This window comes from Kineococcus xinjiangensis, from assembly GCF_002934625.1.
Classification (GTDB): Bacteria; Actinomycetota; Actinomycetes; order Actinomycetales; family Kineococcaceae; genus Kineococcus_A; species Kineococcus_A xinjiangensis.
In genome coordinates, this window is the sequence record NZ_PTJD01000009.1 from 1 (window position 1) to 57,671 (window position 57,671).

48 protein-coding genes and 1 pseudogene (1 of these 49 running past the window's edge) are annotated in these 57,671 nt (G+C 74.3%); 20 read left to right on the forward strand and 29 right to left on the reverse strand.

The genetic code is table 11. The annotated features are described in order from the left end of the window. Positions 1-370: 370 nt before the first annotated feature. The 8 genes from CLV92_RS12935 to CLV92_RS12970 all read right to left on the reverse strand — a co-directional run bounded on the left by CLV92_RS12935 (position 371) and on the right by CLV92_RS12970 (position 6,493). A complete protein-coding gene (locus CLV92_RS12935; RefSeq protein WP_104433258.1) occupies positions 371-1,318 on the reverse strand; it encodes a hypothetical protein in 948 nt (315 codons plus the stop codon). Continuing rightward, positions 1,318-2,559 carry an RNase A-like domain-containing protein gene (locus CLV92_RS12940; RefSeq protein WP_104433259.1) on the reverse strand — a complete coding sequence of 414 codons (1,242 nt, stop codon included), beginning with the start codon at positions 2,557-2,559 and terminating at the stop codon, positions 1,318-1,320. Before CLV92_RS12940 ends, CLV92_RS12935 begins: the two co-directional genes overlap by 1 nt. Further along, positions 2,556-2,864, reverse strand: a complete 309-nt coding sequence (locus CLV92_RS12945) for a WXG100 family type VII secretion target (RefSeq protein WP_104433260.1) — start codon at positions 2,862-2,864, stop codon at positions 2,556-2,558. The genes CLV92_RS12940 and CLV92_RS12945 overlap by 4 nt, the downstream gene beginning before the upstream one ends. A 51-nt stretch (positions 2,865-2,915) precedes the next feature. Then, positions 2,916-3,341 carry a PDDEXK family nuclease gene (locus CLV92_RS12950; RefSeq protein WP_104433261.1) on the reverse strand — a complete coding sequence of 142 codons (426 nt, stop codon included), beginning with the start codon at positions 3,339-3,341 and terminating at the stop codon, positions 2,916-2,918. 139 nt (positions 3,342-3,480) lie between these two features. Beyond that, positions 3,481-3,777, reverse strand: a complete 297-nt coding sequence (locus CLV92_RS12955) for a hypothetical protein (protein WP_146099520.1) — start codon at positions 3,775-3,777, stop codon at positions 3,481-3,483. Positions 3,778-3,821: 44 nt separating this feature from the next. Next, positions 3,822-4,265: a PKD domain-containing protein gene (locus CLV92_RS12960; protein WP_158257234.1), complete on the reverse strand. Its 444-nt coding sequence runs from the start codon at positions 4,263-4,265 to the stop codon at positions 3,822-3,824. A gap of 446 nt (positions 4,266-4,711) precedes the next feature. Further along, positions 4,712-5,359: a DUF6318 family protein gene (locus tag CLV92_RS12965; protein WP_146099521.1), complete on the reverse strand. Its 648-nt coding sequence runs from the start codon at positions 5,357-5,359 to the stop codon at positions 4,712-4,714. A 57-nt stretch (positions 5,360-5,416) separates the two neighbouring features. After that, complete coding sequence (locus tag CLV92_RS12970) at positions 5,417-6,493, reverse strand: hypothetical protein (RefSeq protein ID WP_104433265.1); 1,077 nt, start codon at positions 6,491-6,493, stop codon at positions 5,417-5,419. A 147-nt stretch (positions 6,494-6,640) separates the two neighbouring features. Here CLV92_RS12970 and CLV92_RS12975 point away from each other — a divergent pair, with 147 nt between their 5' ends. After that, the gene (locus CLV92_RS12975; protein WP_104433266.1) at positions 6,641-9,715 is read left to right on the forward strand and encodes a DEAD/DEAH box helicase; all 3,075 of its coding nucleotides are present in this window, start codon (positions 6,641-6,643) and stop codon (positions 9,713-9,715) included. Beyond that, positions 9,708-10,484 carry a hypothetical protein gene (locus CLV92_RS21000; protein ID WP_146099522.1) on the forward strand — a complete coding sequence of 259 codons (777 nt, stop codon included), beginning with the start codon at positions 9,708-9,710 and terminating at the stop codon, positions 10,482-10,484. Before CLV92_RS12975 ends, CLV92_RS21000 begins: the two co-directional genes overlap by 8 nt. Before the next feature lie 66 nt (positions 10,485-10,550). Here the strand turns inward: CLV92_RS21000 and CLV92_RS12985 are convergent, their stop codons facing one another. From CLV92_RS12985 to CLV92_RS13005, 5 genes are all read right to left on the reverse strand, one after another. Further along, positions 10,551-10,946: a hypothetical protein gene (locus CLV92_RS12985; protein WP_104433267.1), complete on the reverse strand. Its 396-nt coding sequence runs from the start codon at positions 10,944-10,946 to the stop codon at positions 10,551-10,553. Beyond that, entirely contained in the window at positions 10,943-12,892 is a 1,950-nt protein-coding gene (locus CLV92_RS12990) for a glycosyltransferase (RefSeq protein WP_211291107.1), read from the reverse strand. Before CLV92_RS12990 ends, CLV92_RS12985 begins: the two co-directional genes overlap by 4 nt. A gap of 79 nt (positions 12,893-12,971) precedes the next feature. Beyond that, a complete protein-coding gene (locus tag CLV92_RS12995) occupies positions 12,972-14,561 on the reverse strand; it encodes an alkaline phosphatase D family protein (protein WP_104433268.1) in 1,590 nt (529 codons plus the stop codon). Between the two features lie 124 nt (positions 14,562-14,685). After that, complete coding sequence (locus tag CLV92_RS13000) at positions 14,686-15,438, reverse strand: HpcH/HpaI aldolase family protein (RefSeq protein ID WP_158257235.1); 753 nt, start codon at positions 15,436-15,438, stop codon at positions 14,686-14,688. A 99-nt stretch (positions 15,439-15,537) separates the two neighbouring features. Next, the gene (locus CLV92_RS13005) at positions 15,538-16,122 is read right to left on the reverse strand and encodes a hypothetical protein (protein WP_146099523.1); all 585 of its coding nucleotides are present in this window, start codon (positions 16,120-16,122) and stop codon (positions 15,538-15,540) included. Between the two features lie 72 nt (positions 16,123-16,194). Here CLV92_RS13005 and CLV92_RS13010 point away from each other — a divergent pair, with 72 nt between their 5' ends. Then, the gene (locus CLV92_RS13010) at positions 16,195-19,395 is read left to right on the forward strand and encodes a DEAD/DEAH box helicase (RefSeq protein WP_146099524.1); all 3,201 of its coding nucleotides are present in this window, start codon (positions 16,195-16,197) and stop codon (positions 19,393-19,395) included. 15 nt (positions 19,396-19,410) lie between these two features. Here the strand turns inward: CLV92_RS13010 and CLV92_RS22900 are convergent, their stop codons facing one another. The 5 genes from CLV92_RS22900 to CLV92_RS13030 form a co-directional block, all read right to left on the reverse strand. Beyond that, positions 19,411-19,533, reverse strand: a complete 123-nt coding sequence (locus CLV92_RS22900) for a hypothetical protein (protein WP_281256933.1) — start codon at positions 19,531-19,533, stop codon at positions 19,411-19,413. A gap of 113 nt (positions 19,534-19,646) precedes the next feature. Continuing rightward, positions 19,647-19,925, reverse strand: coding sequence for a hypothetical protein (locus CLV92_RS13015; protein ID WP_104433272.1), 279 nt, complete (start codon positions 19,923-19,925; stop codon positions 19,647-19,649). Positions 19,926-19,961: 36 nt separating this feature from the next. Continuing rightward, a complete protein-coding gene (locus tag CLV92_RS13020; protein WP_158257236.1) occupies positions 19,962-20,552 on the reverse strand; it encodes a nucleotidyltransferase family protein in 591 nt (196 codons plus the stop codon). A 103-nt stretch (positions 20,553-20,655) separates the two neighbouring features. Beyond that, positions 20,656-25,113: an AAA domain-containing protein gene (locus CLV92_RS22905; protein ID WP_104433274.1), complete on the reverse strand. Its 4,458-nt coding sequence runs from the start codon at positions 25,111-25,113 to the stop codon at positions 20,656-20,658. A gap of 82 nt (positions 25,114-25,195) precedes the next feature. After that, complete coding sequence (locus CLV92_RS13030; protein ID WP_104433275.1) at positions 25,196-26,470, reverse strand: Fic family protein; 1,275 nt, start codon at positions 26,468-26,470, stop codon at positions 25,196-25,198. Between the two features lie 187 nt (positions 26,471-26,657). Between CLV92_RS13030 and CLV92_RS13035 the strand changes: the two genes are divergently transcribed. Next, positions 26,658-28,556: an ABC transporter ATP-binding protein gene (locus CLV92_RS13035; RefSeq protein WP_104433276.1), complete on the forward strand. Its 1,899-nt coding sequence runs from the start codon at positions 26,658-26,660 to the stop codon at positions 28,554-28,556. Next, a complete protein-coding gene (locus tag CLV92_RS13040) occupies positions 28,553-30,331 on the forward strand; it encodes an ABC transporter ATP-binding protein (protein ID WP_104433277.1) in 1,779 nt (592 codons plus the stop codon). Before CLV92_RS13035 ends, CLV92_RS13040 begins: the two co-directional genes overlap by 4 nt. Before the next feature lie 111 nt (positions 30,332-30,442). Here CLV92_RS13040 and CLV92_RS21470 read toward each other — a convergent pair whose 3' ends face one another. Beyond that, on the reverse strand, positions 30,443-30,583 hold the full coding sequence (locus CLV92_RS21470) for a hypothetical protein (RefSeq protein ID WP_158257237.1): 141 nt from the start codon (positions 30,581-30,583) through the stop codon (positions 30,443-30,445). Positions 30,584-30,656: 73 nt separating this feature from the next. Here CLV92_RS21470 and CLV92_RS22430 point away from each other — a divergent pair, with 73 nt between their 5' ends. Further along, entirely contained in the window at positions 30,657-30,998 is a 342-nt protein-coding gene (locus tag CLV92_RS22430) for a hypothetical protein (protein WP_245886783.1), read from the forward strand. A 217-nt stretch (positions 30,999-31,215) separates the two neighbouring features. Here CLV92_RS22430 and CLV92_RS23230 read toward each other — a convergent pair. Both CLV92_RS23230 and CLV92_RS13060 read right to left on the reverse strand, forming a co-directional pair. Then, positions 31,216-31,572, reverse strand: a pseudogene (locus tag CLV92_RS23230) (nucleotidyltransferase domain-containing protein); the annotation flags it as partial. Between the two features lie 76 nt (positions 31,573-31,648). Beyond that, positions 31,649-32,680, reverse strand: coding sequence for a glycosyl hydrolase 53 family protein (locus CLV92_RS13060; RefSeq protein WP_104433281.1), 1,032 nt, complete (start codon positions 32,678-32,680; stop codon positions 31,649-31,651). A gap of 142 nt (positions 32,681-32,822) precedes the next feature. Between CLV92_RS13060 and CLV92_RS13065 the strand changes: the two genes are divergently transcribed. Then, positions 32,823-34,208 carry an ADP-ribosylglycohydrolase family protein gene (locus tag CLV92_RS13065; protein ID WP_104433282.1) on the forward strand — a complete coding sequence of 462 codons (1,386 nt, stop codon included), beginning with the start codon at positions 32,823-32,825 and terminating at the stop codon, positions 34,206-34,208. A gap of 30 nt (positions 34,209-34,238) precedes the next feature. On the opposite strand, the gene CLV92_RS13070 is transcribed toward CLV92_RS13065, so the two are convergent. Next, entirely contained in the window at positions 34,239-34,421 is a 183-nt protein-coding gene (locus tag CLV92_RS13070) for a hypothetical protein (RefSeq protein WP_104433283.1), read from the reverse strand. Between the two features lie 246 nt (positions 34,422-34,667). Continuing rightward, positions 34,668-36,071, reverse strand: a complete 1,404-nt coding sequence (locus tag CLV92_RS13075) for a nicotinate-nucleotide adenylyltransferase (protein ID WP_104433538.1) — start codon at positions 36,069-36,071, stop codon at positions 34,668-34,670. Positions 36,072-36,196: 125 nt separating this feature from the next. Here CLV92_RS13075 and CLV92_RS13080 point away from each other — a divergent pair, with 125 nt between their 5' ends. After that, entirely contained in the window at positions 36,197-37,417 is a 1,221-nt protein-coding gene (locus CLV92_RS13080) for an NAD(P)/FAD-dependent oxidoreductase (RefSeq protein WP_104433284.1), read from the forward strand. Positions 37,418-37,464: 47 nt separating this feature from the next. Here the strand turns inward: CLV92_RS13080 and CLV92_RS13085 are convergent, their stop codons facing one another. Continuing rightward, on the reverse strand, positions 37,465-37,896 hold the full coding sequence (locus tag CLV92_RS13085) for a pyridoxamine 5'-phosphate oxidase family protein (protein WP_104433285.1): 432 nt from the start codon (positions 37,894-37,896) through the stop codon (positions 37,465-37,467). Between the two features lie 386 nt (positions 37,897-38,282). Between CLV92_RS13085 and CLV92_RS13090 the strand changes: the two genes are divergently transcribed. Then, a complete protein-coding gene (locus CLV92_RS13090) occupies positions 38,283-38,975 on the forward strand; it encodes a thymidine kinase (RefSeq protein WP_104433286.1) in 693 nt (230 codons plus the stop codon). A 29-nt stretch (positions 38,976-39,004) separates the two neighbouring features. Beyond that, the gene (locus CLV92_RS13095; protein ID WP_104433287.1) at positions 39,005-39,607 is read left to right on the forward strand and encodes a flavin reductase family protein; all 603 of its coding nucleotides are present in this window, start codon (positions 39,005-39,007) and stop codon (positions 39,605-39,607) included. A 10-nt stretch (positions 39,608-39,617) separates the two neighbouring features. On the opposite strand, the gene CLV92_RS13100 is transcribed toward CLV92_RS13095, so the two are convergent. Beyond that, on the reverse strand, positions 39,618-40,433 hold the full coding sequence (locus tag CLV92_RS13100) for a GPP34 family phosphoprotein (protein WP_158257238.1): 816 nt from the start codon (positions 40,431-40,433) through the stop codon (positions 39,618-39,620). A gap of 80 nt (positions 40,434-40,513) precedes the next feature. On the opposite strand from CLV92_RS13100, the gene CLV92_RS13105 reads away from it, so the two are divergent. The 3 genes from CLV92_RS13105 to CLV92_RS13115 are packed head-to-tail and all read left to right on the forward strand — an operon-like array spanning position 40,514 to position 44,238. Further along, on the forward strand, positions 40,514-41,101 hold the full coding sequence (locus CLV92_RS13105; protein ID WP_104433289.1) for a DUF1802 family protein: 588 nt from the start codon (positions 40,514-40,516) through the stop codon (positions 41,099-41,101). Positions 41,102-41,143: 42 nt separating this feature from the next. Next, complete coding sequence (locus tag CLV92_RS13110; protein ID WP_104433290.1) at positions 41,144-43,864, forward strand: MGH1-like glycoside hydrolase domain-containing protein; 2,721 nt, start codon at positions 41,144-41,146, stop codon at positions 43,862-43,864. 38 nt (positions 43,865-43,902) lie between these two features. Continuing rightward, complete coding sequence (locus CLV92_RS13115; RefSeq protein WP_104433291.1) at positions 43,903-44,238, forward strand: bifunctional 3-phenylpropionate/cinnamic acid dioxygenase ferredoxin subunit; 336 nt, start codon at positions 43,903-43,905, stop codon at positions 44,236-44,238. Positions 44,239-44,301: 63 nt separating this feature from the next. On the opposite strand, the gene CLV92_RS13120 is transcribed toward CLV92_RS13115, so the two are convergent. Next, positions 44,302-45,282: a 3'-5' exonuclease family protein gene (locus CLV92_RS13120; RefSeq protein ID WP_104433292.1), complete on the reverse strand. Its 981-nt coding sequence runs from the start codon at positions 45,280-45,282 to the stop codon at positions 44,302-44,304. Positions 45,283-45,546: 264 nt separating this feature from the next. On the opposite strand from CLV92_RS13120, the gene CLV92_RS13125 reads away from it, so the two are divergent. Beyond that, positions 45,547-46,116 (forward strand): hypothetical protein, encoded by a 570-nt coding sequence (locus tag CLV92_RS13125; protein ID WP_104433293.1) that lies wholly within the window; start codon positions 45,547-45,549, stop codon positions 46,114-46,116. Between the two features lie 44 nt (positions 46,117-46,160). Here the strand turns inward: CLV92_RS13125 and CLV92_RS13130 are convergent, their stop codons facing one another. Beyond that, positions 46,161-48,473, reverse strand: a complete 2,313-nt coding sequence (locus CLV92_RS13130) for a putative bifunctional diguanylate cyclase/phosphodiesterase (RefSeq protein WP_104433294.1) — start codon at positions 48,471-48,473, stop codon at positions 46,161-46,163. Positions 48,474-48,875: 402 nt separating this feature from the next. On the opposite strand from CLV92_RS13130, the gene CLV92_RS13135 reads away from it, so the two are divergent. From CLV92_RS13135 to CLV92_RS13145, 3 genes are all read left to right on the forward strand, one after another. Then, positions 48,876-49,157 carry a hypothetical protein gene (locus tag CLV92_RS13135; protein ID WP_104433295.1) on the forward strand — a complete coding sequence of 94 codons (282 nt, stop codon included), beginning with the start codon at positions 48,876-48,878 and terminating at the stop codon, positions 49,155-49,157. Between the two features lie 126 nt (positions 49,158-49,283). Beyond that, positions 49,284-51,860, forward strand: coding sequence for a putative bifunctional diguanylate cyclase/phosphodiesterase (locus tag CLV92_RS13140; RefSeq protein WP_104433296.1), 2,577 nt, complete (start codon positions 49,284-49,286; stop codon positions 51,858-51,860). Positions 51,861-52,044: 184 nt separating this feature from the next. After that, positions 52,045-52,296, forward strand: a complete 252-nt coding sequence (locus tag CLV92_RS13145; protein WP_104433297.1) for a hypothetical protein — start codon at positions 52,045-52,047, stop codon at positions 52,294-52,296. Between the two features lie 82 nt (positions 52,297-52,378). On the opposite strand, the gene CLV92_RS13150 is transcribed toward CLV92_RS13145, so the two are convergent. Beyond that, entirely contained in the window at positions 52,379-54,421 is a 2,043-nt protein-coding gene (locus tag CLV92_RS13150; protein WP_104433298.1) for a M13 family metallopeptidase, read from the reverse strand. A gap of 126 nt (positions 54,422-54,547) precedes the next feature. On the opposite strand from CLV92_RS13150, the gene CLV92_RS13155 reads away from it, so the two are divergent. Together CLV92_RS13155 and CLV92_RS13160 are read left to right on the forward strand one after the other, a co-directional pair. Next, positions 54,548-55,393 (forward strand): aldo/keto reductase, encoded by an 846-nt coding sequence (locus CLV92_RS13155; protein ID WP_104433299.1) that lies wholly within the window; start codon positions 54,548-54,550, stop codon positions 55,391-55,393. Between the two features lie 122 nt (positions 55,394-55,515). After that, complete coding sequence (locus CLV92_RS13160; RefSeq protein WP_104433301.1) at positions 55,516-56,094, forward strand: TerD family protein; 579 nt, start codon at positions 55,516-55,518, stop codon at positions 56,092-56,094. 390 nt (positions 56,095-56,484) lie between these two features. On the opposite strand, the gene CLV92_RS13165 is transcribed toward CLV92_RS13160, so the two are convergent. Further along, on the reverse strand, positions 56,485-57,120 hold the full coding sequence (locus CLV92_RS13165; RefSeq protein WP_104433541.1) for a DUF2867 domain-containing protein: 636 nt from the start codon (positions 57,118-57,120) through the stop codon (positions 56,485-56,487). Positions 57,121-57,374: 254 nt separating this feature from the next. Here CLV92_RS13165 and CLV92_RS13170 point away from each other — a divergent pair, with 254 nt between their 5' ends. Then, a protein-coding gene (locus tag CLV92_RS13170) for a hypothetical protein (RefSeq protein WP_104433303.1) crosses the window boundary here: on the forward strand, positions 57,375-57,671 show its 5' end (the start). Its footprint extends 363 nt past the window's final position; the window shows 297 of its 660 coding nt (coding positions 1-297); it begins with the start codon at positions 57,375-57,377; its stop codon lies off the right edge, out of view.

A 57,671-nucleotide genomic window follows, 5' to 3' on the forward strand; every position in this document is an offset into this window, starting at 1 on the left:
ACGACGAAGGGGCAACCTTCACATCATAACCAACTCAACCAGCAGATGACAACCATCAACTTCCCGGCCTCACCCGCCCGCCTCACCGGCTGACGAAGAGAACACTACCAGGATCCTGGCGTGCTCCCGACCACCCGGCCTGAGCCCGATGGCGCCTCATGCAGCTGTCCGGCCGTGAGGCCGTGACCGATGTTCCCCGTGTCCGGGGCGATCCGTCACAGCGGCTGCAACGGGAACTCCGCGACGGTTGTTCCCGGCCGGCAGACCGCGTTCAGCGCGACGTGTAGTCCATCGGCGCGGCGACGCCCGACTTGAGTGGTGCGGCCGACCGATGTGCGAGAGGCCCTGTGGATGCCGGCGGGGCGGCTGGTCACTGCCAGTCGAAGGTGTCCATGCGCCACCGGATGCGCTCCACCCACTGACGCACGTGCGGGGGCTCCACGTAACAGCCGAGGCTGATGAGCGCGGTCTGGAACGAGCCGTCGGGGAGCTGGAGGAGCTCGTCGAGCTGCGCACGCACCAGGGAGAGGAAGGCCTGCGACTCGTCCATCAGCAGGGCCCGCTGCACTCCCCAGGGGTACTGCCAGCGTGCGCCGTCCCGGCCGAAGTAGCCGCCGAAGACCTGCTCCAGCTGCGGCCAGCGGGTCCGATGGGTCTCGGCTCCCTCCGGCTCCTCCGGGGCGACGGGGTAGGCGGCCAGGGCGTGCAGGTCCGGGTTGCCCCAGGCGTCGGTCCGCTTCAGCACGACCACCCCGCGGGAGGTGGGGATGCGGCGGATGACCTCCTCCCCCCGCGCGTCGTGCTCGAGGGCGTCGCCGATGCGCCATCCGACGTCGCCGGTGAGGTGCAGGCGCAGCCCCGAGTCGGGACGCTCCAGCCATCGCGCGACCTTCTCCTCATGGCGCTCCATCAGCTCCTGGATGAGCAGCTTCTCGGCGGTCTCGTCGTGGAACTCGCCTGAGCGCTTGAGATGCGGGTAGAACGTCTGGGAGTTGCGGGGCAGCATTGTCCGAGGGTTGGAGATCGCTTCCTCGAGCCGCGACTCGGCCCACTCCACCCACCGCCGGTGCGAGAGCCCCTCCGGCGACTCCACCCACTGCAGGCCGAGCCGCAGGCAGAAGGCTGCGTGCTCCTCCTCGGACTGCGCGTTCCTCTTCACCTCGTGCCACTGCTCCAGGCAGGCGGGCAGGTCCTGCACCGCCGCCAGACCGCACTCGAAGGCCTCCCGAGGGTCGAGGATGTCCTCGTCGCAGTACGGGTAGCCCATGAATCCGATGAGGTCCCTCAGCAGAGGGTGCTTGAATCCGCTGCTCGACATCAGGTGGCTCCTTGCAGGTAGGCGGTGTGGATGGTCCAGACGCCGTCGACGCGGCGCAGGCGGATCAGGGCGGAGGTCGCGGGTGTCTCCGCGAAGCCGTCTCGCGTGCGGGTCATCACGACGCCGGCTGCAGGAGGTACGGGACCGGAGACCTCGATGTTCGTCTGCCCCGCGCCGATCTGCCGGCGGATGTGGTCCTCGCTGTCCCGGAGGATGCGGGTCATGTGGTGCTCGGCGGTGCGCACGTCGACCCACCGAGAGGCCACCGGCGGGGCAGGCAGCTTGCGCGTGCCGTCCGGCATGAGCGTGCCGAGCACCAGGCGGTCCCGCAGGTAGGCGTCGTCGACGTGGACGTGGCGACTCAGCGCGTGCGCGCCGCCCAGCCCCTCGTGTCGATCGAGGTCGACTCCCGCCAGCATCTCCTCGAGGGACTGCGGACGGTGCGGGAGGCGCCGCGGCGGAGCCGGGACGGCCTTGGCGACCCCGCGGGCGGCGACGACCGCCGCCAGCGCCCCGATGCCCTCGCCGGTGCGCCCCGCGCGGAAGTCCTCGACGCGGAGCGCCTCGGCGGCGGCCCGGCGGGGGTTGCGCACGTCCTCCGCGTAGGCACCGGGAACGCCTCGCACGGTGCGCCACCAGCCGGCGGGATCGTGCACCCAGCCGAAGGCGAGCACGCCGATCGCGGCGGCGGGCTGGACGACGCCCTCCGTGAGGAAGGTGCCCGCCCCGCCGGTGAGGTGCTCCCCCCAGGACCTCGGCCGCCCGGCGACGTCGTGGACGAGGGCGTCGAGGCGCCTCGCCAGCTCGCGGGAGGCCTCGTCGTGCTCCTTGACCAGGAGCCGCCGCGCGCGCAGGAGGCGGTCGACCTCCGCCGCGTCGACGGCGTAGGTGGCCAGGGCCTCGGCGCGCTGCATGCGGCGCTCTGCCTCCTCAGCGCCACGCACGAGGAGGCGCATCCGCGCCTTCCGGTCCACCAGCTGCCTGGCGTGGTCCTGGAGCAGCTCGGCGCCGGCGCGGGCGGTGTGGGTGAGGAGGTCGAGGTGCCCGTTGATCCGCGCGGCGGCCTCCGTGGCATTGGCCAGGGCCGCGCCCCGCCAGCGAGGCATCGAGGTCCGCGCCGCGGCCGACGACGCCGCCACGAGGTTCGCGGTCACGGCCGTGCCGGTGAGCACCCCCGCCGCCGACCCCGCCGCCGACGCATCCAGGTGGTCCAGCTCGCCGAGCACCTGGGTCGGACTCATCCGGCGCTCCTGGGAGCACCGGGGTCGTACGTCCCGCCGACGGCGAGCTCGGTCAGGTCGTACCCGTCAGCGGAGGCGCGGACCCTGCCGGCGAACTGCGTGAGCTCGGCGCCACCGGTCGTCGCCGCCCACGCGAGGGTCCTGAAGAAGCGCTCAGCGGCGTCCGCCGCGCCCCCGTAGCACCAGCCGCGCACCGCGGCGGCCTCGCCGGAGAGCGCCCCGGCGAGCGCGGCCGTCCGCTCGGCCGCATCGTCGTAGACGCGCGCCGCGGCCTGCAGCTCCGGGGTGTCGACCGCCATCTCCATGACGCCGAGCGAAGCCGCCGCGAGGCTCCGCGCCGTCGCTGTCCACAGGGATCACATCGTCCGGCGACCGTCCACAGGACGCCTGCGCCTCGATGACGTGACCGTGAGGAGCCGCTGCGTCGCGACGATGCGGTCCACGGCCGTCCGCGGGTCCTCGTGCTCCCACACGCGCAGGGGGAACCAGCCGGCAGCTCGCAGACGGGCATCGGTGTCGCGGTCACGTGCGACGACGCTCGCCAGCTTGACCCGCCACCACGCCGCGTTCGCCTTCGGGTGGTGCAGGTGGAGCGGGCAGGAGTGCCAGAAGCAGCCGTCGACGAAGACGGCCACGCGCGCGCCGCGCAGCAGCAGGTCAGCCCGGCGCCGGCGGTCGGTGCCGGGTGGGCTCACGTCGACGAGGAAGCGACGGCCACGCCGGTGGAGCTCCCGTCGCACCGCGAGCTCCGGCGCCGTGTCCCGGCGGCGGGTGCGGCGCATGACGCGCGCGGCAGCCGGCGAGGAGGCGGGAGGAGCGGGGCCGGGATCGACAGCGGGTGGCACCAGCCGTGCCTAGCGACCGCCACCGACAGCACGCGGAGGCGCCGGGACCGACGGCGCCAGGAGAAGGGGCCGGGGGTCAGTCCCCCAGCGGGAGGGTGAGCTGCTCAGCGCGGAGACCGGGACGACCCGGCAGGCGGGCGGCGGCTCGCGCACGGGCCCCGACCGAGCGGACGCAGCGCTTGCAGCGGCGCGAGACCGCATCGCCGACGGACCAGAACGCCGGCTTCCACGTCGGCCCCTCGAGGCACCCGCACAGCATCACCAGCCCCTGGTAGCCGGCGGACGGCGCACCGTCCCGCGGCAGGTGCAGGGTTCCCCGCTCCGGGCCCTTCGCGTCGTAGCGCCGCTGCCCACCGCGCACACGACTGGCCACCGGCGCACGGTAGCGCCGCGACGATCACCTCGCGCCGGGAAGCCTCAGGGAGCGACCAGCACGTTGGTCGCCGCGAGGGCCGTCAGGTCCACCGGGGAGCTCTCCACCGCCACCGTCCCCTGGATGTCCAGCCACTCGCCACCGGCCACCGAGTACTCGCCCGCGTAGGTGGTGCTCAGGGAGACGGCGTAGGTGCCGGGCCGGGCGTAGGTGTGGGTCGTGCGCATCCGCGGGTAGGGCGCCCCGGGATCACGGGTGGGTCCGAGCGACGCTCCGTCCCCGAAGTCCCACGTGTAGGAGACGGGCGTCGCGCGGATGCGGACGGGGAAGCCCAGGACGGTCGCGGAGACCGTCAACGGCTCGGCGCGCGCGTACACGTTCACCGGCACGTTGATGCCCACCCGGCCGCTGCCCGGCTGGACCGCCGGCAGACCGCCCGACAGCGGCAGCCTGCGCAGGTCCGAGGCGGTGACGACCGGCAGGAGCACCGGCGGCTCGCCCGGTGCCGGGGGCGCACCGCCGCGGCATCGGGTCGCGCCCGGCACCCACTGCCGTTCCGGGCTCGCAGCCGCGTCCCCGGTGTATGTGGTGCCCATCCACTGCCCCGGTGGGCAGCCGCGGGACGCGCCGGTGCACCCGACGCCCGAGATGCGGCCCATGGCGTCGGGCTGGTTGCCCGGGCAGGCGCCGACGGTGACCTGGACGGTGCGGGGAGGCTCGGGGGTGGGGCGTGTGGGTGCAAGGCGGGTGGGGGATGAGCCCTTGGGCTGGCCCTTACCTACTGGCTTGCACGAGCGCTCGCCACCGACGGTGAAGTGTCGATCGCCGTTCTGACCCGAGTGCTCGTACCTGCAGTCAGCCGCCGCCGCTATGGGCGAGATCAGAACGCTGAGGCTGAACACCGCGACCACATTTGTCGCCAGAAGCCACGGCTTCACTCGGCAGGCCCGAACCAATGCACCTTCCACTGGCCCTCAACCCACATGAGGTAAAGGCGGGTGTGGTGCTTCTCCACCGCCTCGACTTCCTCAAGCAACTCCCCACTGCTATCGCGAAGTCGCCATGCTGGCCAGCCATATGTGAGATCTAGATCAGCGGTTCCAGCCTCGGCGTCATAGGAGTGGAGAGTGGCCTCGCGGAACAACAACCGCAGCCCGTCGGAAACTTCTCCTCGGGCTGCGTCCTCATCCTCGTCACCGGCCTCATCGAGGCAGTGGGTGCAGTTCTCCAACGAGACGGAGCGCAGGAGGCTCGAGTCATTCGCCAGCGACGCGTGCTCCAGGACCCGGACGAAGTAGGACGCGAAGGCGAGCGCTCCCTCGGGGGTGCGCTCGCCCTCGTCGCGGTAGAACTCCGGCAGCGGGACCGCCGGGGCCGGAGCGGCAGCAGGCGGCGCCTCCGGGACGGCCGGTGCCGCGTCGACCGCGGGGTCCACCGGCACCTCAGGGCTCGCCGGGGCACCGGGCGCGGCGCTCGGCGGTGGCGCGACGGGCGCGGGCGCCGCCCCGGCCGCGGAGCAGGCCGCGCACGCCACGGCGAGGAGCGCCGCTGCGGCGGCACGGGTCAGCGGGAGACGGCGCACCCGGGAACGCTAGGCCGCGGCGCCGCCGTGCCGCGGACGCCTGTGGACAACTCCGCGTCAGTGGTCGTGGTCGCAGCCCTCGTGGTCGTGGTCGGAGTCGTCCCCCATGAGGGCGACCACGACGTTGGCCAGCGCCGGCCACAGGCCCCGCGGCGGCACGTATCCGCCGTCGACCACCAGCACGCCCGCCGCCGTCAGCCGGTCCAGCAGCGAGGTGACCGTGGGGAGGACCGCTCCGGGGTCGGTGCCGTCCTCGGCCTCGCCCTCGGGAAGCAGGTCCGCGAGCGCACCCGGTTCCACGGGGTCCCCGACCATGCCGCTGGTGACGACGGCCACGAGCAGCGCCGGCACCGCGTCCGAGGCGTCCTCCTCGTCGACGGCGGGCAACTGCTCCAGCACCCACACCGTCAGGGCGTCGCGCCGCAGCTCGCGGACCTCTTCGGGGGTCCCCGCGCGCCAGGTCCGTGCCGCCGGGCCGGGGCGGACGCCGTCGTCGTCGACCTCGACCAGGTCCAGCTCCCGCATGACGTCGAGGACGTCGGAGGGGGCGGCGGTGGGCTCGTCGAGCAGGGCGGAGAGCTGGGCCGTGAGCGGCAGGGCGGCGAGGGCGGCGTCCTCCTCCTCGTCGCTCACCGACTCCGCCGCCTCGAGGGCGACCTCGTCGGCGGAGGCGTCGTCGAGGGCCCCGAAGCACTCCTCGAGGTCCTCCGGGGAGCCGGTCCAGCGGCGGGTGTCCTCCAGGAAGAGGAGGAAGAGCTCCCACGTGTCCGCGACGGCCGACATCAGCTCCTCCTCGTCCCAGCCCTGCTGGCGGCCGAAGGCGCTGAGGACCGGGGAGTCCAGCTCGCCGAGGAGCAGGTCGAGGTCGTGGGCCGACCAGCGGGTCGCGGTCTGGGGGCCGACCTGAGTGGTCCGGGTCCGCTTGAGCAGCCAGTCCATCGACTCCGCGAGGACGGTGAGGACGTCGCCCGGGCCGAGCGGGGAGTCCCCCTCGGAGGTGGTGTGCTCGGCCAGCCAGGCGGTGAACGGCGTCGCGAGCGCGAGCAGCGCCCGGTTGCCGAGGTGCGCGGAGGCGGTGTTGCGCCTGCGCGGGGAGCCCGGCCGGTGGTTCGCGGGACGGGTGTTCTTGGACATCGTGGAGCTCCCAGCTGCGGGCGGTGGTGGCGGCACGACCGTACTGGCTGCTCCCGCCGGGGACGGGGTCGACGGCGCTGTCCGGGGCGTGCAGCAGCATGGGGCCGTGCGATCCCCCTCCCGCCCTCGGACCGCAGGAGCCCTGCCGTGAGGGTGCTGCACGCCCTGTGGGCGGGCCCCGCGGGTGTCGTGTGGTGGGTGGAGCGCTCGCCCGGGAGGCGGGCGGACGGTTCGGCGCTGCACCCGGGGGCGCTCAGCGTCCGGGAGGTGCGGCGCCTGGCCCAGGGCGGCTCGACCGCGGTGCGGGAAGCGCTGGCCGGGGCGGCGGACACCGTGCAGGTGCTGCTGCCCTGCGCGGGGACCGAGCCGCTGCCGACTCCCGACCTGCTGCGGCGGTTGCCGCGCCCACGCGCCGGTGACGCCGCCACGGGTGCGTGCTCCCTCGCCGTGGTGGGGGTTCCGGTGGTCCGGCCGGGCCTGCCCGCGAGCGTCGCGGCGCTGTGCGCGCTGGCGGCGCTGGAGGAGGGGGCGGACCTGGGCGCGGACCTCGTCGCGGGGGCGGCGACGCGGTTCCTGGCGCGCTTCGTGCGCGACGTGGTGGCCCTGGCCGACGCCGGGCGGATCAGCCCCGTGCTGGCCGGGGCGTGGCCGGACGTCCGCCCGGTCTGGTTCCCCACCCAGGACGACGACGTGCGGGCCTGGTTCGACGCGAGCGCCGAGGCCCTGCCCCCGGTGCTGCGCGCCGTGGTGCCCGGGGGTGGACGCGCCCGGCACGGGCGGCCGGCGTCGGAGGTCCTGGTGGAGGTCGTGGTCGACGTGCTCGCGGCGGTCGTCGAGGAGCGGCTGCGCACCGCCGCGGAGCACGGGCTGCCGTGGCGGGAGGCGGTGCGCCGGGCCGGGCACCCGCTGCTGACGTCGCTGGCGCACGGCACGCCGCTGCAGGTGCCGCAGCGGCGGCTGGAACCGCTGCGCGCCCAGCTCGGGGAGTGGGCGTCCTCGCAGCGGCGGCGGCAGCTGGAGGTGGTGCTGCGCCTGGTGGAGCCCGACGACGACGGCGGCGGAGACGTGCCGGAGCCCGAGGGGTGGCTGCTCGACGTGGGCCTGCGCATCGACGGGGAGGCGCCGCTGTCCCGCAGCGACCTCGACGGTGACGCGGAGGCGCTGGACGCCCTGACCGACGGCCTGGCCAGGGCGGTGCGCGCCCACCCGCCGCTGCGCTCCCTGGAGCGGGTCGCGGGCGCGGACCTGCGGCTGGCGCTGGGCGCGGAGGCGGTGCTCGACCTCGTCGACCGCGGCGCGGGGCGGCTGGCGCGCGCGGGCCTGGTGCTGCTGCTGCCCCGCAGCTGGGCGCGGATGGAGCCGAGCCTGCGGATGCACGCCGAGAGCCCCGCGCGGGTCGACGTGCTGGACCGGCAGTTCGGGATGGACCGGCTGGTGACGTGGAACTGGCGGGTGGCGCTGGGTCCGCACGAGCTGAGCGAGCAGGAGCTGGACCTCCTCGCGGAGTCGAAGTCGGGGCTGGTGCGGCTGCGCGGGGAGTGGGTCCGGCTGGACCCGCGCACGCTGGCGGCGGTGCACCGGTTCGTGCGGAACTCCCGGGGTGGGGCGGCGACGTTCTCCGGTCTGCTCGGGCAGCTCGCCGGCGCGGAGCCGCCGCCGGCGCCGGTGGAGGACGTGCGCGCGACGGGCTGGCTCGGGGAGCTGCTCGCGGGCGAGGCGGAGCACCGCATCGAGGAGGTGCCGGCGCCGTCCGCGCTGGCCGCGACGCTGCGCCCCTACCAGCGGCGGGGCCTGTCGTGGCTGGCGTTCATGGACCGCCTCGGCCTGGGGGCGGTGCTGGCCGACGACATGGGCCTCGGCAAGACCGTGCAGGTGCTGGCGCTGCTGCTGCACGAGCGGGAGCTGCACGGCGCGCAGCGGCCGGGACCGACGCTGCTGGTGTGCCCGATGTCGCTGGTGGGCAACTGGGCGCGGGAGGCGGCGCGCTTCGCCCCGTCCCTGCGGGTCGTCGTCCACCACGGCGGGGGCCGGGCGCGCGGGGAGCAGGTCACGGCGCTGGCGGAGGCCGATCTGGTCGTCACGACGTACGGGTTGCTGGACAAGGACCTCGCCGCGCTGCGGGAGGTCCCGTGGCGGCGGCTGGTGCTGGACGAGGCGCACCACGTGAAGAACTCCTCGACGCGGCAGGCGCGCGCGGTGCGGCAGGTCCCGGCGGCGAGGCGGGTGGCGCTGACGGGAACACCGGTGGAGAACCGGCTGGAGGAGCTGCGCGGGGTGCTGGACGCGGTGGCGCCGGGGGTGCTGGGGTCGGCGGCGGCGTTCCGGCAGCGCTTCGCCCGCCCGATCGAGCGGGACGGGGACGCGGCGGTCGCGGCGCGGCTGCGGACGGTGACGCGGCCGTTCGTGCTGCGCCGGGTGAAGACGGACCGCTCGGTCATCGCGGACCTGCCGGAGAAGGTCGAGATGGTCGTCCCGGTGAACCTCACGCGCGAGCAGGCGGCGCTGTACCGGGCGACGGTGGCGGAACTGCTGAAGAAGGTGGACGAACTCACGCCGATGCAGCGGCGGGGGCTGGTGCTGCGGACGCTGACGCGGCTGAAGCAGATCTGCAACCACCCCGCGCACTTCCTCTCCGACGGCTCGCCGCTGCTGACGCGGGGCCGGCACCGCTCCGGCAAGCTCGCCGCGGTGGAGGACGTCGTGGAGTCCCTGCTGGCCGAGGGGGACAAGGCGCTGCTGTTCACGCAGTTCGCGGAGTTCGGCCACCTGCTCGTGCCGTACCTCTCGGACCGGTTCGGCGTGGAGGTCCCGTTCCTGCACGGTGGGGTGGCGCGGACCCGGCGGGACGCGATGGTGGCGCGCTTCCAGGCGGAGGACGGGCCGCCGCTGATGCTGCTGTCGCTGAAAGCGGGCGGTTCGGGGCTGAACCTGACCGCGGCGAGCCACGTCGTCCACCTGGACCGCTGGTGGAACCCCGCGGTGGAGAACCAGGCCACCGACCGGGCGTTCCGCATCGGGCAGCAGCGCCGGGTGCAGGTCCGCAAGCTCGTCAGCATCGGCACGGTGGAGGAGCGCATCGACGCCACTCTCACGGAGAAGTCGGAGCTGGCGGACCTGGTCCTCGCCCGGGAGACGGGGGCGGGCGAGGGGTGGGTCACGGAACTGGACACCGCGGCGCTGCGGGAGCTGCTGACCCTGTCGCCGGAGGCCGTCGGTGAGTGACCTGAGGCTGCGGCTGCCCCCGTGGGGGGCGCTGCTCGCCCGGCGGGTGCAGCTGGGCAGCGAGCACGGCCGCTACCAGCGGGGCACCGGGCTGCTGCGGGCCGGTGCCGTCACCGACGTGCGGACGGTGGGCGGTTCCCTCGTGGGATCGGTCCGGGGCTCGGCGGACGTGCCGTACCAGGTGGCGATGGCCGTGCTGCCGCTGACGGAGGCGCAGGTGCAGCGGGTCGCGGACGCGGTCGCGGTGGAGCCGTCGCTGCTGCTGGACCTGTTCGGGCGCCAGGATGCGGCCGCGGCGCACGCCCTCAGCGCCGGGACGGGCGTGGAACTGCTGCCCGCCGAGCGCAACCTCCTGCACTTCGCCTGCACGTGCCCGGACCCGCAGGAGCCGTGCAAGCACGCCGTGGCCCTGGCGCTGGCGGGCGCGGACCTGGTGCTGGACACCCCCGCGCTGTGGCTGCTGCTGCGGGGCTTTCCGCTGGAGGAGGTCGCCGGGGACCTGTTGGCCGAGGAGGACGTCGCGCTGGAGGGGGACCCGGACGCGTACTTCTCCCCCGCCGGGGAGGTGCCGGCGCTGCGGACGGGGGCGTCGGCGCGCACCGGTGTGGAGGCGCGCGACGCGGACCTGCTGCGGGCGGTGCTGCGGCCCGACCTGCCCCGGCTGCCCCGCACGTCGCGCGCATCGGTGGAGGCCCGGGTGGACGCCGCCGTGGACGCGCTGCGGGTGCTGTACGACGCGGTGGTGCGGCCGGACCCGCCCGGCCGGTGAGGCAGCCGCGGCTCGCCGGGCCCGACGGTGGTGGTCACCGCCGCGCCGAGGCGGCACCGGGCGCGGTCAGCGCGACGTCGCCCAGGTGTGGAACGCCACCGCCGCCGCCGTCGCGACCGCCGGGAAGGCCAGCACGAGGAACGCCGCGAAGGCGCGGTCCACGCGCCAGCGCCCCAGCCACCGGCCCACGTCGGCCGGCGCCGCCACGGACCGCACCGCCGCCAGGGCCTCCTCGCGGCGCACCCAGGCCGGGGCGAGGCCCACCAGGGCCGCGAGGATCCCCGCGGCCAGCACCACCCCCGGCAGCGCCGGCGGGACGAGCGCCACGAGCACCGCCCCCGACCCCGCCGCCGCCGTCCCGGGGACGACCACCGCGGAGCGCGCGAAGACGACGCCCGCGACCAGCGCGAGCACCCCGCACACCACGGCCGCGACGAGCACGGTCACCGGCACGGCGCTCACTGCTCCCCCACCCGCTGCTGCGGGATGGCCACCGCGGGGGTGGCGTGCACGTGGGTGCTCAGCCCGTGCGTCGTCTTCTCCCAGTAGAACGGCTTCGACACCAGCTGCCACAGCGCCTTGTACGAGGCCACGGAGTGCAGCACCCAGTACAGGGGCGCCAGCAGCGCGAACGGCGCGAGCCGGTAGTTGCCGCGCGCGAAGACCGCCAGCAGGTGGAAGAACACCACCGCCGCGTTGCCCACGGCGAGGTTCACCAGCGCGACGACCTGCACCCACTCCGGAAGGCCGCCCAGGACGGACGGGAAGAACAGCGACACCAGGAACAGCGCCCACAGCGGCGGGCCCGCCAGGAAGGACAGCGGCGTCCCGCCGATCAGCAGGAGGAACCCGAGGGACTTCCACACGCCGATGGTCCGCACCAGGCGCACCGGGTTGCGGGTGTGCACGAGGCACGTCTGCATGTACCCCTTGATCCAGCGGCTGCGCTGCCGGATCCAGTTCCCCACCGCGACGTTGGCCTCCTCGAACGTCGTGGAGCGGATCACCGCCACCCGCCCGCCGCGGGCTGCGGAACGGATGCCGAGGTCGGCGTCCTCGGTGACGTTGTAGGGGTCCCAGCCGCCGAGCTCCCGCAGGGGTTCGACCCGGAAGTGGTTGCTGGTGCCGCCGAGCGGGATCGGCAGCCCGAGGCGGTCCAGGCCGGGCAGGGTGTTGTCGAACCAGGCGGAGTACTCCAGCGTGAACATCCGCGTCAGCAGGTTCTCGTCGGCGTTGAAGTAGTTCAGGGCGGCCTGCACGCAGACCAGGTCGTCGCCGCCGTCGCGGAACGCCGCCACGGCCTTGCGCAGCTGGTCCGGGTCGGGGCGGTCCTCCGCGTCGAAGATGACGACCAGCTCGCCCTGGGCGAACGCCAGCCCGATGTTGCAGGCCCGCGGCTTCGTCTTCGGGGTCGAATCCGGCAGCACCAGCACGCGCACGATCTCCGGCGGCGCGGCGGCCAGCGCGGCCTCGAACGTCTCCGGGTCGTCCTCCTCCAGCAGCAGGAGGATCTCCAGCTTCTCCCGGGGGTAGTCCAGCGTGGCGAGGTTGTGCATCAACGTGGAGACGACGCTCGCCTCCTTGTACGCCGGGACGAGGATCGTGTACATCGGCAGGTCCTCGTCCGGGATGCGCTCACCGGCGCTCTCCGGTTCGCGCGGCACGTCCTCCGAGGCGATGCCGGCCAGCCCGATCAGCAGCTTCGCGAAGACGCTGCCCGCGAAGGCGACGTTGAGGGCGGCCACCAGGACCAGAACCGTCGCCGACGGCCACAGCAGCAGCCCGGCCACCGTCGCGGCGAGGAGCAGCAGGAGGACGAGCACCTGGGGGCGGGTGACCACCCGGGACGCCGACAGCTCCGGGGAGCGCTCGCGCAGTGAGTTCACGGCGGACTCGATGAGCTGGTTCCGCCACGCCACGCGCAGCGCCCGGTGGACGTCCCAGTCGGTCGTCACGAACTGCCGGACGGCGTCGACGCCGAGGACCGCGCGGACGTGCTCCTCGACCTGGTCGCAGGGGCGCCCCGAGGCGGCCACCACGGCGGTGGTCCGGCCGTCCTCGCCGGTCTCCACCCGCAGCGGCACCCAGCCCTGCTCCGCGAGGAGGGCCGGGTCGAAGCGGGGCGGCAGGGCGGGGTCGATGTCCTGCGGGTCGACGTAGACGAGCTCCGACTGCCAGACGTCGGCCAGGGCGGAGTACAGGTCGCGGCGCGTGATCGCCTCGCGGGCCAGGAGCACCGTGCCGAGCGGGGTGCCGACGCGGCGGTGCTGGCGCAGCGCCGACTCCAGCAGTTCCGGCTCGACCAGGCGCCGTTCCAGCAGCACCTCCCCCAGGCGCGCGGAGGCGGACCGGAGCGGGCTGCCGAAGGCAGCGGCCGCTCCGGCCCGCAGGTCCGGAGGAGTGGTCACCCATGAGGGATCGACCACCCGGGGGACGGAGTGGACGGGCAGTCACCCGGATGGGGGTTGCGGCCGGCGCCGCGGTGGATCACACCGGCTGCAGCCCCGGGTTCCCCGCCTCCGTCACGAAGGAGGCACGGGTGCGCACCGCAGCACCCGGCTGCGACACCCGGTCCAGCACCCGGAAGTCCGCGCGCAGCTGCTGCCGGTCCAGCCGCGCCACCACGTAGCCGCGCTGGTCGCTGGCGAGCTTCAGGTCGGGGTTGTCCGCCAACTGGCTCCGGCCCGCGGCGTACTCGTCGCTGCCGTCCCCGCCGGAGGTGATGGACGTGCACACCAGCTCCACCCCGATCGGGTCCGCGTCCGCGTCCGACGGGTTGCGGGTGAGGTCCGCGGCGTAGTGCTTGTGCACGTCACCGGTGAGCACGACGGGGTTCTCCACGCCGCGCTCCACGAAGGCGTCGAGGAGGCGCTGCCGGCTGGCGGTGTAGCCGTCCCAGGAGTCCGGGTTGAAGCCGCGCGCGGCCCCCGGGAGGTAGTCGTGCTCGTGCACCATCACCTGCTGCGCGAGGACGTCCCACGTCGCCGGCGAGCGCTGCAGGCCGTCCAGCAGCCACGCCTCCTGCTGCGCCCCGAGCATGCTGCGGTTCGGGTCGTCGCGCTCCGGGCTGTGCGCGGGGAACCGGTCCCCGTTCGGCTGGTCGTCGCGGTACTGGCGGGTGTCGAGGACGTGGAACTCCGCCAGCCTTCCCCAGGAGAAGCGGCGGTAGAGCTGCAGGTCCACCCCGTTCGGGCGGGAGGCAGCGCGCAGCGGCATGTTCTCGTAGTACGCCTGGTAGGCGGCGGCGCGGCGGGCGGCGAACTGCTCCGGCGTCGGGTACGGGTCCTGCTCCTCGGCGACGAGGTCGGCGTAGTTGTTCTCGAACTCGTGGTCGTCCCACGTGACGATCCACGGCGCGGCGGCGTGCGCGGCCTGCAGGTCCGGGTCCGTCTTGTACTGCGAGTGCCGCTGCCGGTAGCCCGCCAGGGTCGTCGTCTCCGGGCCCAGGTGGTCGCGGACGTTGCCGGACTTCGCGACGTAGTCGTTCGCCTCGTACTCGTAGATGTAGTCGCCGAGGAACAGCACGACGTCCGGCTGCTCCTCCGCGAGGCGCCGGTACGCGGTGAACCAGCCGTGCTCGTACTGCGCGCACGAGGCGAACGCCATCGTCAGCGGCGACGCCCACGTGTGCGGCGCCGGGGCGGTGCGCGTCATGCCCACCGGGGAGACGTGCGCGGTGCGGCCGGGCACGCGGAAGCGGTACCAGAACTCCCGGCCCGCGGGCAGGCCGGCCAGCTCCACGTGCACGCTGTGCGCGAGCGCGGGGCGCGCCACCTGCCCGCCGCGGCGCACGATCCGGCGGAACCCCGGGTCGGCCGCCAGCTCCCACTGCACGGGCACCGGGTGGTCCGGCATCCCGCCGCAGCCGTCCTCCGCGTCCGGCTGCGGCGCGAGCCGCGTCCACAGCACCACGCCGTCCGGGGTGGGGTCGCCGGACGCGACGCCGAGGGTGAACGGGTCCCCGAGGGGGCGGTCCTGCGGGCGTGCGCCGGCGGTGAGCAGTCCCGCACCGAGGGCGGCGCCACCGCCCAGCAGGGTGCGGCGGGCGAGAGTGGGAGTGGGAGTGGGCGCGGGCATGGGGCTCCTCCGGCGGTGCTGCGGGTTCCGGTGCGTCCGGCCTCCGGAGCGTCGCGGGGGCGGACTGCGCGACGGCTGCCGCGGCGTGGAGGTGCGGTGAACTCGCCGTGACCGGTTGTCCGCCCTATCCGCGGTCCGCCAGGTCGGCGACGCGCTGCCGGGCGCCCGCCTGGATCAGACCCGAGTCCGTGGCGGCCGCGACGAAGCGGAACCCCAGGTCGAGGAAACGGGCGCTGCGCTCCGCGGTCGAGCCGAACGCACCCGGCACCACACCGCGCTCCCGGCAGGCGCGGACGACCGTGGGCAGCGGGTCGTCCGCCCCGTCCGCCGCCAGCAGGGCGTCGACGTCCGTGCCCAGTTCCAGCGACAGGTCGAACGGGCCGACGAAGACGACGTCCACGCCCTCCGTCGCGGCGATGGCGTCCACGTTCGCCAGGCCGTCGCGCGTCTCCACCATCACCGCGCAGATCGCGGCGGCGTCCGCCTCCGCCGGGGCGGGCGCGGACAGCGCGGCGTCCAGGGCGTGCGGGCCCCAGCTGCGGTTGCCCGTCGGGGCGTAGCGGCACGCGCGGGCGGCATGCCGGGCCTGCTCCGGAGTGCTCACCATCGGGACGACCACGCCCGCCGCCCCCGCGTCCAGCGCCCGGCCGATGTCCTGGGTGTCCAGGCGCGGCGGGCGGACCAGCACCGGCGCGTCGGTGGCGGTGGTGCCGCGCAGGCAGTCGCGCACCGAGCGGTCGTCGTGCTCGCCGTGCTGCATGTCGAGGACGACCCACCGGAAGCCGCTACGGGCCAGCGAGGCCACCGCAGCGGGCGACGCCAGGCTGGACCAGCCGCCGAGGAGGGGGCCGGGAGAGGTGAGGAGGGGGTGGGGCACGGGGAGCTCCTGGGGTGGGTCGGGACGGGACCGGACTGGGTGGAACGATCCTGCCCGCACCCCGGTGCCCGCGACGACGGCGCCGCCGCGGGCCGACCGTCACCCCCGTCGGGCTCGGACGGCCGCGAGGAGGACCTCGTAGGACAGCACGGCCCGCAGCACCCCCAGCAGTGCGTCGACGTCCTCGCCCGGCTCGCGGAGCTCCCGCAGGAGCAGCGCGTCCGGCGAGGCACCGCCGCTCGCGGCACGGGCACGACGAGCCTCCCTGGCCGGGAGGTCGTGGTCGGACACCGCAACGGCGAGGGCGCAGCGCACGGCGTCGGCGGGTGCGCCCTGCAGCGTGGCCAGGACCTCCTCGCACGCCGTGAGCCACGCGTCGTCGTCCGGCTCGGAGTCCTCCATCTCGTCGACGACGACGTCGTCCACGAGCATCGACACGGCCCACCAGGCGGGCACGACCCCCTCGTGGTCGTCGAACGGCAGCGCGAGCGCCCGCTCGGCCAGGCGCCGGGCACGCGGCTCGTCGCCGTCGCGCAGGGCGTGCAACGCCTTCGCCAGCAGGTTCTCCGCCGCCGCCTGCAGGGCGAAGCTGGCGTCGGACATCTCCCGCCGGGCCGGCGTCGGGTCGCCGAAGGCACTGGACGGGAGTTCTTCGAGAGCCGACGGCGGACGTTCAGAGACCACCGCGCGACGGTAGCGCCGGTACGCGCGGCGATCCAGGGTGGATCGCCGACAGCCGCTCCTACGATCGTGACCATGTCGTCGCCCATGCCGCGCGTCCGCACCGCCACGACGGCATCGCCGCTCGTCGAGGTCGACGACGAGGGGCGACGTGCGCTGCGCGCCTGGGCTGACATCGACCGGTTCGAGATGCCGGAGGTGGAGCGGGACGACGACCGCGGGTACCGCGCCACCGGCCTGCTGGATCCGGCGATGCTGGACCCCGGAGCGCCCTCGACCTGGCCGCCGCGCCCGCGCAAGGACCCGCCTCGAGGCGGAGAGCATGTGCTCGGGTGCTCCATCATGATCGGCTGCGTCCCGAGGACGCAGGTGGAGGACGACCTCGACGAGGCCTTCGCCGACGACCTCCGGCTGCGTGAGGTGCGGCGCCCCTCCACCCGCCGAGGCGGGACGGCACCGAAGCTGACGTTCCGCGCGTCGTTCGCCGTGGACGCCTCCGGCGTCCCTGTGCCCGAGTCGCTGCAGTACCACCCGATCGTGGACTTCGCGGAGTTCGCCCGACGGAGGGGTACGACGGCGAACACGGAAGCGGTGGTGCAGGAGGGACTGCGCCTGGTGGACGAGCGGGAACGCGCCACGCAGTCCTCCTGGGACGAGCTGCTGTCCAAGAGCGCGGAGGAGGACCCGCGCCTCCTGGTCGAGCGGCTCGTCCGCCTGCTGCACGTCAGCGATGCACCGGAGCGTCCGCGACGAGTCCGCTTCGACTCCCGGTGGGTACCGGTCGGTGCCGCCACCGAGGTGCAGCCCCGCTCCTTCTACCGGGAGGACCTCCTGGCCATCGCGCAGTCGCCCACGTCCCTGGCCGCGGCCACCTACCTCACCGGGCGGCCCGGTGGCCGCCCCGGCGCCTGCCGCGACGCGGGATCCGACGCGCGGGAACGACGCCAGGAACTGCTGGAGCCCGCGCGCCTGCCGCGCGCGGCGTGGCCCGGCACGTACCTGCCGCGCCTGTCGCAGCAGGTGGCCCTGGCGTGCCTGCTGGAGGACGAGGACCCCGTCGTGGCCGTCAACGGTCCACCGGGGACGGGCAAGACGACCTTCCTGCGCGAGGTCTACGCCAACGTCCTCGCGGACCGCGCAGCCGTGATGGTCGCCTTCGACGACCCGCGCGACGCGTTCGGGGCCAAGATCGACGTGCCGATGACCTCTGGCGGCTCCCGCCCCTTCTTCCCGCCGGACGAGCGGCTGTGCGGGTTCGAGATCCTCGTCGCCTCCTCGAACAACGCAGCGGTCGAGAACGTCAGCCAGCAGGTGCCCAAGCTGAAGGAGGTCCACGAGCCGTTCCAGAGCCGGGTGTCCTACTTCCGTGACGCCTCGGACCCGGAGAAGTCGGAGGACGGCCGGGACGTGACCCGACCCGGGCTGCTGCGGAAGGACGCACCGACCTGGGGGTTCGGAGCTGTGGCGCTGGGCCGCCGGGCCCTGACCGCAGACTTCGAGAGGGTCGCCGGTCGCTACGCGCGAGCCGAGGAGCCCGGCGCCCACCTGCTGCGGCTGCTCAAGGACGGGGGGAGCCTGGTCGACTGGCGCCACGCCCAGCAGCGCTACACCGCCGCGGTCGCCGCCGTGGAGGCGTGGATCGCGAACCTGGAGCATCACCGCGCCGCCGTGCGGGTCGCCCTGACCACGCTGCACGAGCACGCCGAGGCCGAGCAGCAGGCGGAACTGGCCGAGACCGGGGTGAGATCGGCGGCCACCGCGATCGCCGAGGCGACCCGGGAGGTGGAGGCGTGCGAGGAGGCAGCCCGTACCGCCGCCGACGCGGTGACCCGATTGAAGCGGAACCGGCCCGGCCTGTGGGAACTCCTGTCTCGCACCGAGAACGCGCAGGCATGGCGACGCGCCAGGGACTCGGCCAAGACGGCGTCGACGACGGCGGAGACATCGCTCCAGGAGGCTCGCAGCGGCGCTGAGGTCAGCGCGAAGCAGGAGGAACGAGCGCAGAAGGCGCTGTCGGTCGCCCGTGCGCGCTGTGAGGAACTGCGGGACAGCGCAGCACGGTGCAGGCCCGTCCTGGACAGGATCGACCCCCGGACCTTCGTCGACGACGAGCGCTGGTGGCAGCGCCCCCGCACGGACGCCGAGCAGGGCACAGCATGGGTGACCGGTGAACTCCACGATCTGCAGGCCGAGGTGTTCGCGGCAGCACTGCAGGTCCACGAGCAGTTCACCCGCCGAGCCGGCGCGAAGGTGTCGGCGAACCTGCGGATGTGGATGCACCTGCAGGCCGGTGAAGCGTGCAAGCCGGCGGATGCGCAGCACGCCCTGGCCGCGTGGCGTTCGTTCTTCCTCGTGATCCCTCTTGTCTCGACCACCTTCGCCTCGCTGGCACGCCTGCTGGCGGGGGTTCCCGCCGGCTCCCTCGGCTGGCTGGTCGTGGACGAGGCCGGGCAGGCACCGCCCGCTCACGCGGTGGGTGGGTTCTCGCGCTTCCGACGCGCCGTGGTCGTCGGCGACCCGCAGCAGCTGGAACCGGTGGTCGGCTTGCCGGAGCTGCTCGTCGACCGCCTGATGGCCGCCCACGGGGCTCCGCCGGAACTCGCGCCCACGCGGGGGTCCGTGCAGCGGTCGGCCGATGCGGTCAGCCGCTCGGGGACGACGCGCGAGGAGGGCTGGGTGGGCCTCCCGCTGCTCGTGCACAACCGGTGCCTCGAGCCGATGTTCAGCGTGTCCAACAAGATGGCCTACGACGGCGCCATGGTGCTCGGCCGCGAGCCCAAGCCCGAGCGCGAGGCGACGACCGTCGGCGAGAGCCGCTGGATCGACGTCCCCCGCCCGGACGGGCCGCACTTCCACGAGGCGGACGCCACCGTGGTGCGGCGCCTGCTCGAGGACCTCGAGTGGGACGTCGAGAAGCCTGCCACCGTCGCCGTCATCAGCCCCTTCCGCGACGTCGTCCGGGGCATGCAGCGCGTCGTCGACGAGGAGCTCCGCACCCGACTCCGCGGAGCGACCCCTGAACGCGTCGACGAGCTGTGCCGGGTGGGAACCGTCCACACGTTCCAAGGACAGGAGCGGCACGTCGTCGTCCTGGTTCTCGGGGGCGGCTCACGAGGCGCACGACGCTGGGCGGCCATGACGCCGAACCTCCTCAACGTGGCGGTGACACGCGCCAAGGACCGACTCGTCGTGGTGGGCGACTGGTCGGCGTGGCACGACGTCGGGAATGCAGAGGTTCTCGCGGATGGGCTGCGGAAGGCTCCGTTCGACGGGTGAAGCCCAGCCGGTGCATCAGACCGCCCCATCGGGCGAATCGCCGGGCTCCTCCGGAACGGGATCGTCCGCCTCGGCGTCGGCCACCCCCGACTCCCCCTCGGGAACGACCGCGTCCAGCATGGCGACGATGTCCTCCAACTGCTGGCCCAGCCGTCGAGGAGGGGACCGGGAGAGGTGCGGAGGAGGTGGGTCCCGGAGGCTCCTGGGTGTGGTCGGGCACGCGGCGGCTGCCGCGCTGTGGAGGTTCACGCTCAGAGTGATCGGGTCGCCTGGTCGTGCATCCGTCGTGCCCAGTCGACGGCCTGCGCGGCGCGCGCGGGGGAGACCATGCTCGCGGCGTAGTGCGCCTGGTCCTTGATGTCCAGCAGGCGGCGCAGGTCCTTCGCCAGGGCCGCTCCGTCCGGACGGACGCTCGCGACGAGATCGACCGCCTGCCGGTGATCCTGACCACGGGAGCGCTGCCCCAGCCGGGAGCAGCAGACCGCGTCAGCCGTGGCGATGCCCGAGAGCACGGCGAGGGCAGCGGCCACCTGCGGGCGTGCAGGGGCTCACGCGTCCTGCCGGGCTCATCGGGCGAGGCTCCTCAGCAGCGAGCCGAGGTTCCGGCCGGTCAGGGTGAGCGCCTCGCGGCGCCACGACGCGACGATGGGCTCTCCCGCCACGACGTGCTGGCGCAGTTCTGCGAGCGAGATGTCGTACGGCTGCACGGGGTTGCCCGTCCAGGCGTGGGCGGTCGCCACGAGGGTCTCGACGTGCTGCTCCCAGGCCAGCAGTCGTTCTGGAGCGATGCCCTCGCCGCGGACCAGCAGGAGGTCGATGTCGGATTCGGCACTCCCGTCACCACGGGCCAGCGAGCCGAACACCGCTGCCGTGACGGGGCGGACGGACCAGTGCTCGAGGTGCGTCGTGAGTCGGTGCAGCAACTCGGTCCGCAGCCGGGTGAGCAGCTCGACCGCCGGCCACGCCAGATGGTCCCGGTTTCCCGTGTAGTAGACGGCGTTGCTGCGGCGCTCGGCCCGCACGACGCCCTCTGCCGTGAGGCGCTTGAGGACGCGCTGCACGCCTGGCCTCGAGCCCGTGCTGACGAGGCGTGCGACCTCCCGCCCGGCGAGGGGCGTGGTGGTGCCGGCGAGCACCGCCAAGACGGGTCCGTCCAACGAGGGCACCACGCTGCGCACAGGGTGAGCCAAGTCCATGTGGCTACTTCAGGAGCCGACCGGCTAGAAGAGAAGCCACCCTGGTGCCGGGCTGATCAACCCCTCACCCCTCCCCCTCGCCCTCCTCGTGCACGAGCGGCACCGGCGTCCACTCCTCCGTCCCGGCCGGGGTGTCCAGACCCTCGTGCGGGCGGATGCCGCGCCGCTCCAGCGCCCCCCACAGCCCCTCCATCGCCGCGTCGGGGTCGTAGCCGAACTCGCTCTCCCGCACCCGCCAGAACCTCCACCCGGCGCGCTTGAGCTCCTGCTCGCGCTGGAGGTCCTCGATGCGGGCCTCCCGGGAGGAGTGCCACCGGTCCCCGTCGCACTCCACGGCGAGGCGGCCCTTCGCGCCGGTCACGACGAGGCCGATGCGCCGCCCGTTGACCTCCCAGCCGGGGGTGACCTGGTAGCCGCGCTCGCGGATGCGCAGGTAGACGCGCTGTTCGAACAGCGACTCGAACGCGTCGTGCCGGGTGTCGAGGGGGACGTCCGCCAGTTCCACGGTGGAGCGCACGGGCGGCGGGCTGGCCATGTAGGTGAGCAGGGACCGGCGCAGGTCCTGCGGGGACAGCACGTCGACGCCGACGGAGTGGAACAGCCACATCTGGTCCTGCGCGCGGGACGCGGCCACGTTGAACCGGCGCTGGTCCTCCTCGCGGCTGAGGGCGTAGCGCTTCTCCGCGGCCACCAGGGACAGGAACACCACGTGCCGCTCGTCGCCCTGGAAGTCCGGCGGCGTGCCCACGCGCAGCCTGCGCTGCTCGAACACGTCCGCGGGGATGCGCTGGCGCAGCTCGTCCTCGATGAGCTCCACCTGGGCGCTGCCCTGCAGGACGACGACGCCGAAGGTGCGGCCTGCGTAGGCGGGGTCGTCGAGGCAGGCGGTGACCTGCTCGGCGATCGCGACGGCCTCGGCATGGTTGCGCAGCCGGGTCCCCGCGCCCTCGGTGGCGGCACCGGGGACGTGGGTGATGCGCAGCGGCGGAAGCCGGTCGCTGCCGAACTGCCGCAGCGGCACCAGCGGGGAGTCGGCGTAGAACTGCTTCGACGACCACTCGATGATCTCCGGCATGCAGCGGAAGTGCTCCCGCAGCTTCACGACGGACCCGAAGCGCGTCGCCAGCAGGCTGAACAGGCTGTCGCGGGGGGTCAGGGAGTTCCGCAGGTGGCGGGGGACGTCGGGCAGGTAGCTGTCGAGCTTGTCGAAGATGGGCTGCAACTGACCGTGGCTGACGGCGGAGGGTGCGCACTGCCGGTCGTCGCCGACGACGATGACGCGCGGAGCGAGCCACAGCAGGAACAGCGCCTCGATGCTGGCCAGGCTGGCCTCGTCGATGATGACCACGTCGAAGGAGTTCCGGTCCGGCGGGACGGTCTCCAGCACGTCGCTGAGCGGCATGATCCACGCCGGCACCGCGCCGCGAGCCTCGGCCATCGCCTCCCGCGCGCCGCGGGCGTAGTAGTGGCTGTAGCGGCCGGTCCCCTTGCCCATGGACCGGGTGTTCTGCTGGTACGAGCGCAGCGCCTGTGCCTGCCGCGCCGTCATCCGCGACAGGCACGCGTGCCACGCCTTCGCAGCGGCCAGCTTCGCGGTGAGGCTCCACACGGTGCGGGTGGCCTCGTCCAGGCGGGTGTCCAGCCGCGCCTCCAGCCCCGGGGCGCGCTGCCCCTCGAAGAACGTCTGCGCGGCGGCCCACGCCCACGCGTCCTCCAGCTCCCCGAGGCGGCGCTGCCACACCGGGTCGGCGGCGCTGGCCTGCACCAGCTGCGCCAGGCCCGGGTGGGCCTCGTTCAGCTCCCGCCACAGCTCGTCGGCGTGCGCCTGCTGCTCCGCGTCGACGCGGGCGGCGGCGAGCGCGGCGACCGCGGCGGCGTACGCCTCGGCGTCGCGGGAGACCGCCGCGGCGAGCAGGTCGCGGCACTCGGGGGCGGCGCGGTCGACGTGCGCGACGATCTGCAACCCGACGACGGCCTGCTCCAGCGCGGAGGTGGCGGCCCGCGCATCCCGCTGCGCGGCGAGCCCGTCGACCGCCTCCACGAGGGCGGACCACTCCTCCTCCGAGGTGAGGCTGCGGGCGATCCCCGCGCCGGACAGCTCCCGGCGGATCGCGTCGACCGCCTGCAGCAGCTCGTCCAGGGACACCAGGTCCCGGTGCGCGCCGACGAGCTGGGACACCCTGCGCGCCAGCGGGGCGTCCGCCGGCACCTCCAGTCCCGCCTGCGCCCAGCGCCGGGCCAGCGCCGCGGCCGTCACCTCCACGTCGAGGCGGTCCAGGACGAGGGCGAGGAGCTCCGCGCTCGAGGGCGGCAGGCCGTCGACCGTGGCGCCCTCCAGCAGCGGTTCCGCCTGCTTCTGCACCGCCGGCTTCAGCATCCCCTTGAGCTTGCCACCGGCCCGCAGGTGCTCCAGGAGCGCGCGGCCGGCGTCGAGCTGCCCCTTCGCGCTGCCCTGGCCGGCCGCCTCGAACCTGGGCAGCTCCACCTCCCGCAGCCCCAGGGAGCGCAGCCTCCGCTCGGCGTCCTCGGCCTGCCCTGCGACGTCGGTGAGCTGCCGCCACAGCAGCGCGTCGCGCCCCGCGAGGGCGTCGTCGAGGAACTGCCGGCGCCAGTCCGCCGGCCCGCCGCGCAGCGCTGCCAGGCCCGCGCGGACGCGCTCGGAGTGCGCCCGCAGCCGGCCGAACGCCTCCTCCCCGCAGCGCTCCAGCTCCGTCACGAGGTCCGTGCGGACAGCGCGCGCGGCGGTGACCGCGGCCTCCTCCGCCGCCACCAGCTCCGCGAACGACTCCGGCGGCAGCAGCGCCCCACCGGGCGGGATGAACTGGGAACCGCGGGCCCGCCGCTCCGGCGTCGTGGTGGCCAGCAGGCCCACCAGTTCACCGATCCGCCCCGCCGGCACCGGCAGCGCCGGCGGTGCGCCCGGCGGCAGCGGCGTCGGCATCCACCCCAGCCGCTCCGACCGCTCCCGCAGCCGCGTCGCGATCGCCCCCAGGGTTCCGGAGTACCCCGGCGCGACCTCGGGGTGCTCCTGCGTCTCCGCCTCCCGCAGCGCCCGGACGACGTCCGTCAGGTTGGCGGCCTTCTCCCGGGCTGCGGCCAGCTCCTCCGCGAGGGAGTCGATCTGGCGCTCGTAGCGCCCCGCGTCGAACGCGGCGTGCCGGTCCACGAGCGCGTTCACGCTGCGGGCCAGCTCCGTGGAACCGCCCCGGCCCTGGTCCGTCATCGACACGCACAGCTGGCGCACCCCGACGGGGACCTTGTGCCGCAGCACCGCCAGCGCCTGCGCCTTCTGGCTCGTCACCAGCACCCGCTGCCCCTCCGCGACGAGAGCGGAGATGAGGTTGGCGATGGTGTGCGTCTTCCCCGTGCCCGGTGGGCCCTGCACCACCACGCCCGTGTCGCGGCGCAGCCTCGTCATGACGGTGGCCTGCTCCGGGTTCGCCGGCAGCGGGAACAGCGGGTCCTCCGCCAGGGCGGTGGTGCTGCCCTCCGCGCGCAGCCACGCCATCCGCTCCTCCGGCTCCAGCGCCCGCAGCAGCTGCGCCAGGCCCAGCGGCGCGAGGGCGTCCGGGCCGGACAGCTCCTCCAGCATCCGCTCGTAGTAGCCGATGAGGCTCGTCCGGCCCCGCGGGCGCAGCACCAGCGCCGGCGCGAACCGCAGCGTCGGCGTGCTCCCCGCCTCGGCCTGCGCCTGCCAGTCCTTCGCGTAGGCGTGGCAGGCAGGCAGCGCCAGGGCGCGCCACTGCTCCAGCAGCTCGTGGTTCTCGTCCGCCAGCGGGCCCGCCTCCATCGCGCGCGCCGCCACCCGGGCCGGTTCCGCGCGGACCGCGTCGAACCCCTCCAGGCCGGTGAGCAGGTCCCGGTCGTGCACCCGCAGGCCCGTGCCGTCGGCCACCGACAGCCGCAGCACGCCGGTGCGCACGTCCACCTCCACCCCGAGGCGGGCGCTGAGGACGTGGTTGCGGATCAGCGGGCCCTCTGCGGGCTGCCACGTCAGGAAGCCCGTGGCCAGCACGAGCTCGAACTGGTCGTCCTGCTGGGAGAGGTGCCGGTAGGCGGTGCTCAGGTCGTCGTACCAGCGCCGCGCCGGGGCCGTGTGCCGCTCCCGCTCCGCCCACGCCTCCCACTCCGCGCGCCAGCGGCCGTAGGGGCCGAACGCCTCCGCGACGGAGTGCGCGGCGCCCGCCTCGACGTCGGGGTCCTCCGCCGGGTCGTGGGTCAGCGGCGGCGGCGGGCCGGCGGAGTCGTCCAGCGGGCCCACCACCCAGCCCCGCAGCACCGGCGGCAGCTCGGGCGGCGGCTCCGTCGGCACCGGCGCGAAGGACATCACGACCTCCTGCGCCTCCGCGGCCGCGTCCAGGGACGTGCCCTCGGGCAGGTCGGACAGCCACATCACCAGCCGGTGCGCGTCCACGTCCAGCACCGGGTCCCGGCCAGCGCGCGCCAGGTCCCGCAGGAACTCCACCAGCCGCGTCGTCTGCTCGACCATGTCGCGGCTCAGCGCCGAGCCCGCTTCCGTCATGGCACCTCCTTGCTCACGTCGAGTGTGCATGATGTGACGCAGCGAGGTGGGTGGGGCGGGGTGGTTCGGCGCGGCGGCGCCGTCAGCGAGGCGGCCGGGGCCTGACGGGGACCGCCCGCACCGGTGGCGCGACCGCCGTGTCGCCCGCCGGTGAGGCGAGCGACCGCTCGAAGCCGGTGAGGAGGTCGACGAGGCCCGCCACCTCGAAGGTCCGGTTGCGGCGTCCCGTGGACGTCTGCTGGAGCACGCCGGCTCGGTGCAGGCGCTCCACCGCCTCGTTCACCGCCTGGTCCGAGCGGCCCGTCGCCCGCACGAGGTGCGCGACGGTGAGGACGGGAAGCTGCGCCAGGACCTCGTCCAGCAGCAGCTCGACCGTGGAGCCGGCACGGACGGCGCCCACAGCCTCCCGCCACCTCTCGCGCAGGGCCGCCAGGCCGTCGGTCAGCTCCGCCACGCGCCCGCACGCCTCCGTGGTGGCCGCGGCGAAGGTGGCGATCCAGTCCGCGACGCCGCGCGGGGCGTCCGGATCGCGGTAGGACGTGAGCCCTGCGACGTAGTCCCGGCCGCGGGTGGCCAGGACGAGGCTGATGGGCGGAACGTGTCGGGGGCTCAGACCGCGGCGCGTGAGGACGACGTGGATCAGCGCCCTGCCGGTGCGGCCGTTGCCGTCGGGGAAGGGGTGGATCGTCTCGAACTGGGCGTGGGCGAGGGCGGCCTGGACCAGCGGCGGGTGCAGGTCCGACTCGAGGTAGTCGGCCAGGTCCTCCAGCAGGGCGGCCACCTCACCGGGCGGTGGGGGGACGAACTCCGCCTGGCAGGGGTTGTAGCTGCCGCCGCCGATCCAGTTCTGCGTCGTCCGCACCCGTCCCGCCCACGCCGCGTCGCGAGTGCCGTGCAGCAACGCGTGGTGGATGTCGCGGATGCCCTCCACGCCGATCCGCGGACGGCGGGCGACGTCGTCCACGGCTGCGCGCATCGCGTCGATGTTGCCCAGGACCTCCGCAGCGCCGGCGTCGGGCGAGGAGCCGTCGTCCCGCCTGGCCGCATCCGCGCGCGCGAGCCGCCGGCCGCCGATCTCCAGGCCCTCGATGCGGGACGACGCGACGGCCTCGGCGCGCAGGAGCAGCCGGGCCACCGCTTCGTAACCGCGAAACGGCAGCTCGCCCGTGTTGAGGTGCTGGACCGCACGCTCCGCGTCGGAGACGTCGGCGGCGACGTCGGCCGGGAGGAGCACCTCACGGCCGACGAGCGGATCGGGGACGTGGGCGTCGTAGGTGCAGGGCTGGCGGTGGCGGCGGGGAAGGCCCGCGACGTCGGCCGGGTCGGGCGACCAGGTGGCACGGACGAGGCGGGGCACGCACTGAGCATAGTCAGCTTTGGCACATAACCTTGACCATGGGCCTGAGATGCCGCGGTGCGACGTCCGGTCGACCAGCCCTGGACGTCGGACGGTTCGCCTGCCCCGGTGAGATGAGCGCTACCTGCTCCCCCACCCCCAGCGCACCGCCCGGCGGCGCGGGTGGACCCGTGACAGGGTTCGTCCAGTGAGCGGCACCTTCACCACCGGCATGCGCACCATGGCCCGCGGCGCTCGCGAGGAACCGCGGCTGTTCGCCGTCGCCATCGCCGGGTCGGTGGTCTACGGCGTGGGGACCGCCGCCACCGGCTGGCTGGTGGGGCGGGTCACCGAGCGGGTCGTCGTCCCCGCCGTCACCGGCTCCGCGGGAGGCTCCGTCAGCACCTGGGACGTGTGGCTGGCCGGTGCCGCGCTGATGGCCGTCACCGTCGTCACCGTCGCCGGGGTCCTGGCGCGGCGCATCTGGGCCGGTGCCGTCGCCTTCGCCCTGCAGGCCCGCTACCGGCGCCGCCTGGCGCGCCGCTACCTGGAACTGCCCCTGTCCTGGCACCACGCCCACCCCGCCGGGCGCCTGCTGGCCACCGCCGGCTCCGACGTGGAGGCCACCTGGCAGGCGATGCTCGTCCTGCCGTTCGCGCTCGGCGTCGTCGTCCTCATCGGCGTCGCCGCGGTGGCGATGGCGGCGGCCGACCCCCTGCTGGCCGCCGTCGCCCTGCTCGTGGTCCCCGCACTGGTGGCCGCCAACGTCGTCTACCAGCGGCGCATGTCCCCCCGGGTCACGCAGGTGCAGCGGCTGCGCGGGGAGGTCTCGGCCACCGCGCACGAGAGCTTCGAGGGTGCGCTCGTGGTCAAGACCCTCGGCCTGGCGGACGAGGAGGTCGAGCGCTTCGCCCGCGACGCCGACCGGCTGCGCGCGGCGAACGTGGCGGCCGGGCGCACCCGCGGCGCGTTCGAGCCGGTCATCGAGGCGCTGCCCAGCCTCGGCACCCTCGCGGTGCTCGCCGTCGGCACGGCCCGCGCGGCCAGCGGAGCGGTCGGCGTCGGCGACCTCGTGCAGATCGCCTTCCTGCTGGGACTCCTCGCCTTCCCGGTGCGCTCCTTCGGCTGGCTGCTGTCCGAGCTGCCGCGCACCGTGGCCGGCGACGCGCGCGTGCAGGCGGTGCTGCGCGAGAGCGCGACGACGCCCTGGGGCGAGCGCCACCTGCCCGACGCCGGCGCCGGACCGGCGCCCCTCGCGACGACCGGGCTGAGCTACCGCCACCCCGCCCCGGCCGTCGACCCGCTGGCCGGGCAGCGTCGGCACCACGACAGCGGCCCGACCCCGCGCCACGAACCCTCCCCCGCTCTCGCCGACGTCTCCCTCGACGTCGCGGCCGGCTCGACGGTCGCCGTCGTGGGCAGCACCGGCTCCGGCAAGTCCACGCTGGCCGGGCTGCTGGTGCGCCTGGTCGACCCCACCTCGGGCGCGGTGCTGCTGGACGGCGTGGACGTGCGCGAACTCGCCGAGGGGCAGGTCGCGGGCGCCGCGGCCCTGGTCCCGCAGTCCACGTTCGTCTTCGACGACACCGTGCGCGGCAACATCGCCCTCGGCCTGGACGCCGACGACGTGCCCCCCGACCGCCGCGTGGGCGACGACGACATCTGGGAGGCGCTGCGGCTGGCGCGCGCCGACGGGTTCGTCGCCGCCCTGCCGAACGGCCTCGACGAACTGGTCGGCGAGCGCGGCTCCACCCTCTCCGGTGGCCAGCGCCAGCGCCTCGCCCTGGCCCGGGCGCTGGTGCGGAAGCCGCGGCTGCTGGTGCTCGACGACGCCACGAGCGCCCTGGACCCGGCCGTGGAACGGGCCGTGCTCGACGGGCTCGCCGCCTCCGGTGCCGGCACCACCGTCGTGGTCGTCGCCTACCGCCCGGCGACCATCGCGCTCGCCGACGAGGTGGTCCACCTGGAACGGGGACGGGTTGTGGACAGAGGGCCCGCCGAGGAGGTCGCCGCCCGCGACGCCGGCTACCGCGACCTCGTCACCGCCTACGCCCGCGCGGCACGCGACCGCGCGGACGAGGCGGCGGGAAGGGCGGGCCGGGCATGAGCACCGCCGTGAAGAGTTCCGCCCCGCGCGAGGGTGTGCTGCGCCGCGCACAGGAACTCGCCCCCGAGATCGCCCAGGGCCTCGGCGTCACCCTCGCCATCGCCGCGGCCACCACCGTCGGCAAGCTCGTCGTGCCCGTCGCCGTGCAGCAGACCGTCGACACCGGCGTCCTCGCCCCCGGCGGCCCCGACGTGCAGCGCGTCGTCGTCCTCTGCGCCGTCGCCGCCGTCATCGTGCTGCTCACCACCGTCACCGCCTGGGTGGTGAACGTGCGGCTGTTCCGCGCCACCGAGGCCGGACTCGCCAGCCTCCGCGTCCGCGCGTTCCGCCACGTCCACGACCTCGCGGTGCTCACCCAGAGCGGCGAACGGCGCGGCGCCCTCGTCAGCCGCGTCACCAGCGACGTCGACACCATCTCCACGTTCCTGCAGACCGGCATGCTCGTCCTGGTCCTGTCGCTCGGGCAGGTGGTGCTCGCGACGGGCCTGATGTTCTTCTACTCCTGGCAGCTGGCACTGGTGGTGCTCGGCTGCTTCCTGCCGCTGGTCCTGCTCCGCCACCGGTTCCAGCGGCCCGTCGCCCAGGCCTACGCCGCGGTGCGGGTGCGGATGGGCGAGATGCTGTCCGCGATCTCCGAGACCGTCGTGGGCGCCGACGTCATCCGCGCCCACGCCGCCTCCGCCCGCTCCTGGCGCACCGTCGACGCCGCCGTCGAGGCCCACCGCAAGCAGGCCGTCAAGGCGCAGGTGGCGACCGCGGCGACGTTCTCGTCCGGGGTGCTCGTCTCCGGTCTCGTCGTCGCGCTCGTCCTCGTCGTCGGCACCCTGCTCGGGATGAACGGCGACCTCACCCTCGGGCGGCTGCTCGCCTTCCTCTTCCTCGCGCAGCTCTGGGTCGGGCCCGTGCAGGCCACCGCCGAGGTGCTCAACGAACTGCAGAACGCCCTCGCCGGCTGGCGACGCGTCGTCGAGCTCATCGACACCCCCGTCGTCGTGCCCGAACCTTCCAGGGACCGGGTGCGGGAGCTGCCCGCCGGGCCGGTCGAGGTGCGCGTCGAGGACGTCGGCTACGCGTACCCGGGCACCGATCGTGCGGTCCTGACGGGTGTGTCCCTGCACCTGCCCGCCGGCTCCCGCACCGCCGTCGTCGGGGAGACCGGCTCCGGCAAGACCACCCTCGCCCGGCTCGTCACCCGCCTCGTCGACCCAGTGCAGGGGCGGGTGGTGCTGTCCGGGGTCGACGCCCGCGACCTGCCCGGGCGCGAACTGCACCGCCGCGTCGTCGCCGTGCCCCAGGAGGGGTTCCTCTTCGACACCACGATCGGGGAGAACGTCCGCCGCGGGCGGCCGGGTTCGTCGGATGACGACGTGCGGGCGGCGTTCGCCGAACTCGGACTGGGCGACTGGCTCGACGGGCTGCCCGACGGGCTCGACACCCCCGTCGGGCAGCGCGGAGAACGGCTCTCCGCCGGGGAGCGGCAGCTCGTCGCGCTGGCGCGGGCGCACCTCGCCGACCCGGACCTGCTGGTGCTGGATGAGGCGACCTCGTCCGTCGACCCCGCGACCGAGGTGCGGTTGCAGCGGGCGCTGGAGGGGGTGCTCAGCGGGCGGACGTCCGTGGCCATCGCGCACCGGCTGTCGACCGCGGAGGCGGCGGATGTGGTCGTGGTGGTGGACGGGGGGCGGGTCGTAGAGGTGGGGGCGGCGGGAGAGCTGGTGCGCGCGGGTGGGGCGTACGCGCGGCTGCACGGCGCGTGGGCGGCGGGGCGGGGGTGAGGGGCGGGGTGGAGAAGGCGGTGGGGCGCAGACCGGAGTCTGCGTCACTCCTCTTCGCACTGGGCCAGGAGTTCCCCGGCTGAGCCGGTGCCGCCGGATCCGGCGCCCACGTCACCCCGACACGGTGATGCCCGGATCGTGGATGCGCTTGAACCTCGGGGCTCCCCCCAACGGATCGATGTGGGCGTAGGCGGTGCGCGCACCGCCGGCAGCGGCGACGACGACCTCCTCGATCTCGTCCTGGTCCCTCATCGGCACCCGTGAGAGGTGCAGGAGGTAGGGGGATGACAACGCTGTTCCGCAACTTGCGGGCGTCCTCCACGAGGTGCCCGAGGTCGTAGTCGAGCCCCACCTCGATCACCACGGGCGCGTCGATGCAGCCGGCACGGAACTGCGCGAGGGCCGCCGCACCGAGCTGCGACGGCGCGAGCATGGCAAGGTCGAAGAAGCCGCGCGGTCCGTCCGCTTCCCGCGGACGGGTCTCCGGCCACTCCTTGTGCACCAGCTGGGTCCGCTGTCCCGTCGCCAGGGCGAACTCCCCCTGCAGCAGAGGATCTTCCTTCAGCAACTGGAAGAGGCGGGCGTGGATGGAGTGCTCCACCCGGTGCAGGTACGGATCGCGGACGAACTCCTCGACCAGGGAGTCGATAGAGTTCCGGTCCGCTGAGGACCCGGGCGTCCGCGCGGAGGTTGGCGATGAGGGGTTCACCTCGGCGCACCGCCTCCTCGAACTGCTGCCTGGTCAGCGCCACGACCTGCACGTCGTTGCCGGTCAGCTCCTCGAGCCCTCGCACGGTCAGATCGACCTGGGTGCTCCAGTGCTCGTCGTCGGCGAGCGTCGCCGAGCGCAGGACGAGCAGGTCGATGCCGCTTCCGGCGTCGGCTTCCCCGCGCGCCCAGGAGCCGAAGACGGCGACGAGCTCGGGCGCGGGCGTCCACTCCTCGATGCGCGCACGCAGCCGCTGTTCGACTGATCGGGCAGCCTCGGCGATGTCCAGGAGGGGCCGGGCGAGGACGTGCTGCCGGTTGAGGCGGTAGGTGACGGCACTACCCACGGGAGCGGCGGTGACGAGTCCTTCGGCGACGAGCCGGTGCAGGCACGCGCGCACCTGGGCGTAGGAGCGACCTGCCAGTCGGTGAACCCCCGCACCGGTCAGTGGGGCGTAGGACTGCACGAGGACGAGCAGGACGTCAGCGTCGACGGTCGGCGTCACGCTGCGGAGGGGGTTGCTCAGGTGCATGGCGCTCCTATCGGGATCCCGATGGTGCTATCGGGATCCCGATAGGGGGCTCAAGCGCGACCTCCCGCTCAGCCCGTCACACCAGGAACCCGTCCATGGCGACCGTGGGCCGGCGGGTGGCCGGGTCCCACGCGCACATCTGGTAGTCGGTGAACGGGGAGTACCCCTCCGGGGCCCAGTAGAACAACCCGAGCGCGCCGATGCTGCGCATCTTCTGGATGAAGTAGGACAGGTCCGCCTTGGTCCGCTCGGCGCGGTCCCAGCGACCGCCGAACTCCACCTGCATGACGGGCTTGCCGTAGCGGTTCTTGAAGCCCTCGATGTTGTTGGCGATGGCGTCGATGGTGGCGGCGCCGCTGGCGTAGGAGGAGAACCCGGAGATGTCCCACCTGCCGCCGTGGTTGCGGTAGGTGTCGAGCCAGTTCGTGATGACGTCGCCGTGCTGGGGTTGGGCGAGGTGGACGATGGTCTGCGCGGCGGGGAACACCTCCTTCACCATGTCGTGGGCGGCGTTCAGCAGGCCCGCCAGCTGGGCGGGGTTGTAGCGGACGCTGCCGGTGGGGACGCAGATGCCGGGGTTGGTCTCGTTGCCGAGCTGGACCCACGCGGGCGAGACGCGGTGGTACTTCAGCACCATCATGAGGTGGTAGACGTAGTCGTACATCGCCTGCTGCATCTGGCTGTAGGTCATGTCCGCCCACGCCGCCGGGGGGTTCTGCACCCCGACGGAGTTCCAGGTGTCCCCGAAGTGGGGGTCGATCATCACCTGCATGCCGGCGTCCTTGCACCGCCGGGCGAAGCGCGCGGTCTCCTCCGTGCTGCAGTGCCCGTCCTGAGGGCTGGAGGAGGGGTTGACGAACGCCCGCAGCCGGACCGCCGTGATGCCGTACGTCTTGAGGATGGCGAGAATGTCGGCCCGGTTGCCGTTTCGGTCGCACCAGTAGTAGCCGTTCGCCTCCATCTGGGGCACCCAGCTGATGTCGGCGCCCTTGACGAACCCGGTGGCGGCCTCGGCGCCGGTCGCCCCGAGGGCGGCGAGCCCCGTGCCGGCGAGGGCTCCGGTGAGGAGCGTCCTCCGGGGAACGGCGTTGTTCCGATCGGTGGTCATGAAGTCTCCAAAGAACAGGGGGACCCGGATTCGCACACATCGACGTGACGGGGGGTGAACTTCCTGTGACCGGTTACAGTGCCGCCGGCGCTTCGGCCTGTCAAGTGGAGAACAGGGGAGTTTCCGGGCGAGGATGGCTCGCATGGATCGACAGCACAGGGTCGCCGGCGCCCTCATCGGCTCCGCGGTCGGCGATGCCCTCGGCGCGCCCTTCGAGTTCGGCCCCGACGGGCGGTTCAGCGCCCGGTTCCCCTCCCCCGCCCGCGGGGTGGCGACGGAGATGTGCGGCGGCGGAACCCTCGGCTGGGAGCCCGGCGAGTTCACCGACGACACGCAGATGGCGCTGCTGCTGGCGGAATCCCTCGTGGAGCGGAACGGCCTGGACGGGGCGGATGTCTTCGACCGCTTCCGGCGCTGGGCCGAGGCGGACCCGCCGGACATCGGCCTCCAGACGCGGGCGGTGCTGGGCTCGTGCCTGCCGTGGGACACCGCTGCGGCGGAGCACTTCCGCGCGGGGAACCGCTCCGCGGGCAACGGCTCTCTCATGCGCAACACCCCGGCGGCGATCTGGTTCGCGCGTGCCGGGCGGGAGGCGACGATGGACGCCGCGCGCCGGATCTCCGCCCTCACCCACGGCGACCCCGCGGCAGGCGAGGGCTGCGCGATCTTCCACGAGGTGCTCCGGGTGCTGCTGGCGGGCGGGGACGCGGACGCGGCGGTGGTGGACGCCCTTCCGCTCGTGGCGGCGGAGCACCGGGAGAAGTGGGCGCGGGTCTGCGCGCCATCGTGGCGGCCGCAGGACGCGACGGAGGGCAACGGCGCCGTGTGGCCGACGCTCGGCTCGGCGCTGTGGGCGCTGCGGAACTCCGCCACGTTCGAGGAGGCGCTGCGCCTCGTCATCGACCTCGGCGGGGACACCGACACCGTCGCCTGCGTCACGGGGGCGCTGGCCGGGGCCCGCTCGGGCATCGCGGGCATCCCGATGCGCTGGACGTCCGTGCTGCACGGGCGGGTTCCCGGCTTCGAGGGGCGCTGGGAACTGCCCGACCTGCACCTGCTGGCCCGCCGCCTCGACGGCCACCGCTCCGCGCAGCCGTACGCGCCGCCCACCTCGCACGACCTGGAACCGGCCGAGGTGGCGCCCGGGGTGTGGGCCGCGGACCTCGACGGGGCCCGCCGCAGCGACCGCGACTTCGCGGTGGTCTCGCTGTGCCGCACCGGCGGGCGCTTCGGCCACGACGTGCAGCGCCTCGCCTACCTCGTCGACGACGACACCAACCCCGAGGTCGCCACCGTCCTCGACGACGTCCTCGACGACATGGCCGCGCTGCGCGCCGACGGCCGGCGGGTGCTGGTGCACTGCTTCGGCGGGGCGTCGCGCACCGGCCTGGTGCTGCGGGCGTGGCTGATGCGGACCGAGGGGCTGTCCGCGCAGGAGGCGACGGAGCGGGTGGCGGCGCGCTGGCCGCACCTGGGGCTGTGGAACGACAGCTTCACCGCGGCACTGGAGGAGTTCGGGCGGCGCTGAGCGGGCGGGCGGCGCATGCCCCGGGCGTGGTCAGCTTCCTGGACGTGCGGGACCTGGCCCTGCCGTCGGGGTGACGTCCGGGCCCTCCCCGTCGAGCAGGTGCTCGGCCTCGGCGATCTCGTCGAGCCCGGCCACGTCCTCGGCGGGCTCGTCGACGCCGGGGGCGAAGGCGGAGCCCGGCACGTCGTCCGGCTCGGTCGGCGGGTGGGCCACAGCGGTGCTCCTCGGGCGGCTGGTTCGGACAGGAGGAAGCCTGGCACGTCCCCGCGTTCCGGCACGGGGCGGGGACGTCCGGCCACGACACGCCGGCGCGTCGCGTGCGCAACGTCCCCGTGTCGGGTGCGGCACCGCGGGGCGGGGACGTTCGGCGGCGACACGCCGGCGCGTCGCATGCGCAACGTCCCCGCGTAGGCCAGGAGCGCAACGTCCCCGCGCCACCCGCCGCCGCGCGCCGACCCGCTACTCCCGCCGGTACCCGAAGAAGGAGCGCTTCACGATCAGCGCGGTGACCTCCACCGGCACCATCGACTCCCATGAGTCGTCCCCGCTGCCGATGCGCCGCAGCACGTCGCGGCTGAGGATGGGCAGGTACTCGGACCGGTAGTTGTCGAGGTCGACGAAGGAGCCGCGGCCGGAGAGGTAGTCGAACAGCGGCTGCAGGTCCGGGTCCACCTTCGTCTGGTCCACCGTGAGGACGCCGTCGCCGGACGGCTGCTGCATCGGGTACACGTAGAGCCGGAGGTCGTTCTTGAACAGGCGCCCGAAGCTCTCGAGGATGCCGCCCTGCATGTGGGTGTGGTTCTCCTCCTTGAACATGTCGAGGAGGCTGGGCAGGCCGAGGACGATGCCGATCCGCTCCTTGGTGCGCGCCTGCAGGTAGGCGGCGAGGCGGTTGTAGTCGTAGTAGTCGGAGATGAGGACGGTGACCCCGCAGGCGCCGAGGAGGTCGGCGCGGGCGAGGAAGTCGCGCCGGTCCACCTTGTCGGTGTCCGCCCGGAGGTTGCGCATCGTCAGCTCGGCGAGGGTCAGGATCGGCTTGCCGGCGACGGCGGGATCCTGTTGGAACTTCTCCCGCGCGCACTCCAGCATGTCGATGTTGACGACGGTGGGCGGACGGAAGCTGCCGCGCTCGACGAGGACGGCGTGCTTGCGCAGCGCCTCGCTGGGCTGGAGGACCTCCCCGTCGGGCCCGAACATCGCGACGCCGCTGAGGCCGAGCTGGACGAGCTGCAGCGCCATGATGCGGTTGTCGACGCTGCGGAACTCGATGCCCTTGAACTTGATCATGTCGATCTCGATGCGGCCCGTGGAGAGCCGGTCGAGGAGGCTGGCCACGACCTGGTCGGGCTCGTGGCGCTGGAAGAACGCGGCGTGCAGGAGGTTGACGCCGACGATGCCCAGCGCCTCCTGCTGCAGCGCGGCGTCGTCGTCGAGCATCCGGACGTGCAGGACGATCTCGCTGGGCTCGTCGTGGGGGTGCGCCTGGAACCGGACGCCCATCCAGCCGTGGCACTCGTTGCCGCCGCGGTAGCTGCGGGCGACGACGGTGTCGGCGAAGGCGAAGAAGCAGGTGTCGTCCCCGCGGGTCTCCCCGAGGCGCTCCACGTTGAGGGACAGCTCGTGCTGCAGCATCGCCTGCAGGCGGCCGAGGGAGACGTAGCGGTCGGACTTGCCGTAGACGGCGTCGCTGACGGCCATGTCGTACGCGGACATCGACTTGGCCATCGTCCCGGCGGCCCCGCCGGCGCGGAAGAACCAGCGCGCCACCTCCTGCCCGGCACCGATCTCGGCGATCGTGCCGTACCAGCGGGGGTCGAGGTTGATGCGCAGGGCCTTCTGCAGGGTGTCGCCCGCGATCTCCATGAGCCGTTGCGTCCTCTCAGGGGCGGTGGTGCCGAGGTGGAGCAGCTCCATACTGTCCGCGCTCGCGGAGTCACGCCACGTGACAGATCCCGCTCCCCGCGCCGTCCCCTCCCCCGGGCGGCAGGATGCGCCCCGTGGCGGACGCTGGGCGGGACGGGTCGTGGGACGTGGCGGTCGTGGGGGCGGGACCGGCGGGCAGCGCCGCGGCCCTCGCGGCGGCGCAGGCGCGGCCCGGCGCGCGGGTGCTGCTGCTGGACAAGGCGGACTTCCCCCGGGACAAGCCCTGCGGTGACGGCATCGCCCCGCACGCCCTCGACGTGCTCGCCGGCCTCGGCGTGCCGGACGCCGCGGCCGGGTACCCGCCGGTGGGGCGGCTGGAGCTGGGCTTCCCCGGCGGGCCGGTGGCGGCGGGGGACATGGCCCGGCCCGCGCGGGTGGTGCCGCGGCGGGTGTTCGACGCCCGGCTGGTGGCGGCGGCGCAGGAGCGTGGCGCGGTGCTGCGCCGGCAGCAGGTGCGGGAGGTCGCGGTGCTGGCGGACCGGGTGCTGCTGGACCCCGGCACGCCGGAGCAGGTGGCGGCGCGGGTGGTGGTGGCCGCGGACGGGGCGCACTCGCTGCTGCGCCGGGCGGTCGGGATGCCCGCCCCGCGGCGGGTGGCGTTCGCCGTGCGCGGCTACGCACCGGCGCCGGCCGGGGCCGCGGCCCAGGTGATCGCGTTCGGCACCGCGCGCTGGCCGTCGTACGCGTGGTCGTTCCCCATCGGCGACGGGTGGGCGAACGTCGGCTACGGGGAGCCGCTGGTGGATGGTGCGGCGCTGAGCCGCCGCCGGCTCGTCGAGGGCGTGGAGGAGCTGCTGCCCGGCGCGGGCGGCGGCGCGCGGGACTGGCGGGGGCACCACCTGCCGCTGTCCACCGGCCGGGCCCGCCAACCGGACGGGCGGGTGCTGCTGGTGGGCGACGCGGCCTCGTTGATCAACCCCGTGACGGGGGAGGGCATCTACTACGCGGTGCTGTCGGGGTCGCTGGCGGGGCGGGCGGCGGCGATGGCGGAGGAGCCGGGCGGGACGTACCGGCGGCTGCTGCGCTCGCACCTGGGGGCGCACCTGCGCTCCACGGACGCGGCGGCGGCGCTCAGCCGGTCCCCCCGGCTGCTGGGCGCGGCAGTGCGGGGCGCGGCGGCGGACGCGCGCGTGTTCGCCGACCTCGTGGAGCTGGGCCTGGGGCGGGGCGTCCTGACGCCCCGGGCCCTGGCGGGGGTGCTGCGCGGCGCGGGACCCCTGGCGGCGGGCGCCCCGACGGCGGGTCCCCTGGCGGCGCGCCGGACAGCGCGGAGGGCCCCGCTCTGACGAGCGGGGCCCTCCGTCCGGCCGGGAGCGCTGGGGTGCTCGGGGGCTCAGGCGAGCAGCAGCTCCTGGTCGGGTGCGAGCTGCGCGGCGCCGGCGCGCATCCGGCGGCCCGTGAGCTTCTGCAGGCGCAGGTGCAGGACCTGGCCGCTGTCCTCCGGCGCCCAGGTGCCGAGCTTGCCGCTGAGTGCCTGCGACTGCTCCGCGGGCAGGAGCCGGGCCCGGCCCACGGCGGTGACGCTCCAGCCGCTGCGCTGGTCGACGTCGACGACGTGGACGTTGAGGGCGACGGTCGCGTTGGCGACCGCGCGGGCGAAGATGCTGTCGGCGGTGGTGCGGATCAGCACCTCGTCACCGTCGACGACGTAGTTGACGGTGCGGATCGCGGGCAGGGCGTGCTCGGTGTAGGCGATGACCCCCAGGTTCCGCGATGCCAGCAGTTCCTTGCACTCGGCAGTACCGATCTCTTCGGCGGTCCCCATTGCCCGGCTCCTCTCGTCGCGCCCCGTCGCTGCGACAACGACCCGCGCGCCAGTGCGCGAGTCGTTATCGACACGTTAAGTACCTCACCGTAAGCGGAGCGAAACCATCTTGACCAGAGGTTCTAGGCTTCGCCTCGCTTTTCCGACCACCGTGGACCGGTCCTTCCCCGGCCTCGCGCGGTGGGACCGATCCCGTTGCGGCGCGAGCCATCCCGTGCATGCAGCGGTGCCGGGGAGTCGCCGGCCGCCGCCGCCCGCAGGTAGTGCAGAGCGAGATCACCTCACACCGGAAAAGCGCCCTCAAATGGTTGCAAGATTCCGGCAGCGCCGCGCAAGGGCGCGTCGCCGCCCGGTCCGGGGACGGCGGTCGGGCAGGATGGCCGACCGTGGCGGAGCTGGTGTTCTTCTCGGGGACGATGGACTGCGGCAAGTCGACGCTCGCCTTGCAGATGGATCACAACCACGGCGTGCGCGGCCGCCGCGGCCTGCTCTACACCCGCTTCGACCGCGCCGGGGACTCCGTCATCTCCAGCCGCCTCGGCCTGCACCGCCCGGCGCTGGAGGTCCGCGACACCACCGACTTCTTCGCCGAGGTCGCCTCCCGGCGCACCCGCGGCGAGCGCATCGACTACCTCGTCTGCGACGAGGCGCAGTTCTACGCCCCCGTGCAGGTCGAGCAGCTCGCCCGCATCGTCGACGACCTCGCCATCGACGTCTTCGCCTTCGGGATCACCTCCGACTTCCGCACCCGCCTCTTCCCCGGCAGCGCGCGGCTGGTGGAGCTGGCCGACCGCGTGCAGCTGCTGCAGGTCGAGGCGCTGTGCTGGTGCGGCGCCCGCGCCACGCACAACGCCCGCACCCTGCACGGGGAGATGGTGGTCGAGGGGGAGCAGGTCGTCGTCGGCGACGTGCAGCAGGACGCCGACCCCGCCCTCGACCCGGCCTCCGTCGAGGTGGCCGCCCCCGTGGAGTACGAGGTGCTGTGCCGGCGCCACCACATGCGGCAGGAGACCGCCGCGCGCGCCCGCGCCCGGGCCGGCACCCAGCTCCGCCTCGACGACGTGCCGGTGGGGGCGTAGCCCGCGGCGGCGTGTGCGAACGTCGGGGCATGACGCGACGCGACTACGACCCCGCCGCCCTCGGACGGGCCGTCTACCCGCTCCTGACCAGCATCATCGTGCCCCGGCCCATCGCCTGGGTCTCGACCCGCTCGGCGGACGGCGTCGACAACGTCGCGCCCCACTCCTTCTTCACCGTCAGCTCCGTCGACCCGCCGGTGGTGCAGTTCACCTCCGTCGGGGAGAAGGACTCCCTGCGCAACGCCCGCGCGACCGGTGAGTTCGTCGTCTGCCTCAGCGACGAGGAGAACGTCGAGCGGGTCAACGCCACCGCCACCGACTACCCCGCCGACGTCAGCGAGTTCGACGCCGTCGGCCTCACCCGCGAGGCCAGCACCGTCGTGCGGCCCCCGCGGGTGGCGGAGTCCCCGGTCGCCATCGAGTGCCGCGTGCTGGACCTGAGGAGCTTCGGCGACTCCACCGTCGTCTTCGGGCAGGTCGTCTGGGTGGCCGTCGACGAGGACGTGCTGCGCGAGGGCCGCCCCGCCATCGACCTGCTGCGCCCCGTCGCCCGCCTCGGCGCCGACGAGTGGAGCGCCATCGGGCCCGTCAGCACCCGCCGGCGCATCCCCTACGAGCTGACCGGGGAGTGAGGGGCGGGCCTCAGTCCCCGCCCCCGCCACCGCCGCCGTCGCCACCCCCGCCGCCGTCCCCGCCGCCCTCACCACCGCCGCCGCAGGAGTCGCCCCCGAGGTCCCCGCCGGAGCCCCAGCCCCCGCCCCACGCACCGCCGCTGCCGCCGCTCTCCACGTCCCCCTCCGACGTGCCCGCGGCCAGCCGCCGCACGGCCAGCTCCAGGTCGGTGAGGGCCGGCGCCAGGTGCGGCGGCACGGCCCGCTGCCGGGCGACCACGTCGACGGTCCTGCCCGCCGCCCGCCAGCCGGACTGCGCCGGCAGCTCGATCCCCGCGCGCCGCAGGGCACCGACCGCGGCCAGCAGGCGCACCAGCGACGCGGCCCCCGGCTCGACCGGCCGGCCCTGGACGGCCTCGCGCAGGGCGCCGACCACCCGGGCCGCCGCCGCCTTGCGGGGACCGGCGTCCAGCAGCGGCCAGCGCACCGACGGGAAGACCCACAGCACGATCCGCTGCTCCTCCCGCAGGACACCGCCCGCGGCGAGCGCTCCGGTGGCGCCGGCCCACGGCTCCTCCTGCGCCACCCGGCCGAGCTGGGTGGGCAGGTGGCCGGGCAGCGCCTGGACCGCGACGACACCCGCCCGCTGCAGCCGCGCACCACCCGGACCCGCCCCGGCGACGGGGACGAGCCGGCGCTCGACCGGGTCCGGGGCGAGGTGCCCGGCCAGCAGCAGCTCCGACAGCAGGGCACCCGCGAGAGCCAGCTGAGCGCGTCGGGCGGAGACGGTGCGGCGGCCCTCGTCGGGCGTCAGCAGCAGCAGGGCCAGGTCGTCGGCGAGGAGCACGTCCCAGACGCTATTGACCACCCCGGATCACCGGAAGCCCCGTGCGGAGCCCACCGCGACCGGCCCCGCACACTGGGGCCGTGACCAGCACCACCGACACCGGTCCCGTCACCACCCCCGCCCTGAAGGAGTGGGGCGCCGTCGCCCACGCCCTCCTCGACGGGCGGCAGGCCCTGCTGCTGCGCAAGGGCGGCATCCACGAGAAGCGCTTCACCGTGGGCGCCTCCCGCTTCCTGCTCTTCCCCACCGTCGCCCACAGCCACGCGGAGTCCGTGCGCCCGGAGCACCACGACCTCCTCCCCCTCGGCGAGGCCGACGCCGGCACCGACGACCTCGTCCTGCGCGCCGGGCTGGAGGTCTTCGACGCCGTCGAGGTCACCCGCCCCGAGCAGGTCGACGACCTCGCCGACCTGCACGTCTGGACGCCGGAGTCGGTGCGCCGCACCCGCGTCGACTTCCGCCCCCGCCACCGCCTCACCGCCCTCGTCGTGCGTGCGGTGGAGCTGGAGGCGCCGGTGCGGCTGCGCCGGCTGCCGGAGCACGGCGGCTGCCGCAGCTGGCTGGACCTGCCTCTGGCGTGGCCCGCGGGCAGCGGGCGCGTCGTGCACGCCGACGACCACCTCGCAACCGTCGCCGCCGCGGTGCGCGAGCGGGCCGGCGCCCCGTAGCGGCCACCGCCCGGAGCACGCGCCCGGGGTGGAGCGGGCAGGATGGGGGCCGTGAACTCCCGTCCCCGGCCCTCCGCAGCCGCTCCCGACCGGCCTCCCAGCGCCGAGCACGCCCGGCTGGCCGAGTCCTCCGGCGACGACGCCCCCTGGCGGATGTGGGGTCCCTACCTCGCGGGGCGGCAGTGGGGCACCGTCCGGGAGGACTACTCCACCGACGGTGACGCGTGGACGTCGTTCCCGTTCGACCAGGCGCACGCCCGCGCCTACCGCTGGGGCGAGGACGGCCTCGGCGGCATCTCCGACCGCTACGGCTTCCTCAACTTCGGCGTCGCCCTGTGGAACCGGCGCGACCCGATCCTCAAGGAGCGGCTCTTCGGCCTGACGAACCTCGAGGGCAACCACGGCGAGGACGTCAAGGAGTACTGGTGGGCCGTCGACGGCACGCCCACCCACAGCTGGATGCAGTGGATGTACCGCTACCCGCAGGCGGAGTTCCCGTACCAACAGCTGCGGGAGGAGAACGCCCGCCGCACCCGCGCCGAGCGCGAGTACGAGCTCGGCGACACCGGCGTCCTCGACGGCGGCCGCTTCTTCGACGTGACCATGACGTACGCCAAGGCGTCCCCGGAGGACGTCTGCATCACCGTCAGCGCCACCAACCACGGTCCCGACCCCGCCCCGCTGGACCTCCTCCCGCAGATCTGGTTCCGCAACACCTGGGCCTGGGGGTGGGACCCCCGCCAGGGCACGATGAGCCAGTTGCTGCCCCCCACGCTGTCCGTCGGCGGCATCGAGGCCGTCGAGAGCGAGCACGCCCACCTGGGCCGGTACTACCTGTCCGCGGAGGGATCCCCCGAGGTCCTCTTCTGCGACAACGAGACCAACCAGGTCGGGCTGTTCGGGGCGCACCGCAACCGCGCGCGCTACACCAAGGACGGCATCAACCAGCGCGTCGTCTTCGGCTCCCGCACCTCCGTCAACCCCGCGCACACCGGCACCAAGGCCGCGTTCTGGTACCGCTTCGACGAGGTCGCCCCCGGCGAGACCGTCTCCGTGCGGCTGCGCCTGTCGCACGAGGCCCCGTCGGCGGCCACGTTCGGCCCGGGCTTCGAGGAGGTGCTGCAGGCCCGCCGCGCCGAGGCCGACGAGTTCTACGAGCACGTCATCGACCCGCGCGTGCAGGGCGAGGACCGCCACGTCGCCCGCCGCGCCTACGCGGGGCTGCTGTGGTGCAAGCAGCTCTACCGCTACGACGTGCGGCAGTGGCTCGACGGCGACCCGATCGGCGACCCGCCCCCGCCGGAGCGGGCCGCGCCGGGCGCGCGCAACACCGAGTGGCGGCACCTGTCCATCGCCGACGTCATCTCCATGCCCGACGAGTGGGAGTACCCCTGGTTCGCGGCGTGGGACCTCGCCTTCCACACCATCCCGCTGGCGCACGTGGATCCCGAGTTCGCCAAGGAGCAGCTCGTCCTCATGTGCCGCGAGTGGTCGATGCACCCCAACGGACAGCTGCCCGCCTACGAGTGGGCGTTCGGCGACGTCAACCCGCCGGTGCACGCGTGGGCGGCGTGGCACGTGTACCGGATCGACGGCTACCGCGACCAGCAGTTCCTCATCCGGGTGTTCACGAAGCTGCTGCTGAACTTCTCCTGGTGGGTGAACCGCAAGGACGCCTCCGGGTCGTACATCTTCGAGGGCGGCTTCCTCGGGATGGACAACATCGGCCTCTTCGACCGCTCCGCGCCCCTGCCGCCGGGGTTCCGGCTGGAGCAGTCCGACGCCACGAGCTGGATGGCGTTCTACTGCCAGCAGATGTTCAAGATCGCCCTGGAGCTGTCGCGGCACGACCGGGCGTGGGAGGACGCGGCGACGAAGTTCCTCGAGCACTTCCTCTCGATCGCGCAGTCGATGAACTCCTTCGGCTCCCACAACCGGTCGCTGTGGCACGAGGAGGACGGCTTCTACTACGACGTGCTCGTGCGTCCCGACGGCAGCGCCGAGCCGATGCGGGTCCCGTCGATGGTGGGGCTGCTGCCGATCCTCGGCACCACGGACGTGCCCGCGTGGATCGCGGAGGAGTGCCCGGACCTGACCCGGCGGCTGCGCTGGCTGCAGCACCGCCGCCCCGACCTGGTCGAGCCGCTGATGTCGCGCTCCGGGCCGGAGGGTCGCAAGATGCTGCTGTCGCTGCTGGACCCGGACCGGCTGCGGCGCATCCTCACCCGCATGTTCGACACCGAGCAGTTCCTCTCCCCCTACGGGATCCGGTCGCTGTCGGCCGCGGTGAAGGAGACCGTGACCACCGAGGTCGGCGGCAAGAGCTCCTCCATCGAGTACGAGCCCGGCGAGTCCCGCACGCCGCTGTTCGGGGGGAACTCCAACTGGCGCGGGCCGGTGTGGTTCCCCGTGAACGTGCTCCTGGCGGACAAGCTGCGCACCTACGGCCGCCACTTCGGCGACGAGCTGACGATCGAGATCCCCACCGGGTCGGGGAACCACAAGACGCTCATCGAGGCCGCCGACCTCATCGACGACGGCCTGGTGTCGCTGTTCCGCCCCGTGGAGGGCAGGCGTCCCGCCGACGGGCACCGCATCGAGGCGAGCGACGACCCCCTGTGGCGGGAGCACCCGACGTTCAGCGAGTACTTCGACGGCGACACCGGCGAGGGCCTCGGCGCCACCCACCAGACCGGCTGGACGGCGCTGGTGGCGCACCTGCTGAACCCCCGGCTGCCCCCGGGGCCCGGCGAGAGCCGCTGACGGACCCACGTACCCGCACCACCTGCGAGAGGAACCCCATGTCGCTGCCCGAGCAGCCCCACGACGTCGTCGCCTGCGCGCTGACGGACCTGCCCCCCGGCGAGGTCGTCCGGCTGGACCTCGCCGTGCCCGTGACGGTGTTCAACGTCGACGGCGAGCTGTACGCGATCGACGACACGTGCACCCACCAGGACGCGTCGCTGTCGGAGGGCTGGGTGGAGGACTGCGCCGTGGAGTGCCCCCTGCACTCGGCGATGTTCGACCTGGAGACGGGGATGCCCTCCGGCCCGCCGGCGTTCAAGCCGGTCCGCACCCATGCCGTGTCGGTGGTGGACGGGGACGTCGTGGTCCACGTGGGGACCCCGCGCGGCTGACGCCGGCACCGCGGCGCGCTGCGGTCGCCGCCCCGGCGGCGGTTCGCGGCGGGGACCGGGGGCTCAGGCGGCGCGGCCGACGGCGGGGCGCCGCCCGGCCAGCGCGAGCAGCAGGTCCCGCTCGCGGCGGCACACGCGCGCGGCCCGGTCGCAGGGCGCGGGGTGCGGCTCCAGCACGACCCCCGAGTCGGCGGCGTGCGCGGTGAGGTCCTCCCAGCGCCGGGGCAGCCGCAGGCCCCCGGGGTCCAGCCCCTCCGCGGCGGCCGAGCGCAGCAACAGGCGCCGCTGCGCGGGGGCGTCGGCGGCCACCACGGGGCGCCCGTCGGTGACGCGCAGCAGCGCGGGGAGGACCTCTGCCAGCGGCGGGGCGCCCGTGAGGTCGGTGTCGCACAGGCCGTGGGTGGTGGCCGGATCGCCGGTGACGGGGGCGTGCGGGTCGAGGAGGGTGTCGAGGAGCACGTCGCCGGTGGCGGCGTCGACGACCGCGAGCTCCACGGCCAGGCCGTCGGGACCGGTCGCCGCGGCGTCGAGGACCACCGCCGCGCCGGGGGCCGCGGCCCGCAGCGCCCACCTCCGGGCCTCCTCGGCCGCGGCGCCGGAGCGCCCCCGCTCCGCGGCCAGCCAGTGCCAGGCCCGCTCCACGGCGTCGAGGGCCGGGTCGGCGGCCAGCTCCAGGTGCTCCCGCACCCCGAGGTCCCGGGCTCCGAGGTTGCCGCCGGCTCCCGGGGCGGGCGGCACCGCGGCCCCCGGCTCCCTGCCCTCCAGCACCTCGAAGGCGCTGCGCAGGGCGGCGAGCGCGGCCTGGCGGGCGGCGTCCAGCACGTCACCGCAGCGGTGGGCGGCGGCCTCGAGCGAACGGTGGAAGGCCGCGTCCTCGTGCGGCTCCCCGCCCCACCAGCGCGCCGTCCCACCGGCGTTGAGCAGCACCCGGCCGGTGCGGGCCTCCCGGCTGCCGAGCGCCACCCCGACGTCGGCCGCCAGCAGCCACGGCCGGGCGGGCGCGCCCGGTGCCTGCGTGGCGAGGAAGTCTGCAGCGCTGTCCATCGTGCACCTCCGTGGTGCGGTGGTCCCGGTGCGGGGTCCGACGGTCGACGGCCCCCTACCCGACGACGCCGACGCTACGCCCGCCCCCCGACACCGGCGCGGTGCCGCGCGGGGAGCTGGACCACCCGGGTGTCCCCCGCGGGCGCTGAGCGACACCCGGGTCCCCGCGGTCCACCGGACGGATCGCCCGTGGTCCACCGGACGGATCGCCCGCGGTCCACCGGACGGATCGCCGGTGCGAGCGCCCACCGATACGTTCTGGAGGTGCCCGCGCTCACCACGGACGTCCGCACCACCGACGCCCTCGGAGAAGAGGACACCGCTGCGGCCTGGGAGCTCTACCGGAGCGCCTTCTCCCGCCTGGAGGTGCTGGCCGCCCAGCGGCACCTCATGACGGAGGGGGAGTTCGGCCAGGTGGCCGCGGATGCGCGAGTGCGCAAGCTGCTGGCGCACTGCCCCGACTCCGGTCGCCTCTGCGGCATCGCCAGCGTCACGACCGACCTCGCCGCGATGCCGCTCGTCTCAGAGCCGTACTTCGCGCGGCGCTGGCCGGAGGAGCACGCCCACCGCCGCATCCACTACGTCGGCTTCGTGGGGGTCGAGCGCCGCTACCGGGGCAGCAGCGGCGCCTTCGCCGCGCTCGTGGCGGAGATCTGCCGTCCCGCCGTGGCCGAGGGTGGCGTGGTCGCGGTGGACGTCTGCCGGCACAACGAGGACCTCGGGCTGCCCCGGGCCATCGGCACTCTCCTCGCGGAGCTGGGCTCCACCCGGGCGCTGCGACTGGACGAGCAGGTCTACTGGGCGCACGAGTTCCCGGTTCCCCACCGCGGCTGATCGGCGCGCGGCCGGCCCGGCTCCTGCCCGTCAGGCCCTGCCCGTCAGGCCGTGGTCTCCACGACCCCCCAGGACCCGTCCCTACCGGCAGAGCGCAGCACTGCGGCGCAGACGAGCGCGGGTTCGGCCTTGCCCCACAGCCAGCCCTGGCCGTGACGGACGCCCATCGCCTGCAGCGCCAGCCGCTGCTCCTCCGTCTCCACGCCCTCGGCGGTCATCGCCAGGCTCAGCGCGCGGCTCATGGCCTCCGCCGCCCGCACCAGCGCCTCGTCCGAGGGGTCGCTGCACAGGCCGCGGATGAAGCTGCGGTCCACCTTCACCCGGGTCACGGGGAAGCGGCGCAGGTAGCTCAGCGCGGAGTAGCCGGTGCCGAAGTCGTCGACGGCCAGGCCCACGCCGAGGCTGCGCAGGTCGTGCAGGACCTGCAGCGTGCCCTCGTCCTCGTGCAGCATCGAGGACTCGGTGATCTCCAGGAGGAGCGCGGAGCCCTCCACGCGCGCATCGCGCAGGATGTGGCCGACGGCCATGGGGAAGGCCCGGTCCAGCAGTTGCTGGGGCGAGACGTTGACCGACATCACGAACGAGGTGCCGACCACGCCCTCGGCCCGCCAGCGGGCGAGCTGCTCGACGGCCTCGCGCAGCACCTGCAGGCCGACGACGGTGATGAGGCCGGTGTCCTCCAGCAGCGGCACGAAGCGCACCGGGGAGACGGGCCCGCAGCCGGGCCGGGTCCAGCGCAGCAGCGCCTCCACGCCCGCCGGGCGCTGCGTGCCGATGTCCACGATCGGCTGGTAGGCCACCTCCAGCGCCAGCTCGCCCACGGCCTGGCGCAGGTCGCGCTCCAGCTCCACGTCCTCGGCGGTGTCCCGGCGCATCGACTCGTCGAAGACCGCGACGCGGTTGCGCCCGGCGGCCTTGGCCCGCTGCATCGCCGCGTCGGCGTCGCGCAGGGCGGCGACCGCGCCCTCCACCACCGGCGCGATGCCCGCGGAGGCGGAGACCACGACCTCCGCGACGGGCAGCTGGACGGGTGCGGAGACCGCGGCCAGCAGCTTCTCGGCGAGGTCGCGGACCTCCTCCTCACCACCGCGCAGGCCGAGCACGAACTCGTCACCGGCGAGGCGTCCGAGGACGGCGCCCGCCGGGGCCAGCGGCCGCAGGCGCTCCGCGGTGCGGCGGATGAGCTCGTCGCCGGAGTGGTGGCCGAAGGCGTCGTTGACGCGCTTGAACCCGTCGAGGTCCAGGAAGGCCACCCACAGCGGCGCCTGCTCCGCGCCGACGGGCTGGGCGTCGAGGAGGCGCTGCACCTCCGCGCGGTCGGGCAGGTCCGTCAGCGCGTCGTGGGTGGCGCGCCGCAGCAGCACGGCCCGGGCCCGGGCGTGGCCGTTGACCGCGGAGACCCCCCGGACGAGGAGGAGGCCGAAGACGAGGGCCAGGGCCAGGGTGGCGGCCGCGCGGTGCAGCTCCGCGTCGGGGCCGGGCACGCTGACGGCGGCGATCAGCCCGGCGAGGGAGACGCACAGCAGCGTCAGCCGCCGCGGCGACCACGCCTGCACGGGGCTGCCGTCGGTTCGGGGGCCGGGCAACTGCCGGTCGGCCAGGGAGGGGTGCAGCCCGGCGGCCCCCACGAGCACGAAGCCCACGGCGAAGGGGGCGTCGATGACGGGCGGCCCGACCAGCCGGCCGGTCGTCCCCATGATCGCGTAGGCGAGGTCGCCGACGAACATCGCACCCATGGCCGCACCGAGGAGCCGGTGGCTGGTGCGGGGCCGGGCGGACAGCAGCAGGTCGAGCACGAGGGCGAGGACGACGACGTCGACGAGCGGGTAGATCCCGGCGAGCACGCTCGTCAGCGCGGGGCGCCCGGAGATGGCGGCCGTGGGCACCACGAGGTGGGAGAGGGCGGCGAGGGCACCGGCGACGGTGAGGACGAGGCCGTCGCAGAGGACCTCCCGGCGCAGGCCGCCGTGCGCGCGGGCCAGCTTCGCCAGCCCGCAGATCAGGGCCGCGTAGCCGCTGAGGCTGAAGACGTCGCCCAGGTAGTGCACGGGGCCGTCCTGCGCGAGGCTCCAGGGCCGGATCAGGATCCCCGCCAGGAAGAGGACCATGGCGAGCGCGATGCGCTGCCAGCCGCCGCGCACGCGGGGCCGGTGCAGCTGGATGCCGCCCACGAGGCCCCCGAGCGCGAAGACGGCGGCGAGCAGCACGAGCAGCGGGGTCAGGGCCTGGGTGGCCGGCACCAGCGGGAGCACGACCAGGGCGGTGCAGCCGGTCAGCAGCAGGAGGACCATCCGGCGCGGGTGCGCGTCCGCCGCCGACTGGGCCGAGGAGACGGCCCGGGACAGCGTCGTGCGCATCCACGTCCTCCGTCCCGTGCCCGCCGCGGCCCCGCGCGGCTCCGCCGCCACCGGGGGGCCCATCGGCCCGCCGCTGGGACGCCCGTCCCTGATCGATTCCATGGTCAGGTGTTCGACCGCCCCGGTGGAAGCCTGACAGGGGAGGCCGGGGCGTCACCCTCGCGGCTCAGCGATCATCACCCGTCCGCCGCGCGCCGGGGCTTCGTGACGCAGCGCGACCATCGGCGGGGCCGCCGGGTGGCTCGGGGCTCTCGTCACCCTACGCGGTCACGTACAGCTACCGGCGTGAGGTGTCGAGGGGCCGATCGGGTGACACGACGAACTGGGGGGTTTGGAAATCGCCCCGATGGGCCGATGACTACGTCAGGTCAGCATCCGGAACACTGAGTAAGGGAGAACACCATGTCGCACCGAGGCATCAGCTGGAAGGGCCCCCGCCGTCTCGCCGCCCTCACCCTCGGTGCGGCCGTGCTCGCCGCCCCGCTCGCCACCGCCGGCAGCGCCGCCGCGGACACGAAGGCCCGCTGGATGGGCAAGGGCACCACCGTCGAGGCCCGCTGGATGGGCACCGAGGCCCGCTGGATGGGCACCGAGGCCCGCTGGATGGGCACCGAGACCCAGGCCCGCTGGATGGGCGTCGAGACCCAGGCCCGCTGGATGGCCGTCGACACTCAGGGCGACTGAGTCCCCAGCAGAGTGTGACGAAAGCTGGCTTACGGGCCAGACTGGTACCTCACGGGCGCCCCACGTGCACATCGCGCGCGGGGCGCCCTCCAGTGGGACTCCAGGAGTTCTCGAAGCGGGGGCGCGATGAGCGGGGCACCGACGTCGTCCCAGGGGGGACAGCCTCCTCCTGCCCGGACGACCCGGCAGCCGGGCTTCCGGCTGCTCAGCCCACCCGTGCTCACCTCGGCGCTGACCGCCGTCCTCGCCGCGGCCGGGATCGCGCTCACGCTGCAGGTCCCGGAAACCCCCCTCCTCACCGCCCCCAGCGGGACGGCACTGCTCGTGGCCACCGCGGCACTGTTCGTGGCCTTCTTCGTCACCGAGCTGGCCCAGGCGCTCGTGGAGATCCGACGCCAGGCCTACGCCTTCTCGCTCTCCGGCATCCCGATGATCGTGGGGCTGCTCTACCTGCCGCCCCTGGCGCTGATCGTCGGCCGCCTCGTCGCGACGACCATCGCCTTCGCCCTGCAGCGGGCGTCCCCGCTGAAGTTCACCTACAACAGCGCGGCGTACCTGCTTGAGTCGGCGCTCATCATCACGATCGCCCACCGGTTGGTCGGCGACGGTGCCGCCCTCGACCTGCAGACGGCGCTGTGGTGCTACGTCAGCCTCGCGATCGTCGACCTGCTGATGAGCGGGCTCGTCCTGCTGGTGATCACCATCAACCAGGGCATGGTGAGCAAGGAGGAGATCGCGGGGGCGCTGATCCCCGCCAGTGCGTTCGTCGCGCTGAACTGCACCGTCGCCTTCATCGGCACCGTGCTCCTGAGCGCCGGAGCCCTGGGCACCGCGCTCCTGCTGGCGTTCGTGGCCGTGACGGCCGTGATCTACCGCGGCTACCTCATCCTGCGGCGACGGCACTCCTCCCTGGTCCTGGTGCAGGAGTTCATCGAACAGGGCGAGATCTCCGGCACGGTCGAGGAGGTCGCCGAGCGGCTGCTCACGCACGTCCGCACCCTCGTGCGCGCCGCGCACGTCGAGCTGACCCTCCACGACGACGACCCCTCCACGGCCACCCGCATCAGCGTGGACGAGGCCCACCGGGTGACCATCGAGTCGGGCGAGGAGGTCGCCCTGGACTGGCCCTCGCTCCACGCCCGGCAGGGCGGGGAAGCGCTCCTCCTCGGCGAGCGCGGCGGCACGCCGGGTCAGCAGCGGTGGCTGCGCCAGCGCGGCGCACGTGACGCCCTCGTGGTGCCCCTGTCCAGGTCGGAGACCGCCGGCGTGCTCGTGGCCCTCGACCGGCTCGGCGACACGATCACCTTCACGCCCGACGACCTGGCCCTGCTGCAGGCGCTGGCCGGCCACCTGGCCGTCGCGGTCCACAGCCGCCGCCTCATGCAGCAGCTGCGCTACGAGGCCACCCACGACGCCCTGACGGGCCTGCCCAACCGCACCATGCTCGGCGAGCGCCTCTCCGAGGCCCTGGGCTCCGAGCGGGGTGCGGCCGTCGTGCTGCTCGACCTCAACCGCTTCAAGGAGGTCAACGACGCGCTGGGCCACCACGTCGGCGACCAGCTCCTGCGGGTGGTCGCCCGGCGGCTGCGGGAGACGGTGCGACCCGAGGCGACCGTGGCCCGCCTCGGCGGCGACGAGTTCGCGCTGCTGCTGCCGTCGGAGGCGGGCGCCGACATCCAGGCCGACGCGCTGGCGGTCGCCCACCGCGTCGAGCGGGCCCTGCGCACCCCCGTCGACCTGGCGGGGGTGAGTGTGAGCACGGACGCGAGCCTGGGCGTCGCCGTCGCGGCGCCGGGCGAGAGCCACACCGACCTGCTGCGCCACGCGGACACCGCCATGTACGCCGGCAAGACGGCGGGCACGGGCGTGATGGTCTACACCCCCGCGCTGGACCGCGGCCGGGCGGAGCGGCTCGCCCTGCTGGCCGACCTGCACGCCGCCCTGGAGGAGGGCGGGCTGCACCTGCGCTACCAGCCGAAGCTGGACCTGGCCCGCGGTGCGGTGACGAGCGTGGAGGCCCTGGTGCGCTGGGCCCATCCGGCGCTGGGTCCCCTGACCCCCGACACCTTCATCCCGCTCGCGGAGTCCACCGGCCTCATCGACCAGCTCACCAAGGTGGTGCTCTCGCAGGCCCTGCGGCAGTGCCGGGCGTGGCAGGACGAGGGCTACGAGCTCGCCGTCGCGGTGAACCTGTCCGCCCGCAACATCAACGACACGTCGCTGCCCGAGCACGTCGCGGGGGCGATCGTCGAGGCGGGGGTGCCCGCGCGCAAGCTGATCCTGGAGATCACCGAGAGCAGCGTGATGGGCGACCCGGAGCGCACCGTGCCCGTCCTGCAGCGCCTCTCCGACATCGGGGTGACGCTGTCGCTGGACGACTTCGGCACCGGGCACTCCAGCCTGTCGTACCTGCAGCGGCTGCCCGTGCGGGAGCTCAAGATCGACCGCTCGTTCGTGCGCGGGCTGTCCCTGCCGCGGGAGGCGCAGGCCAGCGCGATCCTGGTCCGCAGCATCGTCGGGCTGGGCCGCAGCCTGGACCTGCGGATCGTCGCGGAGGGTGTGGAGAACGCGGAGACGCTGGACCAGCTGCGCGACTACGGCTGCGACGTCATCCAGGGCTACTACGTGGGCAGGCCGCTGCCCGCGGAGGACGTCGACGCCGCGGGGCCGTTCCGCGTCCTGATGATGGAGGGTCCCGCCTGAGCGGGTGACGGCGCGGCACCGCAGAGTGCCGACTCGCGCAAGGCGGTGACGCCACCTAGAAAAATCTTGCAAGGATTGAGACATCTTGCGATCCTCGGCCTACCGTGTGCGGTGCGAGGGCGCGGGTCGAGACCACCGTCCCCTCGGTCGCACCAGCGACGAACTCAGCAAGGGGAGGGACGAGATGATCGGCAACGAAGCGCACCTCGAGGAGCAGTCGCCGGTGGCGCGGCACGTCATCGACGAGGCGGCCGCGGCCCTGGAGGAGCGGCTGCGCGACTGGCGCTGCGTGCTCCCCCTGCGGGCCGGCACCGCCCACGCGGCGGCGCGCCGGCAACTGGAGCAGTACCGCCGCGCGGTGCGCGACGGGCACGAGGACGCAGTGCAGGCGCTCGGGCTCCCCCTGGTCAGCGCCGCCACGCTCTACAGCAGCTGACGACCTCCGCCGGCAGGCGCACGGCCCGCGGCAGGCGCGGGGGCCGGGTCCGACACGCGGACCCGGCCCCCGCACCGCCCGCTCACCAGATGCGGACGCGCTCCTCCGGAGCCATCCAGAGCCCGTCGCCCTCGGTGACCCCGAAGGCGTCGTGGAACTCGTCGAGGTTGCGGACCACCGCGTTGCAGCGGAACTCCGGCGGCGAGTGCGGGTCCACCGCGAGGCGGCGGGCGGCCTCCTCCGGACGGACCTTGCCCCGCCACACCGCGGCCCAGCCGAAGAACAGCCGCTGCTCACCGGTCAGGCCGTCGAGGACCGGGGCCTCCTTCCCGTCGAGGGAGAGCAGGTAGGCCTTGTGCGCGATGGTCAGGCCGCCCAGGTCGCCGATGTTCTCCCCGACCGTCAGCGCGCCGTTGACGCGCTGGCCGGGCAGCTCCTCCGGCTCCAGGGCGTCGAACTGCGCGATCAGCGCCGCGGTGCGCTTGCCGAACTCCTCGCGGTCGGCGTCGGTCCACCAGTCGCGCAGGTTGCCGTCGCCGTCGTACTTCGCCCCCTGGTCGTCGAAGCCGTGGCCGATCTCGTGGCCGATGACCGCACCGATGCCGCCGTAGTTGGCGGCGTCGTCCGCGTCGGGGTCGAAGAACGGCGGGCGCAGGATCGCCGCGGGAAAGACGATCTCGTTCATGCCGGGGTTGTAGTAGGCGTTGACCGTCTGCGGCGTCATGAACCACTCGTCGCGGTCGACGGGGCCGCCGAGCTTGCCCAGCTCGTGGCGCAGGTCGAACTCGTTGGAGCGGCGGACGTTGCCGAGGAGGTCGTCGCGCTCGACGACGAGGCCGGAGTAGTCGCGCCACTTCACGGGGTGGCCGACCTTCGGGGTGAACTTGCCGAGCTTCTCCAGCGCCCGCGCCTTCGTCTCCTCCGTCATCCAGTCCAGGGCCTGGATGTCCTGCCGGTAGGCCTCGACGAGGTTGGCCACGAGCTCGTCCATGCGGGCCTTGGCGACCGGGGGGTAGTGCCGCTGCACGTAGAGCTTGCCGAGCGCCTCCCCCATCGCCCCCTCGACCAGGCCCACGCCGCGCTTCCAGCGCTCCCGCAGCTGCGGCACCCCCGACAGGGTCGTGCCGTAGAAGGCGAAGTTCTCGTCCACGAACGCGGAGCTGAGGTAGGCGGCGGACCCGTGGACGATCCGCCACTGCAGCCACTCCCGCCACTGCGGCACCCGCTCGGGGGTGAGCAGGCCGGACAGCCCGGCGAGGAAGCCCGGCTGGCGCACGACCACCTCCGCGACGGCCGCGTCGTCGATGCCGGCCGCCGCGAGCCACGCCGCCCAGTCCAGCGCGGGCAGCAGCTCCTCCAGCGCCGCGCGGTCCAGGAGGTTGTAGGTCAGGGTCGCGTCGCGGTTCTTGACCCGGTCCCAGTGGTGGGCGGCGACGTCGGTCTCCAGGGCGAGGATCCGCTCGGCCGCGCCCGCCGGGTCGGGCAGGCCGGCCAGCTCCAGCATCCGCTGCACGTGGTCGCGGAAGGCGGCGCGGATCTCCGCGTACTGCTCCTCGCGGTAGTAGGACTCGTCCGGCAGGGACAGCCCGTACTGGGTGACGTGGACGAGGTAGCGGTCCGACTGCTTGGAGTCGGTGTCCACGTAGAAGGCGAAGGGGCCGTTGACGCCCTGGCGCAGCAGCCGCCCCCAGGCGCGGACCAGCCCGTCGACGTCCGCCACGGCCGCCGCCAGCGCCAGCTCCTGCTCCAGCGGGGACGCGCCCAGGGCCTCGACGGCGTCGACGTCCATGAAGCTGGCGTACAGGTCGCCGATGGCGCGGGCCTCACCCTCGGCGGAGGGGTCCGCCGACACCTCCTCGACGATGGCGCGGACCTGCTCCTCGGACTCGTCCCGCAGGCGGATGAACGCACCGTCGAGGGCGCGGTCGGCGGGGATCTCCGCGCTCGCCAGCCAGGCGCCGTTGACGTGGCGGAACAGGTCGTCCTGCGGGCGGACGGCCGGGTCGATCGCGGAGGGGTCGATGCCGGAGGTGCGCGAGCCCGACGCGCGAGCGGCCGAGGCGCCGGGGGTGGTGGCACCAGAGGTGGAGGTGTCGCTGCCGGTCAGGTCGGTGCCGGAGGTCATTCCCCGAGCATAGGTGGATCATCCGCGCCGTTCCCGGGGAGCGCGCCGCCGCCGGAGGACGGTTGCGAGGAACCGCTTTCCCGCCCAAGGTGGGCGGTGCCGCCTCCCCGCGAACGGAGAATCCGCATGAGCGCACCCGCCGCGGTGCCCACCGCCACCCTCAACACCGGCGCCACCGTCCCGCAGCTCGGCCTCGGCACCGCCCGCGCCGGGGACGCCGAGATCCGCCGCACCGTCGCGCAGGCGCTGGAGCTCGGCTACCGGCTCATCGACACCGCCTCCCGCTACGGCAACGAGCGCGGCGTCGGGCAGGGCATCGCGGACTCCGGCCTCCCCCGCGAGGAGGTGTTCGTCTCGACGAAGCTGCGCGGCGCCGAGCAGGGCCACGCCGAGGCGAAGGACGCCCTGCACGCCAGCCTCGACCGGCTCGGCCTGGACCACGTCGACCTCTTCCTCGTGCACTGGCCGCTGCCCCGCCTGGACCGCTACGTGGAGTCCTGGCACGCCATGGAGGAGCTGCGCGCCGAGGGCCTCACCCGCGCCATCGGCGTCTCCAACTTCCTCCCCGAGCACCTCGACCGGCTGCGGGCGGAGTCGGGCACCGTCCCCGCCGTCAACCAGATCGAGATGCACCCGCGCCTGCCGCAGGAGGAGCAGCGCGCCGACAACGCCCGGCGGGGCATCGTCACGGAGGCCTGGTCACCGCTGGCGGCCGGGGAGGGCCTGCTCGACGAGCCCGCCCTCGTCCGCACCGCGGAACGTCTCGACGTGACGCCCGCGCAGGTGGTGCTGGCCTGGCACCTGCACTGCGGCGTCGTGACGTTCCCGGCCGCGTTCGAGCCGGACCTGCTGCGGCAGAACCTCGCCGCCGCGCAGGTGGTGCTCGACGCCGGGGCGCTGTCCGCCGTGGCCTCCCTGGCGTCCGGGGAGCGCATCCACGACCAGGACCCGGCCACCTTCGAGGAGTACTGACCGCGGCCCCACCGGCGCGGCGGGTGCACCCGACCTCGCCCCGCGCCCGCACGGGCGCTCGGCTAGCGTCGTGCCCGGCCGGCCCGCACCGGTGGGGGCCGCAACGGCAGGAGGAGCAGCACATGGGAGTCAGCCTCGCCAAGGGCGGCAACGTCTCGCTGTCGAAGGCCGCCCCGGACCTGCGGGCCGTCAGCGTCGGCCTCGGCTGGGACGTGCGCACCACCACGGGGCAGGCGTTCGACCTGGACGCCTCCGCCCTCATGCTCGGCGGTGACGGCAAGGTCCTCTCCGACGCGCACTTCGTCTTCTACAACAACCTCACCAGCCCCGACGGCTCCGTCGTCCACACCGGCGACAACCGCACGGGTGAGGGCGAGGGGGACGACGAGGTCGTCGACGTGGACCTGTCCCAGGTGCCGGTCACCTGCGGGCGCATCGTCTTCGCGGTGTCCATCCACGACGCCGACGCGCGGCGGCAGAACTTCGGCCAGATCCACAACGCCTTCATCCGGGTCGTCAACGCCGACGACGGCGAGGAGCTGGTCCGCTTCGACCTCACCGAGGACGCCTCGACGGAGACCGCCATGGTGTTCGGCGAGGTGTACCGCCGCGGCGAAGAGTGGAAGTTCCGGGCGGTCGGCGCCGGCTACGCCACCGGGCTGCGCGGGATCGCCGGCGACTTCGGCGTCGACGTGGAGTAGGGCCGTCGCGCACGCTGCGGAACCAGTCCCCGGGACCACGAGCGCACCCCGCCGGACCACCTCGTCGCGGGGGCCGGCGAGGCAGGATGGTGACGTGGAGGTCATCGCGCAGTGGGTCCGCACGAGCTGGACCAAGCACTCACGCGGCGGTCCCGCAGCGACGGAGCGCAACGCCACCCCTGTCGCGTTCCCGCTGAGCAGCACGTCCTCAACCTCGCCCACGCCCCGGTCGCCGCCGGTGTCTTCCTCGGCGACCCCGTCCACACGATCGACGAGCGCAGCTCCCTGCGATGACCTGACGGACGTCCCGGCCATCCCCGCGTTCTCGTGCATGCGCCTGTCCACCGAGGTGCGAGCACGTCCATGCCGCGGTCAGTGCGTGAGCCCCGGTCACGTCCTCGGGTGCTGCGCCGTCGATCCCGGTGCACCGCCGTGCTCGTGGATCCCACCCCGGCGCGCCGCCTGCCAGTCGCGCTCGACGCCTCGCAGCAGCGCCGGATACACGAGGAACAGCCTGAACGGCCGGATCGCCGCCATGTAGGCGGTGCCGAGCCGGCCGTTCGGCCGCACGAGGACCGCCATGCGGCCGCGGAACCGGCCCCCACCCTCCGCGACCCACCCCAGGTGCATCACCGCGTGCACCGTCCGGTTCGCGATCTCCCCCGCCCACTCGTCCGCCAGCTGGTACAGCGGATGGAAGAGAGCGTCCCGCCCGGGCTCGGACGCGGTGCCCCGCAGGTCGGCGGGCAGCCGCTCCCGCAGCGAGGTCGCGCCGGCGCCCAGTCCGTGGGCGGGCGCGTCCCAGCCCAGCAGCCGGCCGAGCTGCTCCCGGAACTCCCACAGGAAGCGGACGGCGAGCGGGGCGTTCGCGGGGAACGTCCCCGCCACCATCGTCGACACCAGCAGGGGCAGCTCCTCCCGGCCACCGACCGCGGGAAGCTCCCAGACGTCCTCCAGGACGAAGTCGGGCACCACCTCGTGGATCCGCCAGGAATGCGCGGCGTGCTCGGTGTCCGGCAGCCTCATCACCATCACCACTTCCTCTCCGACAGCTCGACGACCCGATCCTGTTCCGGTGGCCGCCGGCGGTCGTCGCCCCGGCGGTCCCCGGGCGTACGCCACGCGGCGTACGGGGGCGACCGAACGGGTGGACGGACCGGAACGGCGTCGGCGGCCCCCTCCGGCATGCCGATACCGCAGAGGTGATCCAGCTCCCTGAGGCGGCGTCCCCTGATCGGGGTCGACACCGGACCGCGGAGCGGAGCACCAGGAAGCGGCGCGTGGCTGTCATCGCGGCGTGGGCCGTCTTCCTGGCCCTCTTCGCGGTCACCGCCTGGTTCCTGGTGCTGATCTCGGCGATCGGGAACGTGGCGGGCAACCGCAACGGCGGATACGACCTGACCCTCGCCCTGCTGCCTGCGGCTCTTCCGGCCCTCGTGCTCGCGTTCGTGCACCCGTGGCGGGTGGCGTTGGCCGTTGCCGCACTGATCGCGACAGCGGCTGGGATCTTCAGTGCGATCGCTGCCGGCAACGCAGGCCCGTCGGAGTCGCACCTGCTGTCCGTGCAGGAGGAAGCG

Coding starts and splice junctions, on each gene's coding strand:
- CLV92_RS13160 (WP_104433301.1), top strand. CDS start 55,516: ATGGGAGTCAGCCTCGCCAAGGGCGGCAACGTCTCGCTGTCGAAGGCC.
- CLV92_RS13095 (WP_104433287.1), top strand. CDS start 39,005: ATGACGCGACGCGACTACGACCCCGCCGCCCTCGGACGGGCCGTCTAC.
- CLV92_RS13130 (WP_104433294.1), bottom strand. CDS start 48,473: ATGCGCACGACGCTGTCCCGGGCCGTCTCCTCGGCCCAGTCGGCGGCG.
- CLV92_RS13065 (WP_104433282.1), top strand. CDS start 32,823: ATGGATCGACAGCACAGGGTCGCCGGCGCCCTCATCGGCTCCGCGGTC.
- CLV92_RS12940 (WP_104433259.1), bottom strand. CDS start 2,559: ATGAGTCCGACCCAGGTGCTCGGCGAGCTGGACCACCTGGATGCGTCG.
- CLV92_RS12950 (WP_104433261.1), bottom strand. CDS start 3,341: ATGCGCCGCACCCGCCGCCGGGACACGGCGCCGGAGCTCGCGGTGCGA.
- CLV92_RS13010 (WP_146099524.1), top strand. CDS start 16,195: ATGTCGTCGCCCATGCCGCGCGTCCGCACCGCCACGACGGCATCGCCG.
- CLV92_RS12970 (WP_104433265.1), bottom strand. CDS start 6,493: ATGTCCAAGAACACCCGTCCCGCGAACCACCGGCCGGGCTCCCCGCGC.
- CLV92_RS12935 (WP_104433258.1), bottom strand. CDS start 1,318: ATGTCGAGCAGCGGATTCAAGCACCCTCTGCTGAGGGACCTCATCGGA.
- CLV92_RS13140 (WP_104433296.1), top strand. CDS start 49,284: ATGAGCGGGGCACCGACGTCGTCCCAGGGGGGACAGCCTCCTCCTGCC.
- CLV92_RS13060 (WP_104433281.1), bottom strand. CDS start 32,680: ATGACCACCGATCGGAACAACGCCGTTCCCCGGAGGACGCTCCTCACC.
- CLV92_RS12945 (WP_104433260.1), bottom strand. CDS start 2,864: ATGGAGATGGCGGTCGACACCCCGGAGCTGCAGGCCGCGGCGCGCGTC.
- CLV92_RS13135 (WP_104433295.1), top strand. CDS start 48,876: ATGTCGCACCGAGGCATCAGCTGGAAGGGCCCCCGCCGTCTCGCCGCC.
- CLV92_RS13155 (WP_104433299.1), top strand. CDS start 54,548: ATGAGCGCACCCGCCGCGGTGCCCACCGCCACCCTCAACACCGGCGCC.
- CLV92_RS13075 (WP_104433538.1), bottom strand. CDS start 36,071: ATGGAGATCGCGGGCGACACCCTGCAGAAGGCCCTGCGCATCAACCTC.
- CLV92_RS13110 (WP_104433290.1), top strand. CDS start 41,144: ATGGGGGCCGTGAACTCCCGTCCCCGGCCCTCCGCAGCCGCTCCCGAC.
- CLV92_RS13085 (WP_104433285.1), bottom strand. CDS start 37,896: ATGGGGACCGCCGAAGAGATCGGTACTGCCGAGTGCAAGGAACTGCTG.
- CLV92_RS13145 (WP_104433297.1), top strand. CDS start 52,045: ATGATCGGCAACGAAGCGCACCTCGAGGAGCAGTCGCCGGTGGCGCGG.
- CLV92_RS13120 (WP_104433292.1), bottom strand. CDS start 45,282: ATGGACAGCGCTGCAGACTTCCTCGCCACGCAGGCACCGGGCGCGCCC.
- CLV92_RS13150 (WP_104433298.1), bottom strand. CDS start 54,421: ATGACCTCCGGCACCGACCTGACCGGCAGCGACACCTCCACCTCTGGT.
- CLV92_RS13040 (WP_104433277.1), top strand. CDS start 28,553: ATGAGCACCGCCGTGAAGAGTTCCGCCCCGCGCGAGGGTGTGCTGCGC.
- CLV92_RS22905 (WP_104433274.1), bottom strand. CDS start 25,113: ATGACGGAAGCGGGCTCGGCGCTGAGCCGCGACATGGTCGAGCAGACG.
- CLV92_RS13165 (WP_104433541.1), bottom strand. CDS start 57,120: ATGAGGCTGCCGGACACCGAGCACGCCGCGCATTCCTGGCGGATCCAC.
- CLV92_RS13115 (WP_104433291.1), top strand. CDS start 43,903: ATGTCGCTGCCCGAGCAGCCCCACGACGTCGTCGCCTGCGCGCTGACG.
- CLV92_RS21470 (WP_158257237.1), bottom strand. CDS start 30,583: ATGAGGGACCAGGACGAGATCGAGGAGGTCGTCGTCGCCGCTGCCGGC.
- CLV92_RS13080 (WP_104433284.1), top strand. CDS start 36,197: ATGCGCCCCGTGGCGGACGCTGGGCGGGACGGGTCGTGGGACGTGGCG.
- CLV92_RS12995 (WP_104433268.1), bottom strand. CDS start 14,561: ATGCCCGCGCCCACTCCCACTCCCACTCTCGCCCGCCGCACCCTGCTG.